The organism is Pseudoalteromonas sp. SG45-5 (assembly GCF_014164085.1).
GTDB classification, from domain to species: domain Bacteria; phylum Pseudomonadota; class Gammaproteobacteria; order Enterobacterales; family Alteromonadaceae; genus Pseudoalteromonas; species Pseudoalteromonas aliena.
The window spans coordinates 1-43,937 of record NZ_JACJEM010000044.1; the positions used below are offsets into that span (position 1 = coordinate 1).

General features: G+C 38.2%; 40 protein-coding genes. 22 read left to right on the forward strand and 18 right to left on the reverse strand.

The window, feature by feature from the left end; genetic code table 11:
* Positions 1 to 242 precede the first annotated feature (242 nt).
* The 6 genes from H5119_RS14290 to H5119_RS14315 are packed head-to-tail and all read left to right on the forward strand — an operon-like array spanning position 243 to position 2,952.
* Positions 243 to 908 (forward strand): Bax inhibitor-1/YccA family protein, encoded by a 666-nt coding sequence (locus H5119_RS14290; RefSeq protein WP_007580214.1) that lies wholly within the window; start codon positions 243 to 245, stop codon positions 906 to 908.
* 55 nt (positions 909 to 963) lie between these two features.
* Positions 964 to 1,317, forward strand: a complete 354-nt coding sequence (gene tusD, locus H5119_RS14295; RefSeq protein WP_182702730.1) for a sulfurtransferase complex subunit TusD — start codon at positions 964 to 966, stop codon at positions 1,315 to 1,317.
* A complete protein-coding gene (gene tusC / locus H5119_RS14300) occupies positions 1,314 to 1,670 on the forward strand; it encodes a sulfurtransferase complex subunit TusC (RefSeq protein ID WP_182702731.1) in 357 nt (118 codons plus the stop codon). The genes tusD and tusC overlap by 4 nt, the downstream gene beginning before the upstream one ends.
* The gene (locus H5119_RS14305) at positions 1,667 to 1,933 is read left to right on the forward strand and encodes a DsrH/TusB family sulfur metabolism protein (RefSeq protein ID WP_182702732.1); all 267 of its coding nucleotides are present in this window, start codon (positions 1,667 to 1,669) and stop codon (positions 1,931 to 1,933) included. Before tusC ends, H5119_RS14305 begins: the two co-directional genes overlap by 4 nt.
* Positions 1,934 to 1,936: 3 nt before the next feature.
* Positions 1,937 to 2,266: a TusE/DsrC/DsvC family sulfur relay protein gene (locus H5119_RS14310; protein WP_007375712.1), complete on the forward strand. Its 330-nt coding sequence runs from the start codon at positions 1,937 to 1,939 to the stop codon at positions 2,264 to 2,266.
* Positions 2,266 to 2,952 (forward strand): pseudouridine synthase, encoded by a 687-nt coding sequence (locus tag H5119_RS14315; protein ID WP_182702733.1) that lies wholly within the window; start codon positions 2,266 to 2,268, stop codon positions 2,950 to 2,952. Before H5119_RS14310 ends, H5119_RS14315 begins: the two co-directional genes overlap by 1 nt.
* Before the next feature lie 215 nt (positions 2,953 to 3,167).
* On the opposite strand, the gene H5119_RS14325 is transcribed toward H5119_RS14315, so the two are convergent.
* A complete protein-coding gene (locus H5119_RS14325; RefSeq protein ID WP_182702734.1) occupies positions 3,168 to 4,442 on the reverse strand; it encodes a sensor domain-containing diguanylate cyclase in 1,275 nt (424 codons plus the stop codon).
* 356 nt (positions 4,443 to 4,798) lie between these two features.
* Here H5119_RS14325 and mnmA point away from each other — a divergent pair, with 356 nt between their 5' ends.
* The 5 genes from mnmA (at position 4,799) to H5119_RS14350 (ending at position 9,628) form a co-directional block, all read left to right on the forward strand.
* Complete coding sequence (gene mnmA / locus H5119_RS14330; protein ID WP_182702735.1) at positions 4,799 to 5,899, forward strand: tRNA 2-thiouridine(34) synthase MnmA; 1,101 nt, start codon at positions 4,799 to 4,801, stop codon at positions 5,897 to 5,899.
* Positions 5,899 to 6,501 carry a high frequency lysogenization protein HflD gene (gene hflD / locus H5119_RS14335; protein ID WP_182702736.1) on the forward strand — a complete coding sequence of 201 codons (603 nt, stop codon included), beginning with the start codon at positions 5,899 to 5,901 and terminating at the stop codon, positions 6,499 to 6,501. The genes mnmA and hflD overlap by 1 nt, the downstream gene beginning before the upstream one ends.
* Positions 6,502 to 6,532: 31 nt before the next feature.
* Positions 6,533 to 7,903 carry an adenylosuccinate lyase gene (gene purB / locus H5119_RS14340; RefSeq protein WP_182702737.1) on the forward strand — a complete coding sequence of 457 codons (1,371 nt, stop codon included), beginning with the start codon at positions 6,533 to 6,535 and terminating at the stop codon, positions 7,901 to 7,903.
* A gap of 87 nt (positions 7,904 to 7,990) precedes the next feature.
* A complete protein-coding gene (locus H5119_RS14345) occupies positions 7,991 to 9,148 on the forward strand; it encodes a cupin domain-containing protein (RefSeq protein ID WP_182702738.1) in 1,158 nt (385 codons plus the stop codon).
* Between the two features lie 21 nt (positions 9,149 to 9,169).
* Complete coding sequence (locus tag H5119_RS14350) at positions 9,170 to 9,628, forward strand: GNAT family N-acetyltransferase (protein ID WP_182702739.1); 459 nt, start codon at positions 9,170 to 9,172, stop codon at positions 9,626 to 9,628.
* Positions 9,629 to 9,688: 60 nt separating this feature from the next.
* Here the strand turns inward: H5119_RS14350 and H5119_RS14355 are convergent, their stop codons facing one another.
* Positions 9,689 to 10,135, reverse strand: coding sequence for a DUF4826 family protein (locus H5119_RS14355; RefSeq protein WP_182702740.1), 447 nt, complete (start codon positions 10,133 to 10,135; stop codon positions 9,689 to 9,691).
* 117 nt (positions 10,136 to 10,252) lie between these two features.
* Positions 10,253 to 11,575 carry a M28 family peptidase gene (locus H5119_RS14360; RefSeq protein ID WP_404936397.1) on the reverse strand — a complete coding sequence of 441 codons (1,323 nt, stop codon included), beginning with the start codon at positions 11,573 to 11,575 and terminating at the stop codon, positions 10,253 to 10,255.
* Between the two features lie 401 nt (positions 11,576 to 11,976).
* On the opposite strand from H5119_RS14360, the gene H5119_RS14365 reads away from it, so the two are divergent.
* Entirely contained in the window at positions 11,977 to 12,810 is an 834-nt protein-coding gene (locus tag H5119_RS14365; RefSeq protein ID WP_259398979.1) for a spermidine synthase, read from the forward strand.
* Between the two features lie 10 nt (positions 12,811 to 12,820).
* Here H5119_RS14365 and H5119_RS14370 read toward each other — a convergent pair whose 3' ends face one another.
* The gene (locus H5119_RS14370) at positions 12,821 to 13,225 is read right to left on the reverse strand and encodes a GFA family protein (RefSeq protein ID WP_182702742.1); all 405 of its coding nucleotides are present in this window, start codon (positions 13,223 to 13,225) and stop codon (positions 12,821 to 12,823) included.
* A 267-nt stretch (positions 13,226 to 13,492) separates the two neighbouring features.
* On the opposite strand from H5119_RS14370, the gene H5119_RS14375 reads away from it, so the two are divergent.
* The 3 genes from H5119_RS14375 (at position 13,493) to H5119_RS14385 (ending at position 17,577) form a co-directional block, all read left to right on the forward strand.
* Entirely contained in the window at positions 13,493 to 15,340 is a 1,848-nt protein-coding gene (locus H5119_RS14375) for an ABC transporter ATP-binding protein (protein ID WP_182702743.1), read from the forward strand.
* 412 nt (positions 15,341 to 15,752) lie between these two features.
* Complete coding sequence (locus tag H5119_RS14380) at positions 15,753 to 16,265, forward strand: outer membrane beta-barrel protein (protein ID WP_182702744.1); 513 nt, start codon at positions 15,753 to 15,755, stop codon at positions 16,263 to 16,265.
* 34 nt (positions 16,266 to 16,299) lie between these two features.
* Positions 16,300 to 17,577 (forward strand): Ig-like domain-containing protein, encoded by a 1,278-nt coding sequence (locus H5119_RS14385; protein ID WP_182702745.1) that lies wholly within the window; start codon positions 16,300 to 16,302, stop codon positions 17,575 to 17,577.
* Between the two features lie 171 nt (positions 17,578 to 17,748).
* Here the strand turns inward: H5119_RS14385 and H5119_RS14390 are convergent, their stop codons facing one another.
* The gene (locus H5119_RS14390) at positions 17,749 to 18,168 is read right to left on the reverse strand and encodes an MAPEG family protein (protein ID WP_077537753.1); all 420 of its coding nucleotides are present in this window, start codon (positions 18,166 to 18,168) and stop codon (positions 17,749 to 17,751) included.
* 640 nt (positions 18,169 to 18,808) lie between these two features.
* Here H5119_RS14390 and H5119_RS14395 point away from each other — a divergent pair.
* Complete coding sequence (locus H5119_RS14395) at positions 18,809 to 19,975, forward strand: DUF3103 family protein (RefSeq protein WP_182702746.1); 1,167 nt, start codon at positions 18,809 to 18,811, stop codon at positions 19,973 to 19,975.
* Between the two features lie 490 nt (positions 19,976 to 20,465).
* On the opposite strand, the gene H5119_RS14400 is transcribed toward H5119_RS14395, so the two are convergent.
* The 5 genes from H5119_RS14400 to H5119_RS14420 all read right to left on the reverse strand — a co-directional run bounded on the left by H5119_RS14400 (position 20,466) and on the right by H5119_RS14420 (position 27,812).
* Entirely contained in the window at positions 20,466 to 21,587 is a 1,122-nt protein-coding gene (locus H5119_RS14400; protein ID WP_182702747.1) for an ABC transporter permease, read from the reverse strand.
* A gap of 2 nt (positions 21,588 to 21,589) precedes the next feature.
* Positions 21,590 to 24,379: a ribosome-associated ATPase/putative transporter RbbA gene (gene rbbA / locus H5119_RS14405; RefSeq protein WP_182702748.1), complete on the reverse strand. Its 2,790-nt coding sequence runs from the start codon at positions 24,377 to 24,379 to the stop codon at positions 21,590 to 21,592.
* Entirely contained in the window at positions 24,379 to 25,383 is a 1,005-nt protein-coding gene (locus tag H5119_RS14410; protein ID WP_077539009.1) for an HlyD family secretion protein, read from the reverse strand. The genes rbbA and H5119_RS14410 overlap by 1 nt, the downstream gene beginning before the upstream one ends.
* A gap of 558 nt (positions 25,384 to 25,941) precedes the next feature.
* The gene (locus H5119_RS14415; protein WP_182702749.1) at positions 25,942 to 26,655 is read right to left on the reverse strand and encodes a murein L,D-transpeptidase family protein; all 714 of its coding nucleotides are present in this window, start codon (positions 26,653 to 26,655) and stop codon (positions 25,942 to 25,944) included.
* Positions 26,656 to 26,669: 14 nt separating this feature from the next.
* Positions 26,670 to 27,812 carry an endonuclease/exonuclease/phosphatase family protein gene (locus tag H5119_RS14420; protein WP_182702750.1) on the reverse strand — a complete coding sequence of 381 codons (1,143 nt, stop codon included), beginning with the start codon at positions 27,810 to 27,812 and terminating at the stop codon, positions 26,670 to 26,672.
* A 297-nt stretch (positions 27,813 to 28,109) separates the two neighbouring features.
* Here H5119_RS14420 and H5119_RS14425 point away from each other — a divergent pair, with 297 nt between their 5' ends.
* Complete coding sequence (locus H5119_RS14425; RefSeq protein WP_182702751.1) at positions 28,110 to 28,781, forward strand: hypothetical protein; 672 nt, start codon at positions 28,110 to 28,112, stop codon at positions 28,779 to 28,781.
* An 88-nt stretch (positions 28,782 to 28,869) separates the two neighbouring features.
* On the opposite strand, the gene H5119_RS14430 is transcribed toward H5119_RS14425, so the two are convergent.
* Together H5119_RS14430 and H5119_RS14435 are read right to left on the reverse strand one after the other, a co-directional pair.
* A complete protein-coding gene (locus H5119_RS14430) occupies positions 28,870 to 29,463 on the reverse strand; it encodes an NADPH-dependent FMN reductase (protein ID WP_138585500.1) in 594 nt (197 codons plus the stop codon).
* A 37-nt stretch (positions 29,464 to 29,500) separates the two neighbouring features.
* Complete coding sequence (locus tag H5119_RS14435) at positions 29,501 to 30,370, reverse strand: EamA family transporter (RefSeq protein ID WP_138585499.1); 870 nt, start codon at positions 30,368 to 30,370, stop codon at positions 29,501 to 29,503.
* A 132-nt stretch (positions 30,371 to 30,502) separates the two neighbouring features.
* Between H5119_RS14435 and H5119_RS14440 the strand changes: the two genes are divergently transcribed.
* On the forward strand, positions 30,503 to 30,988 hold the full coding sequence (locus H5119_RS14440) for a MarR family winged helix-turn-helix transcriptional regulator (protein ID WP_182702752.1): 486 nt from the start codon (positions 30,503 to 30,505) through the stop codon (positions 30,986 to 30,988).
* 382 nt (positions 30,989 to 31,370) lie between these two features.
* Here H5119_RS14440 and H5119_RS14445 read toward each other — a convergent pair whose 3' ends face one another.
* Positions 31,371 to 32,078, reverse strand: coding sequence for a response regulator transcription factor (locus H5119_RS14445; RefSeq protein ID WP_252371774.1), 708 nt, complete (start codon positions 32,076 to 32,078; stop codon positions 31,371 to 31,373).
* Positions 32,079 to 32,202: 124 nt separating this feature from the next.
* The gene (locus tag H5119_RS14450; protein WP_182702753.1) at positions 32,203 to 33,807 is read right to left on the reverse strand and encodes an ATP-binding protein; all 1,605 of its coding nucleotides are present in this window, start codon (positions 33,805 to 33,807) and stop codon (positions 32,203 to 32,205) included.
* Positions 33,808 to 34,065: 258 nt separating this feature from the next.
* Between H5119_RS14450 and H5119_RS14455 the strand changes: the two genes are divergently transcribed.
* Positions 34,066 to 36,357, forward strand: coding sequence for a peptidase U32 family protein (locus tag H5119_RS14455; RefSeq protein ID WP_182702754.1), 2,292 nt, complete (start codon positions 34,066 to 34,068; stop codon positions 36,355 to 36,357).
* A 10-nt stretch (positions 36,358 to 36,367) separates the two neighbouring features.
* A complete protein-coding gene (locus tag H5119_RS14460; protein WP_182702755.1) occupies positions 36,368 to 37,030 on the forward strand; it encodes a glutathione S-transferase in 663 nt (220 codons plus the stop codon).
* 50 nt (positions 37,031 to 37,080) lie between these two features.
* Here H5119_RS14460 and H5119_RS14465 read toward each other — a convergent pair whose 3' ends face one another.
* The gene (locus tag H5119_RS14465) at positions 37,081 to 37,542 is read right to left on the reverse strand and encodes a hypothetical protein (RefSeq protein ID WP_182702756.1); all 462 of its coding nucleotides are present in this window, start codon (positions 37,540 to 37,542) and stop codon (positions 37,081 to 37,083) included.
* Between H5119_RS14465 and H5119_RS14470 the strand changes: the two genes are divergently transcribed.
* Positions 37,527 to 38,717 (forward strand): PQQ-dependent sugar dehydrogenase, encoded by a 1,191-nt coding sequence (locus tag H5119_RS14470; RefSeq protein WP_182702757.1) that lies wholly within the window; start codon positions 37,527 to 37,529, stop codon positions 38,715 to 38,717. The two genes, H5119_RS14465 and H5119_RS14470, sit on opposite strands and share 16 nt — an antisense overlap.
* 244 nt (positions 38,718 to 38,961) lie before the next feature.
* Here the strand turns inward: H5119_RS14470 and H5119_RS14475 are convergent, their stop codons facing one another.
* Positions 38,962 to 39,741: an NBR1-Ig-like domain-containing protein gene (locus H5119_RS14475; RefSeq protein ID WP_182702758.1), complete on the reverse strand. Its 780-nt coding sequence runs from the start codon at positions 39,739 to 39,741 to the stop codon at positions 38,962 to 38,964.
* Positions 39,742 to 39,865: 124 nt separating this feature from the next.
* On the opposite strand from H5119_RS14475, the gene H5119_RS14480 reads away from it, so the two are divergent.
* A complete protein-coding gene (locus tag H5119_RS14480) occupies positions 39,866 to 40,825 on the forward strand; it encodes a M23 family metallopeptidase (protein WP_182702759.1) in 960 nt (319 codons plus the stop codon).
* Between the two features lie 454 nt (positions 40,826 to 41,279).
* On the opposite strand, the gene H5119_RS14485 is transcribed toward H5119_RS14480, so the two are convergent.
* Entirely contained in the window at positions 41,280 to 42,206 is a 927-nt protein-coding gene (locus H5119_RS14485; protein ID WP_182702760.1) for a hypothetical protein, read from the reverse strand.
* A gap of 503 nt (positions 42,207 to 42,709) precedes the next feature.
* Positions 42,710 to 43,684, reverse strand: coding sequence for a transposase (locus H5119_RS14490; protein ID WP_182702761.1), 975 nt, complete (start codon positions 43,682 to 43,684; stop codon positions 42,710 to 42,712).
* Positions 43,685 to 43,937: the final 253 nt, after the last annotated feature.

A 43,937-nucleotide genomic window follows, 5' to 3' on the forward strand; every position in this document is an offset into this window, starting at 1 on the left:
GTCTAACCGTTTGATTTTTAGATTCATATACACCTCAAAGTTGAGATGTTATTTTATCAAATTAAAGAGAATTAAGCGTTTAAATTAAATCGAAATTTTTGAAATTGGTCTGATCAATGTCTGTTTTATTAAAATATTTGACTCTATTGATCTACAAAGGTTTGCCCAAACATATAAGAGTTGGTAATCTAATTTTAGTTAAATTATCGAAACACACACGTTTCACTTAAAGGAGCTCTACAATGGCGTTTAATCAATCGTACAATACCGCGAAACCGGTAATGTCTACCATTGAAACAAACAAGGTACTTAAAAACACCTACTTTTTATTAGCAATGACACTTGCATTCAGTGCAGTAACTGCTGGTATTTCAATGGCACTACAATTACCTTACTTTATGGGGATTGTGTTTACACTTGTTTCATTTGGTTTATTATTTGTTGTCAATAAAAAAGCAGATACCGCATCTGGTGTATTTTGGGTGTTTGCTTTCACCGGTCTAATGGGCGCAGGCTTAGGTCCATTGCTTAACCATTATGCTGCAATGCCTAATGGTCCAATGCTTATTATGCAAGCGCTGGGCTCTACGGCGCTTATCTTTTTTGGCTTATCTGCTTATGCACTTAACACTAAAAAAGATTTCTCATTTATGGGTGGCTTTTTAACTGTTGGCTTAATCGTTGTGATTGTAGCAAGCATTGTTAATATTTTTGTTGGCAGCTCATTGATGTTTATGGTGCTTAATGCGGCAGTTGTATTAATTATGTCTGGTTTGATTTTATTCGATACGAGCCGAATCATAAACGGTGGCGAAACTAACTACATTCGTGCAACAGTATCTTTATACCTAAGCGTATATAACTTATTTACGTCTTTGCTTGCTCTACTTGGCGCAAGTGATGACTAATTAAATAGTTCTGTTAAAATAGCCCCTCTATTGGGGCTTTTTTATTGGAATTGTTTTGGCACGCTTTGTTCTTTCATTACATACACCACCATCCGATCACGATACCACGCAACGCATAGTTAAATTTGCGAATGCATGTTTAGCGCAAGGCCATACTATAGATGCGATATTTTTATATCAGCAAGGCATTTATCACGCTTCAAATAATTTTGATTTATCCTCAGACGAACTTCAAATAACAGAGCTTTGGCAGCAATTAGCTGATAAAGATATAAACCTGATGCTGTGTGTTACCGCCGCTGAAAAACGCGGATTAGATATTAAAAATACCGGTGTATTTGCAGTCGCAGGGTTAGCTGAATTTGCCATGCTTGCATCTGATGCAGACAAATGGGTGCAATTTAAATGATAAACGTACTAGTAATGAGCCAGTGCAGCCCATTTGATGATTTAAATATTCGTGATGCACTTGATATGACGTTGATATTTGCTGCCGTTGATCAAAATGTAAGTTGGCTATTTAGCGGCCCTGCCGTTTTGGCTTTAAAAAAGCATCAGCAACCAAACAACATTGGCTTAAAAGACTTTTTTAAAAATATTAAAACGCTCGAAATTTATGATGTTGAAAATATTTTTGTGTGTGAAAAATCATTGCTTGATTATGGTTTAAATAAACATGATTTACTCATAGAGGCAAAAGTCCTTAACTTTAGCCAACAACAAACACTAATTAGAGCGCAGCAACATGTGGTGAACCTATGAGTACGTTACATATTTTTTCAAAGCCGCTTAACTATTACTGCGCAAATCAGCTAGAAAACTTAATTTTATCAGGCGATAAGGTACTACTTGTTGGTGATGCCTGCTTTGCAAAAAAACAATTTAGGCAATTTGCAGATACACTGTTAATACTTGAACAAGACGCGCAAATACGTGTAATTAAATTAGCCGATAACGATAAAGCAATTAGCTATGAAGACTTTGTGGCACTCACTTTATCAACTAATCAATCCATTACGTGGTAACCCATGCTTGAATTTAACAACCAACAGATTGAAACCGACAAACAAGGTTACTTGCTTGACCATACTTTGTGGTCAAAGGAGCTTGCACCTGTAATTGCTACTCAAGAAAACATCACACTGAGTGAGCAACACTGGGAAGTCATTAATTTTGTTCGTGATTTTTACATTGAATATAACACCAGCCCAGCAATTAGAATGCTTGTAAAAGCAATGGCTAAAGCACTCGGTGAAGACAAAGGAAATAGCCTTTATTTATATAAATTATTTCCTAAAGGCCCAGCCAAGCAAGCAACAAAAATTGCCGGATTACCAAAACCAGCTAGGTGCATATAATGAGAGCTAAATCAGGCAATAATCAAGCAGCACAAGCCAAGCCAAAAAGAAGTACTGGCCGTACTTATTCTCGCAGTGCACTTAACAAAACACCTTCAGGTAAAAGAGAAATAAAGCCACAAATAGCGTCTAAAGACAGAAGAATTGTCCTGTTTAACAAACCATTTGATGTGCTTTGTCAATTTACAGATGATGCCGATAGGAAAACGCTTGCAGAGTTTATCCCTATTAAAGAAGTTTACGCAGCGGGTAGATTAGATAGAGACAGTGAAGGTTTATTGCTTTTAACAAACTGTGGAAAATTGCAAAACACCTTAACCGCACCTAATAAAAAAACAAATAAAACCTACTGGGTACAAGTTGAAGGTAAACCATCAAGTGAATCAATTAATGATTTATGTAATGGCGTAGAGCTTAAAGACGGGCTAACACTCCCCGCTAACGTTAAAATAATAGATGAGCCTATAATTTGGGCGCGTAATCCGCCAGTACGTGAACGAAAAGCAATCCCCACTACGTGGCTAAGCATTACCATTAACGAAGGTAAAAACAGACAAGTTCGCCGTATGACTGCGCATATCGGCCACCCTACACTTCGCCTCATTCGCTACAGTATTGGCAATTATACGTTGGATGACATTAATTGTGGTGAGTACAAAGTAATTAAAGGCGTAATTGATGCATAAACAGCACATAACAGTTACTGCAATAGTAAAAAAGAAAAATGAGTTTTCACTCGTAAAAGAGCACGATAAATTTACACAGCAAACAGGCAATAACGCAGCATAAATGCCAAATATGCACTGCCTGTTGGGCTCTTTCTAGGGACGATTAAATCGCCCCTAGATTGAACAAATTTCAATCTAAAAGGTCAACACGCCCTAAAATTAAAGAAGCATATTTACAAATTTTCAGAGCTAAGTGCAATACAATTTCGTCCCTGTCTTTTAGCATAATAAAGAGCACTGTCGGTTGCTTTTAAAAAGACAAGCTTGTCATCGTTCGCATCCGCTGTGTTAACTCCCATGCTGATTGACAAAACTCCTGTAAAACTATCTTGGTGCGGTATTGCTAGCTCTTCTATCGCTTTTTGAATCTGATCTGCAATGAAAAGTGCACCCTGCGTATCTGTTTGCGGTAATAACACAACAAATTCTTCACCGCCATACCGCGCTACAAAGTCTTCGGGGCGACTCACCGTCGCTGCAATTTTTTGTGCGACATCACGCAGACAAATATCGCCAGTTACATGCCCGTATCGGTCATTAAATTGTTTAAAATGATCAACATCAATGAAGATCATAGATAGTTTGTCGGTACTGCTTTTTAATCGCTCAAACTCATACGTAAACTGCTCATCAAAACGGCGCCTATTTGCTATTTTTGTCAACGAATCAAGAAAAGCCATATCACGTAGTATATCTTGTGCTTTTAGACGTTCAGTGGCATCGTAAAATACGGCAATAAATTCATCGCCATTATCAATACCCGACACTTCCATTACTAACTCGCTACCATTACTGCAACGAACACGATAGTCATTAGCAGGAATATCATTGTTATTTTCCTTCGCAAACTGCAAAGAGTTTTTCCATAATGCTTTGGCTGATTTTCTATACTCTGGATCTGGAAAAGCATTTTCCCACCAAGCAGCTAAATTAGGCACTTCATCTAACGTGTAACCAAAAACATCAACAAAGCGTTGATTTACTTTTAATAGATCACCAGTTCGAGCACACACATTACAAATTGGCATTGGCAGCACAGTAAACAACCTAGCGTAATGACTTAGCTCATGTTTACGCATTGGGTGTTCTGTGCTTGATGATACATAACTCGCAGGGATGTCAGTTATGCTTGATGCAAGTCTGGCATCCATTTCTAGGGTGAAGTACCATTCAAGCCACCAACGTTCCACACATTCAAGTGCTGACTTTTCTGAGTGTTCAGTGCAAGAAATTGAGCGTTTGATTAAGCTAAACACCTCATTTATAGGGTGTGGTTCTTGGCAAAAAGAAGGATTTTTAAACTTAATCAGTTCGTAAAAAAGACGATAAGCCGATTGCTTAAATTCACTTGAGGGGTTATTTAGTAACTCACTAATAGGCTGATTAAATTGACAAGTGTAATATTCAACTAACGATTTAATTTTATTTATTTGTTCAACGTAGTTCATATATTCATTCCATTGATTATATTGGCCAGCTCACTAAATCGATATAACAAGGTTATATCCTAGGGCGGGCGCAGTTTATATTTACTGCCGAATATTTGAAAGAAAATAATACTAAATCACTGAAAAAATATAACAAAACACACTCATACTCATAACATAGTTAGCAATATAAAAACCTAATTAAAACAAAAGGATTGTTTTTTATACTTTCTAAGTTTCTTTTTCTATTTGTTATATAAATAAAATAGTGACTAATTCCCTCCTTTGCCCCTTTACTCTCTTTAAGCACAAACAAAATACATGCTATAATCGCGGCCTTTCCAAGTTAACAGCAATCTGTATAAGCGAAATTATTCATGAGCGAAAATAGTCACATTAAAGTCATTGTTGGCATGTCCGGCGGTGTTGATTCTTCTGTATCTGCGTATTTATTACAACAACAGGGCTACCAAGTAGAAGGCCTGTTTATGAAGAACTGGGAAGAAGACGACAATGATGAATACTGTGCTGCCGCTGATGATTTAAAAGATGCACAAGCCGTATGCGATAAATTAGGCATTGAGCTTCACACTGTTAACTTTGCAGCAGAATACTGGGACAACGTATTTGAGTACTTTTTAGCAGAGTACAAAGCAGGTCGTACACCTAACCCAGATATAATGTGTAATAAAGAAATTAAATTTAAAGCCTTTTTAGAGTTTGCTGCTCAAGCACTCGGTGCTGACTTTATTGCAACGGGTCACTATGTTCGCCGTGAGCTTCGCGATGACAAATACGTTATGTGTCGCGGGCTTGATAATAATAAAGATCAAAGCTACTTCTTATATACCCTAAGCCATGAACATATCGGCCAAACGTTATTCCCTGTAGGCGATATAGAAAAACCAGAAGTACGCCGCATAGCAGAAGAGCAAGACCTAATCACTCACGATAAAAAAGACAGTACAGGTATCTGCTTTATTGGTGAGCGTAAATTTAAAGACTTTTTACAAAAGTTCTTACCAGCACAACCTGGCGTTATCGAAGACACTGACGGTAATAACGTAGGTGAGCATGAAGGCTTAATGTACCATACACTTGGACAACGCAAAGGCTTGTTAATTGGTGGTATGAAGGAAGGTTCTGGCGAACCATGGTACGTAGTTGATAAAGATTTAGAACGTAACGTACTTGTTGTGGGCCAAGGTAAAGATCACCCTCGCCTATACAGCAACGGTCTTAACGCAAACCAACTTCACTGGGTAGACCGTATTGGCCCTAAAGGCACAACTCGCTGTACTGTTAAAACACGTTACCGCCAAGAAGATTTAAGCTGTACCCTGCTTGTAGGTGAAGACGGCATGGCACGCGTATTATTCGACGAGCCACAAAAAGCAGTGACGCCTGGTCAATCTGCCGTATTTTATGCAGAAGATGTGTGTTTAGGCGGTGGTATTATTGATTCGGTGATTAAGTAATGAATCAATACCAAGTCATGGCGCTTGCCGCCATGTGCCAAGTAGCTAAACAAGTTCAAAAAATTGCCCAGTACGGCAGCAATAACGAACATGATTTAGAAATCCTGCTTACAAGTATTATTCAAACATCTCCGGCATCGCCAGAAGATGTTTACCAAGGTACTGACAACTTACGTGATGGCTATAAAACATTAATGGCACAGCTAACAGCGGGTGCTCAAAAAGATGTTGAAATAGTCAAATACGTGGGTGGTTTAATGCAGCTTGAGCGAGCACTCAGTGCTAACGAAAAAAACTTAAACGAATTAGGTAAACGCATTGATGATATTCATCGTCGTTTAGACCACTTTGCTATTACCGACGAGAGCGTTGTTGCCGGTTTAGCAGATATATACTCGTCGGTGCTGAGCCCCCTTGGGCACCGAATACAGGTTTATGGTAAACCCGAGTTATTAAAACAGCAACTCACTCAAAATAAAATCCGTGCATTATTATTAGCCGGCATTAGAAGTGCAGTATTATGGCGACAAATGGGCGGTAAACGCCGTCACTTTTTCTTTGCAAAGAGAAAAATACTCGCTATTGCTAAAACAAAAATTTAACTATCGTTCAAACTAAAATTTAGGAGTTATTATGGAGCTTTCAGCGTTAACGGCTATCTCTCCAGTGGATGGTCGCTACGGCAGCAAAACCACTGAACTGCGCAGTATTTTCAGCGAATTTGGCTTAATCAAATACCGCGTAACCGTTGAAGTGCGTTGGTTGCAAGCGTTAGCTGCGGCAAGCGATATTAAAGAAGTACCTGCATTTAGCGAACAAGCTAATGCACTACTAAACGCCATTGTAGATAACTTCAGTGAAGCTGATGCACAGCGCGTTAAAGACATTGAACGCACGACAAATCACGATGTTAAAGCGGTTGAATACCTACTAAAAGAAAAAGTCGCCGATAACAGTGAGCTTCATGCAATTAACGAATTTATTCACTTTGCTTGTACTTCAGAAGATATTAATAATCTATCTCATGGTTTAATGCTAAGCGAAGCGCGTAAAAACGTTTTACTTCCTTATTGCGATGAACTTTTAAGCGCAATTAAAGAAAAAGCAATTGAATACAAAACAATCCCAATGATGACTCGTACACACGGGCAACCTGCTACACCATCGACTATGGGTAAAGAGTTTGCTAACGTATACATGCGTTTAAAACGTCAACGCGGGCAAATTGCACAAGTAGAAATGTTAGGTAAAGTTAATGGTGCTGTTGGTAACTACAACGCTCACCTTAGCGCATACCCAGATTACGACTGGCATACACACGCAGATAAGTTTGTATCAAGCTTAGGTTTAACACTAAATCCATTTACGACACAAATTGAACCGCATGACTATATTGCAGAGTTGTTTGACGCAATTGCACGTTTTAACACTATATTGCTCGATTTTGATCGTGACATGTGGGGCTACATTGCCCTTAATCACTTTAAGCAAAAAACAATTGCTGGCGAAATTGGCTCATCAACAATGCCGCATAAAGTTAACCCAATTGATTTTGAAAACTCAGAAGGTAACTTAGGCTTAGCAAACGCTATTTTTGCTCACCTTGCACAAAAGCTTCCGGTTTCTCGCTGGCAGCGTGACCTTACTGATTCAACCGTATTACGTAACCTAGGCGTAGGTATGGGTTATGCAATTATTGCATACCAATCAACACTTAAAGGTGTAAGTAAGCTTGAAGTAAACGAGCAACGTTTAGCTGATGAGCTTGATCAAAACTGGGAATTACTAGCCGAGCCGATTCAAACGGTTATGCGTAAATATGGCATTGAAAAGCCGTACGAAAAACTTAAAGATTTAACGCGCGGTAAACGTGTAAACAAAGAAATAATGGCTGACTTCATCGATGGTTTAGACCTTCCTGAGGACGCAAAAGTAGAAATGAAAAAACTAACACCTGCCAACTACATTGGTCGTGCTGTTGAGTTTATTGATGATTTAGTTTAAAAACTAAATTGCTCTTTTAAAAAGCGAAAGGATCATCCTTTCGCTTTTTTTGTTTTAACCCATTGCACTAACTAGTAGGCATAATGTATGTATCAATTAAAAATAAATAATTTGTCTGAGCAAGAATTTTTAAGCCATTTTTGGCAAAAAAAACCGCTTTTAATCAAACAAGGTTTTGCTAATTTTCAAGACCCGCTTGATGCTAATGAACTTGCCGGCCTAGCAATGGAAGAAAGCATAGAGTCACGTATTATCACCAATCATAAAAATGACTGGCAAACGCACCAAGGTCCATTTGAAGACTTTGAGCAATTAACAGACGATCACTCTACATTACTCGTGCAAGCAGTTGATCACTGGCATCCAGATGCTGCACAGCTGCTCGAACCATTTAGGTTTATTCCTAATTGGCGCATAGATGATTTAATGATCAGCTATTCAACGCCTAATGGTGGTGTTGGCCCGCATTTAGATCAGTACGATGTGTTTATTATTCAAGGCGAAGGTAAGCGCCATTGGCGTGTAGGCCTGCCTGTTCCGACACTTAAGCAGTTCGCTCAAAACAAAAAGCTGCTGCAAGTAGAAGCTTTTGAAGCGGTCATTGACTGCATTTTAGAACCTGGCGACATTTTATATATTCCACCTGGGTGCCCTCACGAAGGTTACGCAGTAGAAAATGCGCTAAATTATTCAGTTGGTTTTCGAGCGCCTAATCAACAAGATTTATTGTCGAGTTTTGCCGATCATATTATTGATACCGAAAGCGGCCAAAAACGCTATACCGATCACAATCTAGCGCTGAGCAAGTCAAAAGGTGAACTTACAAACCTTGAAGTTGATAAAGTTAAAACATTGATGGCTTCACTATTAGAGAACGATGAGTTATTTAAACAATGGTTAGGCTCAACGCTTAGTCAGCCCAAACATGAAATGGATTTAGCACCAGTAGAGCCTCCATTTACATCAGAGCAAATAAGCGATGATTTAAGTGATGAAGAAGTTGTGTTTGAACGCTTAGGCGGCACGCGTGCTATTTATCAACAGTTAGATGATGAATTACTACTAAGCGTAAACGGTGAAAATTACGCCATGCCATTAACTGATTTAGCGGCGGTAAAGCTACTTACCGATAATACTGAGTTTGAAAGTTCAGCATTAAATTTAACAAACCCAAGCCTAGTTTTTACGCAAACCTTTACTACACTGGTTAATGAGGGGATTTGGTTTAATACCGATCAAGGTTAATTGCTCTAATAGGAGTTTACTATGGGCTATCAAGTTAACGAAGCAGATTGGCACAGTCAAAAAGACTTGTTACAGCACATTCGAGAACGGGTCTTTGTGTACGAGTTACATATCCCCAAGCACATCGAATTTGATAGCCTAGATAAAATTGCATACCATGTTCTCGTTACCGACGACGGACATTTCCCAGTTGCCACAGGTAGGTTATGTAGCGATGGATTGATCAGCCGGATTGCTGTACTTCCAAAGCACCGTAATCGCAAAGTATATAAATCACTTCTCAATTTTATTGTTGAATTAGCGTCAAACCAAGGGATAAAAGAAGTAAGCATTAATTGTATTTTAAATGAGGTAGAGCGCTTTAAGCGAAATGGCTTTATTCAGCAAGGGAATGTATTTATGGAGGCAGGAATTCCTAGGCAACGTATGCAGTGCCCTGTTTCAGCATTTAATACCACCCCCTTCACTCTCGTACATTAATTAAAATAAAAGGGTAATAATTAATTACTACCCTACATTATTACTTAAACCAAACTGTAGCTACTTTGCTTCATTAGCCCACAATGGTTCATTCTCATACACTTCGTACAAACCATGCGCTCTATTTATAAGTAAGTTAGCAAAATCAACTTGCGTTTTATCTCGCGCACCAGTACTCATAATTTGATCCGCTTTTAATTGCCATTGCAACGAAAAATAACGCATTGCATCACGCGCATCTTTAGCTGCACTTGCTTCTACATGATCAGTAGGTAATCGCCCTGTAACTACCCAATATGTTTTACCGTTTTGCGCTTTAAATTTCCACATTGCACAAAGAGGTGCTAAAAATCGGCTGTCTACATCAACTACTGATTTTGGCATAATACCCTTTTCGGCTAAATGCTTTTGCGCTGCTTGAAAACATTCGCGTTGCCATGCAACACGTTGTTGTTCTGCTAAAGCTTGCTCTTGTGCTGTTAACGGTTTTTTTTCTTTTTGCTGCATTTTTAATAACCTTTTACTACTTTTTTTACACTGTAAGGGCTTAGTAAATAAGGTGCAAGTATAAAACGGCCGTTGGCATCTCAAAACTCTCTGTTTGCTGTGTTTTTAGCCAAACTATTATTTTATATTATGATCAAACGAACCTACATCACCAGGAAACACCACTGGCGACTCAATCCCTTGTTTATTTACAGACGCGACTCCAAAGTAATAATTATCAATCACTACGTTTTTAAGTGTGTACTTTGAAACCTTGCCAACATATTTACTAAACTGCCATTGCGGCTCGCTGGTATAACGCCAATAAATTTTATAACCGGCAATATTTTCATCACTGCTTTGTTGCCAAGAGAACGAGGTGTTGGCGGTAACAGCTCCCGTTATTTTAACTTCTTTTGGCGGTGCGGGTGCCCAAGCCATTGATGCCATCGTTACCGCATTAAGCGAGGTTAGCTTAGCCGTATAATCAAAATCAACGCCTTCAATTGTATCCCCATACTCAACCCCATCTTCAATGCGTAAATCTTGATGCTGGCGATCGTAATGCTCGTTAGTTTCCATAATACGCACTGCGGCAAAACCTGCATCGTTAAATGGACGATGATGCCCACCACGGCCAAATCTATCTAATCGATAAACGAGTATTGTGTTTAAATTTGGGATGTATCTATCGGCAATCGTATCTATGTAGCGCGCTAAATTACGACTCGCGGAATCAATTTCACCACCCGTAAAACGGCGAGTGTTAGCTTGCTTTTTAGTTTCTACAACACGTGTTCCTTCAGAGAATATACGAGCCGTCGTGTTATCGGTTACGCCATTAATACCGGTAATATTACCAATCATATCGTTGTTTAAAACGCCATGAACTTGCCAGTTATGCTTTTGTGCATAAGCCGTTAATATTTTACCGCCAAACAAACCTTGCTCTTCGCCCGAAAGTGCTGCGTAAACTACCGAACCATTAAATTTGTACTTACTTAAAACACGAGCCGCTTCTATAACGCCCGCTACACCAGAAGCGTTATCGTTAGCACCAGGCGAGTCACTGGTAAAATCCATAACGTTACTAACACGTGAATCTATATCTCCCGACATCATCACCATACGGTTTGGCTCGCTAATACCGCGTTGAATAGCGACTATGTTTACAACTTCAACAGGATTCGGAATGCGTTTTTCACCCGAAATAGTATCTTTTACTTCAATAACTTCAAGACAACCGCCACATTGTGCTGATATTTTTTCAAATTCTTTTTTTATCCAACGTCTAGCCGCACCAATACCTCGAGTATCAGATTTAGTATCTGAAAGTGTATGACGAGTACCAAAATTCACCAGTGTTTGAATATCATGACCAATGCGACTAGCAGATACGTTGTTTGCTATATCATGAAGCTTTTGTTGATCCTCAGATTTAAGCTCTGACGCATTTACCATCAGACTAAAAGAACATACAACAGCTAACGTGCTGTGCTGCAAAATTTTACTCGTAATTTTAATACCTGTGCTAAGCATAAATATGACTCCGAATTATTTTAGCATACACCATTACTCAAGCACGTTTGTACTTCAATACATTTGAGATAAGTGTGAACATAGCTACGCTAAGGTGCAGGATTGAGAGTGTCTTAATGTATTTAGTACACTAAAAAACGATAAAGTGGTGCTGATGTAGTTACTGAGGATATGATCAAGGTAACCTGAACTTAGGATAATAAATCTGGCTAGAGAAAATAAATTTAAATATCACCATGATTCAATACGTTAGTAAATCTCTTAACCAGAGCTCAGGTTAAGTAAAAATTAAGTGAAAATCTCACCCTATTCATGGCACACTAATGAGCGAGTTTAATCTACTACATACTGTTATGCGCCAATTAAAAACCGATACCACATCAAGTAATCTAACCTATCATGTCGAAAATGAATTTGGCTTAACTTGCGTTTATCAAAATAATGAACATCTATGGCTCACGCTTAACAACAACCCACAGTCTGACGTAATTATTCAAGGTGTAATGAATAAAGTGAGCCCTGAAAAAGTATGTGTGGCTATATATCAAAGCATGCTGTTATTTTTATTAATACCGATTAATAACCTGCGTATTCTAAATTTAGGGCTAGGTACAGCTGGGTTAGAACGTACACTCAAACATATTGAGTCTAATACTCCTTACTTAAGTCCCGTTAATCTGTTTGAAAGTGTAGAAATAAACCCAGCAATAGTGAGCATTGCAAAGCAGTTTTTTCAATTACCCAAGGATCACACTGTTCATTTACAATGTGCTGAGCAGTTTATAAGTCTATGCAATCAAAAATACGACATTATCTATATTGATATTTTTAGTGGAGAGTACCACCAAACGTTTATTCAAAATCATTCATTTTGGCAATCAATTAATCGCTGTATAGATGAAAGTGGCCAAGCAGTGATTAATTTAAACCCTCAAACAGGCCAAGATTTAAAAAATATTTTAGTTTTACTACGTCAGTATTTTAAGTGCATCGCACTCATTGAATTTAATGAATACAACAATATTGTACTGATACTTAGCCACAAGTCGTTGAAGTATATTAGTATTGAAGCCATACAAACATCAAAAGTAATGCAAGCCATTGCCCCAAAACTACATAACGCAATAAATACTATATACCATATAGAAATAGAGTAACGACTAGCGACTAGCGACCAGGTTCAAATGTATCGTAACAAGGTAAGCTCGTTTCTAGTTGCTCCCAATTTGCCTTAGAAGTTACAAAGTTATGAGATAAAGGCTTTTCAGTAATCGCTGAATCTATTAGACCCAAACGAATTCTATATCGACTTTTGTCATCTGCATTAGCACTATAAATTGGTGAACCGCAACATTTACAAAAATAACGCGTGCGCCCTGCTTTAAAAGAATATTCGCTTAGTAAATTACTGCCTGTTGCAATGGTAAATTCGTTCGCATTTATAAAGCCATTAGTCGCAAAAGCAGTACCGCTGTTTTTTCTGCAAAGTGAGCAGTGACAATGGATAATACTCGTAATAGGGCCCGTTAGCTCTACTGTAATTTCACCACATAGACATGAACCTGTGTACATATCACCTCCTTATAATTAAGCCAATTTAAAGTAATGAATCTATCTCAGCATCAGCAGCTATTTTAAATGCTAACCACGTTACTGTCTATTTCTGGGAAATAAACACGCGTTAATATTCGCCTATTTTGATCTACTATCAAATTAATATCTTTTCGATACTCAAATAGAGTATTTACGTGCTTGCTTATATTAAGTCTTTACAAGGCTGCATTTTAAAATACTTAAATGCTATGATACCCACCATTATTTGCCATTTAAGTTTTTAAAATGTATCGATTATTTGAAAAAATGACCAAAGCATTTCCTGAGGATCAACCAACTCAGCCGCCTTCTACTTTGTTTGCTTTTTGTCGTCACTACACCAAAGGAATGGAACTATCGTTGGTGCTGATGTCAATAAGCGCCGCCATGCTCGCTATCCTAGAGGTGTCTTTATTTAGCTACATGGGGCAACTAGTTGATTGGTTAACGGCCTACACACCCGAGACTTTGTTTGTCGAACAAAAGTCAGAACTTGTTAAAATGGCTGTAATGCTATTAGTTGTGCTGCCTGTCGTTGTATTTTTTCATTCCGCTATTTTGCATCAAGCCTTGTTAGGTAATTACCCTATGTCGATACGCTGGTTAGCGCATCGTTATTTACTGCGTCAAAGTGTGAGTTTTTATCAAAATGAATTTGCTGGACGAATAGCCACTAAAGTACTGCAAACCTCTTTAGCCGTTCGCGAAACAGTGACTAAACTACTCGATGTACTAATGTACATCGTGGTTTACTTTGGCTCAATGGTATTTTTAGTTGCCGAAGCTGATTGGCGCTTAATGATCCCTTTACTGGTTTGGCTGGCTTTATACATTTGTGTGCAGCTATATTTTGTTCCGCGCCTTAAAAAAATTGCCAGCTCACAAGCCGATGCTCGCTCAGAAATGACAGGGCGTATTGTTGATAGCTACACCAATATTTCTACGATCAAATTGTTTTCGTATACCCAGCGAGAAGAGCAATACGCAAAACAAAGCATGGATGTATTTTTACAGCCGGTGTACAAGCAAATGCGCTTGGTGACCAGCTTAAACTTCGTTATTCAAACCCTAAATTACCTATTAGTATTCTCAGTTGCTGCTGTATCACTTTATTTATGGTCGCTTAGCGCAATTACCGCAGGTGCAATTGCGGTTGCAGTAAGTCTAGCGCTTCGATTAAACGGCATGGCGCAATGGATCATGTGGGAAATAAGCAGTCTGTTTGAAAACATTGGCACCGTAGCCGACGGTATGAAAACACTCTCAAACCCTATCGAAGTGGCCGACAAACCAAACGCCAATACACTGAACGTAAGCCAAGGGGCAATTGAGTTTAATAACGTACACTTTAATTACGGTAAAGCCGCAAACGAGACTACTCGCAGCCCCGTTATGAACGGGCTAAATTTAACGATTAAACCCGGCGAAAAAATTGGATTGGTGGGTCGCTCTGGCGCAGGTAAATCAACGCTTGTTAACTTATTATTGCGTTTTTATGATACCGACTCTGGCAGCATAAGAATTGATGGTCAAAATATCACAGACGTAAGCCAAGAAAGTCTTCGCCGTTATATCGCCATGGTCACGCAAGACACTTCCCTGCTGCACCGTTCAGTAAAAGATAACATTTTGTATGGACGTCCCGATGCAACGCAAGCTGAGATGATAAACGCTACCAAGCAAGCTAAAGCACTCGAGTTTATAAACGACTTGGTTGATAGTAAAGGTAATAAAGGCTTTGATGCACAAGTAGGCGAACGCGGTGTCACCCTATCGGGCGGCCAACGTCAACGTATTGCTATTGCCCGCGTATTACTTAAAAACGCACCTATACTCATACTTGATGAAGCCACCAGCGCACTCGACTCAGAAGTAGAAGCAGCAATTCAAGCAAGCCTTGATGACTTAATGACAGGTAAAACAGTAATCGCTATAGCACACAGACTTTCTACCATCGCACAAATGGATAGATTAATTGTACTTGATGACGGCGGCGTAGTTGAACAAGGTACTCATGAAGAACTCATTGCTAAAGGTGGCATTTACGCAGCCCTTTGGACACACCAAACAGGCGGGTTTATAGGTATAGATTAACTATACCAATTTTATTAAAAACATGATCATTCTAGCGTATTAAATAACTCACTCACTACGTTAAAAATTATTTATATAGAACAACTATGTATCATAATTTTAGCCTTGTTATTACGCTATTTTCTTATCGCTATAATAGATCACTAATTTAATGCAATTGGTATTAATCTGTGAGTTACTGAATTTAACTGTAACAAAACAAGCGAAGGTGCCTTTTAAGGTCTTCGCTTTTTTTGTTGTTAATATTTTAAAAACGAAACAAAAATATCTCCTAATTATTCATTTATCAAAGTGTTAATAAAGTGGTTAATTGTACCTTTTTAAACATAAAACACGGACATTTTCTTGATTAATTTTAGTCGATTATATACCATCCCTGCCTTATAATAATTTATGGATAGTGAGCCTCTTTATGGAAAAAATACTTCCTCTACTTTTCCTTTGCGCGTCTTCACAGTGTTTTGCTGACACCGTTTATATCGGTGTAGATTACGTTTTACCTGAAATCACGATTGCCAGCGAAGATGCAAAACCCAAAGCAACCGCACTACGTTTAGGTGTTAGTAACAACAACATGGCTTTTGAAGCACAATATTTAGCTGCTAATGACACTGATAATATTTATAGTATTGAGTTTGATATAGAGAAAAGCGCCGCGCTATTTTTTGTTATGCAATCAGATGTTGTAAATGGTTTTGGCTTAGATGTTTCTTTGGGGTATGCAATAACAGATATTGTAACTGCTGGTCCTGAAATGACAATTAGTGACAACTTTCAATATAAAGGTTTTGCGTGGGGACTGGCGGTACATCAAGATATTCCTTACATAGACAACACACAAATCAGATTGGGTTATCAATCTTTGTACAACAAAGATGATATTAAGATTACAGCTATCTCTCTTGGTTTTACATACCAATTTTAGTCATTAATTTATTATATAAAGGTATTTTTCCAAAATGACAAAAATAAACATTTTCCCGAAATTATCCGTTGTTGCAATTTTATTAACAAGCATTATTGGTTGTGGTGCAGATGACAAATCCGACGACCTTATCAAAGCTGTTACCCTCGAAAAGCTTCGCAGTGAAGGAACTATTATAGAATCAGTCACTATTGAAAATGCTCAAACACGCTTAAGAGTGGGCGATAAACATCAACTTAGCGCAACAGGTATTGATAGCAAAGGTAAAAAAAGAGATGTCACTAAAGAATTAACTTGGAGCTCAAGCGATAGCGACATTGCAACCGTGAGTGATAGTGGTTTAGTGACTGCAATAGCGAACTCTTCAGCTGATCAGGGTCTAGTTAAAATTACAGGCACTACTATTAATGATATTTCTGGTAATGGAGAGATATCGATAAGCAATGCAGCAGTTGCTAGTATTAAATTAAAGCAAGCATCCTCACAAACCGGTAATATAAACACCTGTATTGATGCAAAAATTAATGGTGATGTTAGCTACACGGATGGATATATTTCATTAAATACTATTAAAGATATGAGTTTTTCCGTTGATAATAGTACTACTGCAACCATTGACTCAGATGGAACTTTATTTACCTCAGCACCTAGTATTGAAAAAACGCAGATCACCGCAAGTATAGGCACAGTTACAGCTCAATTAAACGTCACTTCAGATCCAAAAAATCTAGAAAGCATAAATCTTTTAGTTGATGATGTTGCAACAGATACGATCACATTAAATGTGGGCGATCGCATGCAACTTAAAGCACAAGCTAATCTCAGTAATACAGATTCAACGTTTAATATAGATAATAGTATTTCTTGGTCACAGCTAAATACAGACGATTATGTAGGAATAACAACAGATAAGAATAACAAAGGTGTTATTTTTGCTTTAAAGCCAGGTTCAACCAAGCTTATTGGTCAATGTGGTGGGAAACAAAAAATAGCAACGTTAGAAGTTAAGGGAGATGCAAGTCTTAACACAATCCAAATTAATGATGGCGAAAGCACACTAACATTAGAGCCATTAAAAACAATCGACCTCGTATTAACAGCAAATTATACCACTACACCAACAAGCCTAAATGTTACCGAATTTGCTGATTGGAACCTTAATGGCAGTAGTATAGTGGAAGGTAAGTTAATTAATGCCGGAACAAAAGAGGCTTTATATAGGCTAACGAGTAAATCAAGTACTAATAATACTGCTGTTATCTCAGTAACCTACGATGGAATAATTAGCAATACAACTATTAACATAGAGTGAGAAAAGTTTAAATATTACTTTTCGATATGTTAGTAGATATTTTAACCAGAGTTCAGGTTAAAATAGTAAAGTAGCTAAAACCGTTTAAAATAAAAAAGCGAAGATGCTTCATAGCCTCTTCGCTTTTTTAACGCTATAAAAAATATAATTTATAGGCGCTATTTGTACAATCTAGGCAACTAATCTTAATCCTATCATTACTAACATCACCACATTTGCAATCACGCCAATTAAAAAGAAGTAACTACGCGGGCTTGGGTTTTTCTCTGTTGCAATTGCGTAGTACAACACCATGTGAATTATACGCGCTATTAAATATACCCAAACACACATTGCAAAAAGTGGACTTTGGTAATTAATCACAAATGCAAATAACACGGTGCCTATAAATAGCGCACTGTTTTCGAGCGTATTATGAAATGTGCGGTGCGCTCTAAATATAAAGCTATCGTGCGATAAATCGTCGTTTATTTTACCAGGGACAGCATGGGGCTCTTTAGCTTTACTAAATGTAGCCACCGCCCATTGCACCACGAGCATAATTAAGTAAAGGTAAAATGCCAAATAGGCAGAAAGCGTAACTTCAGTCATTTTCAAATTCCTTGTTTTATTATATTACTAGAGCCTGTTAACCTTTTTGGATTTAAATTTGTTCTATCTAGGGGCGATTCAATCGCGGCACAAGGTTTGTAACCTAGCGGGTTCGGTAACTGCTTTCGCGTCCTGCTCACGCCCCTTCCCTACATCCATGTAGGCAACAAAGAGTTAATCGCCTCTAGGACGAACCCAAAGGCAGCGCATTTGGCACTTATGCGTCGTTATCGCCTATTTATGGGGAATACCACACAACATAGACTCTGCCTTGCCTAAAAACCAAACGCATGCTGCAAATTCAACCTCAAAAGATAAACAGGCATTAATGTTTAGCACATTTGATACCAAAAATAACTATATGATATTAAAGTAAATAAATTATTACATTATAAAAAATATGTAATACATACCCTGTTTTTATAAAGTTTACTCAGTGTTTTAAGCTTTAAGACTACGAGTAATTCAATACATTGCAAGTGCTAGCTGCATGTTTAGAGTACTTTTTATTAATCCTTTCTGACTAGTCAAGGATAAAAAACCAATACCAATACTAATTACGTATTTTAAAATATTTACTTGAGTATTTATTCTAATCGGTGTTTTATATAGTTAATGATAACTGAACGGTAGAATACATATGACGAATAAAATAGCAAAATACTTAGCCGCTTTGGCTTTATTAAACCTTGTATCAGCGCCCGCTTTTTCAGCGCAACTTAATATAAATGAAGTTGAAGACTTGTCTAAGTTAGCAAAATACAAAGACGTAACAACAATTAAGCGTAATTTTGCCAAAGATGTAGCACTTAACTACAACTTACTAAATTCGGATCTTAAACAAACGCTGAACCAATATAACCTTGCGCTAAATGCCGACCAGCTTTCGTCTTTGGGGATGCAAAAGCAGCAAAATATTGGTGAAGCAAACAGTGCCTTACAGCAACTAAAAGGCTTACCACAGAACACGGGCAGTTTATTACAAGTTCGTTTAGCAAGCGATACTATGCTCGCTGATTGGCAACAAGGCCAAAGTCCTTTATTCGCGTTTGCACCACAAGGTGACGATAAACTGTGGACTGAAATTGAAGCGTTTGACCAATTTGGTCAGATTCATTATCTCGCTGTTGATGAACTACCAAACCAGCCTGTATTTGTGGTGGAATTAGATCAGCAAAAAGTACAAAGTGCAGGTATTGCTGTTATGCGCAGCATTCTATCTCCTGAGAAGTTAAATGATGGCGCATTTGGGCAAATAAACCAATTAAATAACGAAAAGCCAATGCAAACCAGTGTATTGAAAAAAATACATTTAGCCGATGATAAAGAACCATGGATCTCAGGCAAAGCTGAGGTGTATGCCATTGTTACAGGTATTGATCCATCTAGAGATAAGCCGATATTAGATATAGTGGATTTACCTTATCTTGATCATGACGAAACGACATACAACCCTAATCAAGTTGTAATTCATTGGCAACGTTACCGTTGGCAAGCAGTCGATATGCTTTTAATGGAGCAAGATGACAACACTAATTATAAAACGCTAGCATCAAAATTATTAGAAATCACAGAGCAAGTTATGTCCAACATTCCTGACTTGCAAGCACAGGGTTTTGCCATCATCCCTAAACTGACAAATGAGCTACTAAAAGCAATGCCAGACGAGTGGTTTACCAATAATGATGACTATGTTGACGTTTTTTATACTCTTTTTGAGAACAAAGACTATCAAGAATATAAAGGGGCAAGTAGCAATGCAACCATCACATTGTCACCTTTAGTAATTAACCCTAGACAGAACTAACCTGAATTCTGGATATTAAATTTATCTTAAGCCGCTATTTTCAGCGCTAACTAAAAAGGCCACTAATTGTATAAATTAGTGGCTTTTTTATGCCTTACACATTCATTTATACCAATCGGCTTATATATGGGGCCTATTTAACGTTAAGAAAATCACGCTAGAACTAGGCAAAAATTTTTGTATCTAGTTGTTCTAAATAAAAAATTTTAACGACGTTATAGTGCAATTTAATTCGTTAAATTGATCAAAGATTTATGCAGTTTGGTATTAATACCAAACTGCATTAAATTAACCTGAACTCTGGTTAAGAGATTTACTAATGCATTGAATCATGGTGATATTTAAATTTATTTTCTCTAGCCAGAGATTTTCAGTGGAAACAAGGCGAATTTACGCGTCAATAGCGGGTCTATTGCAAGTAAATTCAACGCAGTTAGTGAGTTATTTAATACGCTAAAATGATTATGTTTTAATAAAATTGGTATAATCACTAACCTTGCGCTACTGAGTTACGAAAACGTGTTAATGCAAATATAAAAAATACACTGCCAATTGCAAGTAAAGCTAAAAAGTAAGGCCAAACTACATCCCACCCCGCTCCTCTGTATAAAATGGCTTGAGCAAATTTTACAAAATGAGTCGTCGGTGCAAGTAGCATAATGTTTTGTACTATATCGGGCATGCTTTCACGGGGCGTAACACCGCCCGATAACATTTGTAATGGCAGTAAAATCAGGATCATCAATAAGCCTAATTGCGGCATGGTACGCGCCTGCGTTCCCAATAATATGCCCAATGACGTGGTCGCAAATAAGTGAATGGCGGCGCCCAATAAAAACAACGCTGCTGAGCCATGAATAGGCACTTGTAAAAAGCCTTCAATTACAATAAAGAGTGAAAAAGTGGTTAGTAATAAAATAACTAAACCATTGGCCCAAATTTTAGCTATGACAATTTCAAAAGGCGTTAATGGCATCACTAATAAATGCTCAAGCGTACCGTGCTCACGCTCGCGGATCACCGCAGCACCCGTTAAAATAATCGAAATCATGGTGATCACATTCATTAACTCCATCACACTGCCAAACCATACACTGGTCATATTGGGATTAAACATTATGTGCGCCGATTGTTTAATAGGTAGCGTGTATACCGAGCGATAGCCTTGCACAAATTCATTAATTTCAGCACTGATAATTGTTTTAATATAATTATCGCCAATAAACGCTTGCGACATACGGGTGGCGTCTATATTTACTTGCAGTGTAGGCTGTTTACCATCGAGTACATCGCGCTCAAAGTGCGGCGGGATATTTAATACAAAGGTATAGCTGCCGCTATCAAGCGAAGGGTCAACTTCACTTAATGCAATCACATCAGGCGTTTTAAAGTAAGGCCCGTAAAAGGCATTAATAATACGTTTAGATAATTGCGATTGGTCGTCATCAACAACGGCAATAGGCGCATTATTTAACTCTATTGACGTTGCAGAAGACACCACATAAATTAATCCCGTAAAAGCAAAAAATACAAACAACAGCAGCACTTTATCGCGCCATAAGCTACGCAGCTCTTTGATGCCTAAATGAAGAATATTACTATGGCGTTGCATGACTATTTATCCTGCTTTGGAAGTAAAAATACACTGGCTAACGTCAGTACGGGTATAAAAGCAAGTAAAGGCAAAAGTTGCGCTGATAAATCGGAAAAATTAAGTGCTTTATTAAATACACCACGACATGCTTCTAAAAAATACGTGGTTGGGAACAGTTTGCCTATTATTGCGGCCAAACCTTCTAACGATGAAACGGGGTCAATCAACCCACAAAAGTTAACCGCAATCATCAATACAACCACTGTGGATGCGGCTAACGCCGATATTTGCGTTTTAGTGAAAGCCGAAATTAATAACCCTACGCCCGTCGTTGCTGTTACATATAATAATGCAGCCACACTGAGCGCCCAAAAACTGCCTTTTAACGCAACACCAAACACAGTCACAGCAAGGGCAATTAAACCAAAAAAACTCACCATACTAACTAAAATATAAGGCAGTTGTTTGCCAATAATAAACTCAAGCCGCGTAACCGGAGTAACATATAAATTAGTGATTGAACCTAACTCTTTTTCACGCACCACACCCAGCGCCATTAATATTGCAGGTATAAACACTAACAAAAGCGGGATAACAGCAGGCACCATCGCCTCAATACTTTTAAAATCTTGATTGTAGCGATAGCGTGATTCAATATTAGCCGCAAGCAAATTAGGCACAACTCCATACGTGCGCAGTGATAGATCAGTTAAATAGCTGTAGTAAGTGCCACTCATATAACCATTAATAGTTTCAGCCCTAAACGGCATAGAGCCATCAATCCACACTACAATTTCGGGTTTACGCCCACGCTTTAATTGCTGACCAAAATTGGGCGGTATTTCAATCGCCACACTTAGCTCACCACTGCGCATCCGCTTATCCATCTGTGAAGGGCTTTTAATATCGGTTTTTTGTATAAAGTAGCGCGATCCGGTAATGTTTCGAATGTAATCGCGACTCTCTGGGGTTTGATCTTGATCCATCACCGCAAAGCTCAAATCTTCAACATCAAAGGTGATCCCATACCCTAAAATAAACATTAAAATAATTGAGCCTAACAATGCAAAGGTTAAACGAATAGGATCGCGCCATAACTCCAAAGTTTCACGATGGGCATAGCCAAATAAGCGTAAAAAGCTAAAAGCGGTATTCGCTTTTTGTTTAACAATTGGCGCAGTGTTAGGTTCACTTTCAGGTAACAGCTCTGGCTCTTCAGCCATCGTTGTTGGCAAAGCAGAACTCGCTTGAGACTCAAGCACTGCCTCTTCTAAATAAGCAATAAAGGCACCTTCGAGCGTATCTGCACTGCGCGCTTTACAAAGTGCAGCGGGTGTATCACTGGCAAGTATTTTTCCTGCATGCATCAACGAAATTCTATCGCAGCGTGCAGCTTCGTCCATAAAGTGGGTCGAAATAAAAATAGTTACGCCCTGCTCCCGCGATAACTCTATAAGTAGTTCCCAAAAATCATCACGCGCAATGGGGTCTACGCCCGAGGTAGGTTCATCAAGTATTAGCATTTCAGGATTGTGCACTACCGCAACCGCAAGCGATAAACGCTGGCGAATTCCTAAAGGTAAATCGGCAGGAAAATCATCACGATATTTTTTAAGGTTAAAGCGTATAATTAATTCATTAACGCGCGGCGCTATTTGATCTGCTGGCAAATGAAATAAGCGGGCATGCAACACCATATTTTGTTCAACACTCAGCTCATTATAAAGTGAAAATGCTTGTGACATAAAACCAACGCGCTTGCGGGTTTCTATATTTTTAGCATCAACAACTTGACCAAATAACTTCGCTTCGCCACTGCTTGCCGGTTGCAGGCCTGTTAGCATTTTCATGGTTGTGGTTTTACCACAGCCATTTGACCCCAGAAAGCCAAAAATTTCACCTCGTTCGATACGTAAATTTACATTATTAACCGCCGTAAAATCGCCATAAGTTTTAGTAAGGCCTGTTGCTTGGATAGCAGCTTCAGCTGTTTCTAGATTTTTCTGATGAGGAGGAACAACAAGTACATGATGATCATGACGTTTTTCTGCAGGTAATAATGATATAAACGCTTCATCAAGGGATTTTTGCCCCGTTTGTATCTTTATAGCCTCTGGACTACCCGTGCCTATAACTTTTCCATCGTCCATGGCTATCAGCCAATCAAAATCATCAGCCTCTTCCATGTAAGCGGTCGCAACAAGTACACTCATACCGCTGTGCTGAGCGCGAATACGGTTAATTAATTGCCAAAATTGACGGCGAGAAAGCGGATCAACTCCCGTTGTTGGCTCATCCAAAATCAATAGTTCTGGATCATGAATTAACGCACAGCATAAACCGAGTTTTTGTTTCATTCCGCCTGAGAGTTTTTCTGCAGGGCGATCGGCAAATTCGGTGAGTCCGGTGCTTTTTAGTAAGTTTTTAATTCGATGCTGACGCTCTTTTTTATCTTGACCAAAAAGGCGACCGAAAAAATCAATATTTTCAAAAACAGAGAGTGTTGGGTATAAGTTTTTACCTAAACCCTGTGGCATGTAGGCTATACGTGGTGAAACCGAAGTTCGAAAGCCATTATCACGCATATCACCGTCCAGCACCTCCACTTTACCTTCTTGAATCGCGCGAGCGCCCGCAATAAGTGCAAGTAAGCTCGATTTACCCACCCCATCGGGGCCGATAAAGCCCACCACATTACCTGCTGGTAATTCAATATTAATGTTATCCAGTGCTAAGTTATCGCCATAGCGATGCGTAACCTGTGTCAGCTTTACCACACTCAACGATTTTTTGGTTTTAGCATTAGCCATTATTCAGGTACTCTCACCTGTAATTGCATAGGCCAATTTTTTTCCGGTGCTAATAAAACATAAGCAAGGCCGGGCACCCCTGTTTTAACTTGTTTGATATGGTCGTTTAATAATTTTGCATCAAGTTTCACTTTTACTCTAAACATCAGTTTGTCACGTTCGTTACGTGTTTCTACCGATTTAGGTGTGAACTGTGCTTGCGCTGATACAAAAGTAACCTTAGCGGGCAGCGTATATTGTGCAATAGCATCTATTACAATGCGTGCCTCCGAGCCTATTGTTACTCTGCCTGCTTGCGCTGTTGGCAAATAAATACTCATGTATACATCGGTTAAATCAAGCAAAGAAAAAACCTTGCCACCGCTGCCAAGAACTTCTCCTGGCTCTGCTAATCTATATAATATTCGGCCACTAATAGGCGCTTTAAGGGTGCTATCGGCAATATTACTTTGTAACCGCTCAATACGCGCTTGCGCTGCTTCAATTTCGGCGCTCGACTGCACCACTTTTACATTCGCCGCTTTTAAAGCCGCTTGCGCTGTTGCAGCGCTTGTTCGCTGTTGATCAACCACTTCTTTTGAGATATGACCTTGTTTTAGCAGTGTCACTGAGCGATGTAATTCAGTTTCTGCAAAGTTAAGTTCGCTTTTGTGCTGCTCTACAATTGCCAAAGCGTACTTACGCGACTCAGTAGCAACACGTAACCCCGCATTAGCTTCACGTAATTGCGCATTTAAATCATCAGTGTCAATAACGGCCAAAGTTTGACCGGCTTCAACCATGTCACCTTCTTGTGCTAATACCTCAATCAAGCGACCCGGCAATTTTGTTGCAATATCATATTCGGTCGCTTCAATGCGGCCGTTTCCATAGGCTACGCTCTCTGGCAATTGTTCAGATAGCAGTGCAGATTGCTGAGTTTGCCAAGCATACCAACCACCCCCACCCAATATGATCATAACAGCGATTGTACTGAGAGATTTGAGTGTCGATTTAACTGTCATGCGGTAAAACTCCATGTATATAAAAGTAGGTAAATGTAGCCAGTATTGCCCTATTCCATAAGATTAAGCTGATACTGCACTATCTTTAGTGTTAACTAACCTGAACTCTGGTTAAGATATTTAGTAATATATTGAATCATAATGATATTTAAATTTATTTTTCTCTAGCCAGAGATTTTCAGTGAAAACAAGGCGAACTTGCGCGTCAATAGCTGGCCTATTGCAAGTAAATTCAACGTAGTTAGCGCTGAAAATAGCAGCTTGAGATAGATTTATTATCCAGAGCTCAGGTTAAGTATCACTGTATGAGTTAATTGTAATTTAGAGGTGACTCGACTTTGTTGCTTCACGATAGTAGATGATTTTAATGAATTTTAAATGTCGAGGTCACGACTTATAATCTATCACTATCACCGCATATAAAAGTGATGTAGATCAATAAATATCCACTGGATAATAAAGGATGGGCATTGTTGAATTTTTACAGTTAAAACATGTGCCAATTTTAGGCGGTTCAAAATAGTAATGCGAGTACACGATCAGCATTAACTTTAGCGATTATCTATTTTCGAACGTATATTTCCTGCTAGAAACCTCAACATTTGGCGGCTGCTTGTGAGTGTTAAAATAATCATAACCTTCTTTAAGGTTAAGCCAAAAAGAATACCATTGATTTGCTCTATACTTTGATAAAATCTCATCATCAAGCTTAAACGGAAATGAATGAACCCTAAAAAAAGGCTGCCCCGATTTTAGCGCTGCAGCAGCTAATGCGTAGATTTCATTTATATACTCATCAGTCATTGCATAACAGCCAATGGAAACACAGTTGCCATGTACCATCAGTGCACTGCCAGTTCGGTTGTGTGCCCGGTCATACTTATTTGGAAAGCCCAAATTAAACGATAAGTGATAGCTGCTCCAAGGGTTGAGCCGGCTAGCATTAACATAATAAAACCCTTCTGGGCTTTGGTTATCGCCTTCTTTTAATTTAGGGCCAAAATCACCTGAAAAAGTACAAATTTCATAGTTTTTGAAGTGTATAAATGTGTCATCATCTGACTCCACCCAGACTTCAAGAATGCCAGGATCTTTAAATATTCGAATAAATATAGGAGCCCCGTACCTAAGCCCTTTATCAGAAAGTTGCACTTTTAATGTGGGTTCAACCATTGATATGGCTTTTTCAGACCGTGCACTGGTAGGAAATTCAGCTGCAAAAGAATTAAACATAAAAAATATCAAGAATGTAATTGTGGTTAATTTTTTCATAATAAAAATAGCCTTTACGACCTTAATTTTAGTGTGATCAACACCACACCGTGGTCGGTAGTTAAATCATCACGCTCATACTCGGGGTTTATTAAGTGTCTGTCATACGTGCTGTAGTCACTTACTTCAAAAAAGCTATCATCGTAACTGGCATCAAACTCACATGACAATAAAATGTAATCCAGCACAGAGCTGCTAGCACCATAGTAATGTGTAGGCGGCCTTAACGGTGCTGGCTTTGTTATATTTATATTTTTTACTTGGCTTTTATCCGTTGAATCAACAATCTCGTTGCTATTGCTATCACAATCGATTAGTACATCGTTTGTTATTGCTTCATCGCTAGAAACCTCATCAATACCTAGCTGCGACTTAACAAACAGATCCCATGAATCATTTAAACAATATTTAGCAAGGTAGATTTTAGCGTCAAAAGCAGGAGCAAAGCGTAATGTATTAGTGAGCAAATGGCTTAACACGCCATCCGCAAGTTCATTATTAAAGTCCCCCATTAATAGCATGGGTTGCTGCGTAGCTTCGCGGCGAGCAATCATTTGTATCATTAGCAATGTGGCTTCACTGCCACGCTGAATAGTTGAGCCCCACCCACCCGCTAGATTGGCCTTTAAAATTTCGATTATGTTCTTTTCAGGCGTAAGCTCTTTATTGTGCTCATCAACATTAATCATTGGCCGCTTAGATTTAAAATGCACCACATAACAATCGGTATTGCCTATGTGCGGCAAAGTAACGGTAGCTCTTAGTACCTTGCGACTAAAAGTAAACTCACGATTAAGGCCAAGCGTACTTGCAAGCTCACTATCGTGTTCAACCGCTGCTATCTCAACTATGGTATATTTAGAGGCAATTGCTACCACGGGGCGCTTATAAATAAAGTCGTCAATCACCTCTGGCGTATCAACTACTGCAAAGTAATTATAACCTTGCTCGCCTACTAACTCTTTTAACGAGTCAATGCTAAACACTTCCTGAAAGCCAATTACATCAGGCTGATATTGCGTTAGATAATCAATTATCCAGCGCTGCTTTTTGGCCCACTGCTGCGTAGTATAAATTTTCTCAAATTCATAGTATGCATTGGGCGGCTCAAGATAGTTAAACAGATTAAATGTGGCTATTTTGAGTTGAGTATTCATGATTTCTGACTCAATGGCACGAATAGAGTTTGCACTTTCTTGCGTACATAATGGGGGAAAATTACTGATAAAATTAGCCTGTATAAAAATTAATAAAAATAAGAAGTCACTCACTGCGCAATGAGTAAATACATAAAAATGTTAACAGCTTCTTACAATTCATGACAATACCCGACAAGCGCTGAGAATTACATGCGTACTGATATGTTAGCCTTTGAGCTATAAATTTACGACTTAAATACATCATTTCTAAATCGGTTACTAAATGTAATAAAACTAAAAATTATGGAGATTGTTATGAACACCAGTAATAAAGGACTACGTATTTCATTGTTGTTTGGTTTTGCAACTATTTTAAGTGGCTGTGGTGAAAGTTCAGATGAGCTAGATGATAAATTAACTCATGAGGCAAGAGTAACTTTTGTAAATTCACTAGATTATATGGCCGATCTTCACCTGAAAAAAAGGAACATTAGCACAGGTTATAGCGGCCTATTTGATAACGATACTATTATTTCAAGTGATGTAGCAAGTAACGCTGTAGCCACAACTTATCGCTACAGCTACAAAGCAATTAACAATATGATCAATTTAGGTGTTAAAAACAGCATTACCGCAAACCAAGAAGAGCGTATAACCAAAACCTTAAGCAACAACGATAACCTATGGGTTATTGCTTGGGAAGCATCGGGCGAGCAAACTATTTCGGTGGTTAATAAAAAGCAAAACAATAATGCAGACGTGTTTAATGTACGTTTATTTACTAACGGTAATTACACTGTTTTAATCGATAACACTAAAACAATAACCACAGAAAAAGGTAAAGTAACCGACTACTTAAGCGTTAGCAGCTGCGCTAATGGTTTAAAAGTGGCCGATAAATTTATTGATTTATGCACAGGTAATTTTGGCGCCTCTTATTTGCTTGTTGTTGATAGTAACGGTAAACGAGTAATGGCTAAGGAATAATCTTAGCCATCGTTTGCGTAAAATAACACAATAACAAACATGCCCTAAACTCATACTGTGGTCATGCACATTATGAGTTTTTTGGCCTCTACATCCCATATACAAAAGGTTGTCCTTTTTCGTGCATCGCTTTATGAATTGGTTTAAGAGCATTTGCATAACAAGCTAATAGCTCCATGGTATACACCGTGCGTTGCTCCATATGATCATGTTTACACATCAAGTGTTCATCAAATGTACTTTCTATATCACGAAAAATAAGATGATCCGGTAATAAACACACATGGTTATTTTTACTTGCGGTCATCCTTAATTCGCTTATTGGATAGACCCCATTAACACTTGCCGATACACTTACAAGAAGTGCTGGCTTGTGCGCCATTTCTTGTGCTGTTGTTAGTAGTAAGAAGTTCTTTAACGCTGGTGTTGCCATACCATGCCACTCTGGGGTAATAAAAATAAAAGCATCAGAGTCAGCCAACTGCTTTGCTAATTTTTTCCAAGGGAGCCATTCATCGGTTCCACTCCATACACCTTCATTCCAAAATGGCAAGTTAAGCTCATGTAAATCATAAACTTGAACTTTATCAAAATGAGCTTGCGCTTTTCCACTCAAATAATTTCCAACATTTAAACTTTGTGATTGAGCCCGTTGGCTCCCCGCAATGATTGTTAATTTCATCGTATTCCCTTATTTAATTTGATATTTAATGTGTGTTTTAAATTTTATTTTTCGCTTTTGGCGTTGCCAACATAATCGAAATAAGAATACCCAATGCGCCAAAACACTGCATAAATGTTAGTGACTGCTCTAAAAATACATAACCTAAAAAAACAGCAGACACGCTACTTAAAAATCCTAAAAAAGAAATCGTAATAGTAGGCAATTTATCTATTCCATTAAACCAAAGAGAATAAGCAAACATCGCCCCTACAACGCTTAAATAAACATACCCTAATACGTTATTAATACTTAATTGCTCAGGCACTCCTTCAAACCACCAAGCAACAGGTAGCAACATTAAACCACCAAAAAATAACTGCCATCCGGTGAAACTTAATAGTTTCATTTGCGCTGGTCGCCCCCAGTGTTTGGTCATTACAATGCCTGTGGCCATGCTAACAGTACCTAATACGCCCATAATCAAGCCATAGCTGTTTAGCTCTGCTTGATTATCAAGTATTAATAATGCAATTCCGCCAATAGCAATTAAACTTGCTAAAACCTGCTGCACGCTTAATTGGTTTTTTAATAAAAAGTAACTCAATCCCATGACTAAAATAGGCTGAATAGACATAACCAAAGCTGCCATTCCACCAGGAAGGTTGCTCGCAGCAAAAAATAAGCAATAAAAGAAAAAGCTAATATTAAGAAATCCCAATACTATTAACCGCCACCACCAGTCACCCGAAGGTAAAGTACGGGTAATTAGCACTAATAGCATACCCGCTGGTAATGCCCTCAACGTTGACGCAATTAATGGACTATCTGCAGGGAGTAGTTCACTAGTAACAACATAAGTGCTCCCCCAAACAATAGGGGCGATGGCTGTTATTCCCAAAGTAGTAATAAACCGTATTCGTTTCATAATAAACGCCTTCAAAAATAAGAATGATCCAACCTGAAAATACCTTTTGAGAAAGATACTTTTTATAAAGTAATGGTTTTTTATTTTTTAATCAAGTATCTTTTTGAAAAGATATAATAGCGAAGGTGAGTTATGCAAGATCCAGTCGACCATATTTTACAGCAGTGGAAAAACACCAAACCAAATCTAGATTGCTCAGCAATGGCAATTGTTGGACGTTTGCGCCGAGTAGATAAAAGCTGGGAAAAACAGTTAAATACCGTTTTTAAACATCACAAAATAAGCAGTGTTGAATTTGATATTTTAGCGACTCTACGTCGTAATCAAGTTCCCTTAACACCTACACAGCTATACAAAACATTAATGTTATCTTCTGGTGCTATGAGTACCCGTATAGAGACACTTGTACAACGAGGGTTTATTGAGAGGGTTTCTAGCGATAAAGATCGCCGCAGTTGCAAAGTAGCCTTAACAGAACTAGGCATAACAATTATTGATGCAACATTAGAAAAACACGTACAAAACATGGACAATATGCTTGAAGTATTAACCGATGACGAAAAAATTCAATTTGCAGCGCTATTAAAAAAAGTAGCCCTTGCAGATCAAGCACTCTAGGGCGTGTTGACCTTTGTGGATTGAAATTTGTTCAATCTAGGGGCGATTGAATCGCGGCGCGAGGTTTGTAACCTAGTGGGCTCGGTAACTGCTCCTGCGTTACTCTAATGGCTTACATCCTTGTAAGAATAAGTCAAAACCGAGCAACAAAGAGTTGATTGTCCCTATAAAGAACCCAAAGGGCAGCGCATGTTTGGCATTTATGCTGCGTTATCGCCCATTTATGAGGAATAACCACACTACATAGGCTCTGCCTTGCCTAAATACCAAACAGTCAGCTGCAAAATTCAATCACGAAAGGTCAACACGCCCTAGTATCGTATAGCAAGTTATTAAATACTATTTTTCGAGAATATAAACCCAATAGTATTCAATAACTAATCTACCATGCACTTACAACAAACAAATACCCTTTTGAGCGTACCGTTTTAATTTTTAAAGAATTACGCGCATCATCGCCCAACTTTTTGCGTAACTGACTAATATGATTATCTATACCGCGTTCAATACCGTCATAATGATAACCTTTTAACTGTTCAACAATACTATTACGAGACAAAACCGTGCCAGCATTTTTAGCCAGCAATATTAAAAGGTCGTATTCACCATCGGTAAGTTGCACTGGCAAACCACCTAACGTAACCGTTCTATTGTGGGATGCAATAACGAGTTCTCCAAAGCTTATAAAGCCTTTAGCTTGCGTGTTTATCCCAGCAGCTTGCATAGGTTGCTCACGCCTTAAAAACGCTTTAATTTTAGCAAGTAATAAACGAGGTTTTACCGGTTTGAGTAAGTAGTCATCTGCGCCAATTTCGAGCCCAACAATTTGATCAATTTCCTCTTCTCGTGCGGTAAACATCACAATATAACCATTGTACAAAGACCTAACCTCACGACACACCGTTAAGCCATCTTTTTTGGGCAACATAACATCCAAAATAACTAATGCAGGTTGCCACTGTAAAATAGTTGTAACCGCATCCTCCCCATTAGCCGCTATTTTAACTTCATACCCTTCAAGCGTTAAATACTCATCAATAGACTCTGCCAACGGCAAATCGTCTTCTACAACTAAAATTTTTGGTTTCATAACGTATTCCATGTCATACCTATCGGCTTATGTATGGGGTCTATTTAACGATTATAAGATTGATCTCTTACTAAGCAGAGTTATGTGTCTAATCATTTTAACTAATTGCAAACCTATCCGTGACTTACATGTTAGTAGGCCAGTGCAAAATAAAACGTGCGCCACCCAAAGAAGACTCATCAACACTCGCCTTACCGCCATGCCAATCTAATATTTGCTTCACAATAGCAAGGCCTAAACCGGTTCCGCCTGTTTGTAAATTACGACTTTCATCTTCTCTGTAAAATGCCTCAAATACCTTTCTTCGAGCTGAGTTAGCAACGCCAGCGCCGTCATCCTCTACATATATTAACCAACCTTCCCCTACTTTTTTATAGCTTACCCGAATAACGTCTTGCCCATAAGCAATCGCATTTCGAATCAAATTACTTAAAGCTCGGCTCATATAAAATTTATCAAGCAGTGCTTCACACTCAACATTCTCAAGTAACGTAATTGTTTTTTTTTGGTTTGCTTCTTGCCAAACAATTAGCTCTTGTTTTATCCATTGATTAAGCTCAACGGTTTCTAATGCTAATGTGGGGGCTTCTCTATCAAAGCGAGCGTGGGTAAGCATTTCAGACACAAGTAAATTCAATTCATTTAGCGACATTTCAATACGATCTAACTGCCCTACCTGATAGTCGTTTTTTGTACTGCCACGAAGTAATTCTAAGTTAAATTCGATACGCGCAATAGGTGTGCGTAACTCATGCGACACCGCATTAACCAAATTTTTATGTGAAGAAATTAAACGCTGTATTTTTTCGGCCATTATATTAAATGTTTTAGATAAGTTATTTAAATGACTAAAACGAATAAGCTTAGCTCGCGTTTCAAATTTACCTTGTCCAAGCAGCGCCGCAACCTTGTTAAGGGAGCGCATAGAACGCCACCCAGGAATTAACCAAATAATAATAGGGATCAGTAAAAAAAAGCCGAATATAAAATAAAACACACTCAACATATACACAACTTTACTTTTTAGCTCAGGGCTAAATGGGCCTAGCACAATAACCTGATCGCTATTGCCAATACGTTGCATCACTATATCGGCGGGATACCCTATAAAATCAGAATCGTTTGATGATATAGAAACCATCACGCCCTGTTCTAATTCAGCCATTTGCTGCGATGTGTAATTTAATTCGCTCAAGGTTTTCATTATCACAGGATATGCAAATTCATGGCTTAGCGAATCAATAATCTGCGACCACTCTTTTTCAGGATACTGTATCAACGTATTATTAAGTAAATAAAAAGTGCCCATCATCCAACGCTGTGCTTCATTTACTAAATGCTTGGGCACAGAGTTTGGCTTAACAATCACTAAAAGCTGATTGTCATCAATTTTTCGGTAAACTAAATCAGCAAATGGGTCGCCTAAAATTTTATTTTCTGTAAGTAAGGTGTTTTGCTCGCTCGAAAAATCACGTTGATTATATGCTTGTAAAGAAAGCGCAAAGCCAAAATTAGCCTGTATATTATTTAAATAAGCTAATCTGTCGTTTTTAGGTATACCTTGAAGTTGCTCGGCAAGTAAATCGGTAGAGCCCGACGTTAAAAACTCCAACGCCCATCTCTCAGTGGGATGCCTTACCTTGTTTTCAAATTGCGGAATAATAAATAACTGAATACTCACCACTGAAGAGATAATAATAATTAATAAAAAAAGTAGCGATTTTTTCATGTGTTATCTGAGGTCAATAAGTAAACATAAACCTTATCATACATTTATATAAATACTATTGTTGATTACGTGAGCAATTGAGTTAAGTGCTAGCTGAATGCGTACCTATAAGCATACTTTACTATAGCAAAATTTAAAGCTGCCTGTTTAAAAGCTTTATTCTACATTTTAAAATCATTATATCCCTCAATAAATAGCATTCATGCTACTAACCATATAAAATTCGCGGCAATTAAATATGAGCGAAGTGACATTGTAATGAGTAGAAAGATTGAACTATTAGCCCCAGGCGGTGATGTAAACGCGGTAAAAGCCGCCATTGTAGCCGGTGCTAATGCGGTTTATTGTGGATTAGATACTTTTAATGCACGTAACCGAGCGTCTAATCTTTCGTTTGATGAGCTTAACGGCGCACTTCGCTTAGCCCATGAATATGGCTGCGAAATATTTTTAACGCTAAATGTAGTGATATTAGAGCACGAAATGGGTGCGCTATTTAAGCTATTAAATCAGCTAGTAAATACAACCCTTGATGGCATTATTGTGCAAGATTTAGGGTTGTTCAATATAGTTAAAAAGCACTTTCCTACTTTGCATATTCACGCATCGACTCAGTTAACTACCCATAACGAATCACAGGTTGAATTTTTAGCCCGCATTGGCGCTACACGTGTAAATTTATCGCGCGAGCTTAACTTAACTGAAATTAAAATACTGACCGACGTAGCGCATAAATGCGACGTATTAACCGAAGTGTTTGTGCACGGCGCATTATGTATTGCGTTTTCAGGGCAATGTTATTCAAGCTCAGTAAGTGTAGGTAACTCGGGTAACCGTGGTCGCTGCTCGCAAGCGTGTCGTGATGAATACGAACCAACGGCGATGGGTAACAAACACCCATTAAACTTAAAAGACAACTCAGCTTATTTTGATTTGCCGGAGCTGGTAGCCGCAGGTGTTGACTCGTTAAAAGTAGAAGGTCGCATTAAAGGTGCTAACTACGTACATACGGTGATTGATAGCTGGCGCAAACAAATAGATACCTTTGTACAAACAGGTAACTTAATTGAAGACGACTCGAGCTTATATAAAGTGTTTAACCGTAACTTTACCAATAAGTTTTTAACCGGTGACATGACCAAAAACATGTTTACCGATAACCCGCGCGACCATAGCTTTGATCACGCAAACGAAAAAAACAACGCAATTTCGGTCGTGCAAATTTACGATGCACAGCAAGAGCTTTCTACTCAAAAAAGTGAAATTGATTCGTTAGTTAAAAAGAAAATTGAATTTTTAGATATTTCAAAGCGCGAGCTTATATTAGAATTTTCAGGGCAATTAAATCAGCCATTCACTGTAAACATAATTATTGAAGATAAAAACGATATTACGCTTTCGAATAAAAACGAAAAAGAGCCTCTACGCTTTGAAGTTCAATCGCAAATGCCTATGCAAACAGCCGATAAATCGGTTGTTGATATTGCCGCTATTGATAAACGCTTTAAAACCTTTAGTAATGCCAATTTTGACATTAAAAATATGGATTACTCAAACTTAGGCGACAACTTAAGCATTCCGTTTAAAGAGCTTGCCCGTATTAAAAAGCAAGTCGCGTTTTTATTAAATGAAGGCAAAGACGTACTCGCCCCTGTTGAACTGCCAAAACTAGTAAACCACGAAAAAGCCGAGAACAAAACAACACTGTCTATTTTAATATCGGACATAAAAGACGTTCACCTTTGTGATTTAACAGATGGCGACGTTTACTTTAAATTACCTGAGAGCTTTAGAACCGATAACGATAAATACATTAATGTATTTTTAGAGCACCCACAGTTAATTCCGTGGTTTCCGGCGGTGTTAATTGGTAAAGATTTTGAAGAAGCAGTGCGTTTGCTTGAGGTTGTAAAACCTAAGCTTATTATTAGTAACAACACAGGCGTTGCATTTAAAGCAGTACAAATGGGTCTTGACTGGATTGCAGGCCCGTTGTTAAACACCACAAACTCTTATGCATTACTAACACTACAAGAAGATTTAAACGCAAAAGGCGCGTTTATTTCAAACGAAATAAACAAACCACAAATGCGTAATATTAAACGCCCTAACAACTTTAAAATGATGTACAGCATTTATCATCCAATACTAATGATGACTAGCCGACAGTGTTTTTTCCAGCAAACCGTTGGCTGTAAAAAACCACGCATTGACGCAAGCTGTATGTTGAGCTGTAAAAAAGAAACCACCGTTACCAATGTAAAAGGCATTAGCTTTGCCATTGATAAACAAAAAGGCGGCTACCCGAGCATTTATAACCACGAGCAATTTTTAAATATGGATATTGTGACTGATTACGCTGACAAGTTTGACGAGTTTATGATTGATTTAACCGACATTGGCTCAGGCGACAAAGAAAAACTCGATAAAGCCGTGTTACTTGCGCATTTTCAGGATTTAATTAGCGGGCAAACACACGCTGCTGAACACTTAAATAGCTTGGTTAAAGTGCAAACCCGCCAGCAATATGTTGAAGGCCTAAACAGCTAAGGTAACTAACATGACATTGCCATTATTATATTCATTACAACACTGCCCATACGCAATGCGTGCACGAATGGGGATTTTAATGGCAGAGCAACACGTGCTACTACGCGCTATAAAAACGAAAAATAAACCGCCGCATCTATTGCAAATATCGCCAAAAGGCACGGTGCCTGTTTTATTACTGCCGAATAATCAAGTTATAGATGAAAGCCTCGATATTATGCTCTGGGCGCTCAAACAAAACGATCCGCATAATTTGCTGCATACTCAAGACCCATTAGCACTTGAGCGCATGCTTGAGTTAATTAAGTTAAACGACACGCAATTTAAACCAGTGCTCGAAAAGTACAAATTTTATGCTCGCACAAAAGACATGGCACAAATTTATTACCAAAAAGCCTGCGAAGAGTTTATTAAGCAATTTGAAGAAAAACTAACCACGCATAAATACTTAATGGGCGATGAAAAAAGTCTAGCCGATTATGCCCTGCTGCCATTTATTAGACAGTTTGCCCGCGTAGATAAACACTGGTACTTACAAAGTGAATACACGCATGTACGCGCATGGTTAAACGAGTTTTTACACACCCCCATGTTCACCAAAGTCATGGCCAAATACGATTTGTATATGGACTGCGGCGAAGAGTTTTTATACGGCGCTACAAAGAGTAATTAACATTTAGGCAATGCAAAGTCGTAATAAAAGTCTTACTTATTTCCTCTAAACTAACACTTGTTAAGGCCAGTTTTACTAACTGTTTCCTTTATTAGCTGTGAGTAAACATAACCGCCTACCGCCCCCGTAAGCAGTTGCGCATAAAATCCCCAACCTCGCGCGCCAGCTATAATATGAATATTCATAATTGACTCAATGGCAACTAAAACAACAGCAAAAGCGATAACACCCGCAATAACAAATAGCTGAGTTTGTTGTTTTTTAACTTTTTTATACAGCAACCCTGCGGCGAAAAAAGCGATAGTAAGTGCAATAGCAATAATAGCGCCATAGGTGGGTAATAAGCCTAACCAATCATCAAGCGTTAAATTAACGCGATCACTAAAGCCTACCACAACACCCACATTAACTAATTGATTGACAACGTATTGACTATGAAACAAGCTAGCAAGTGTGAATGTAAGTAACCAAGAAACTAAAAATGAAGGGAGTATACGTGTTAAAAATGACATGGTTATCTCAACTTAAAATGAAACTTTTTTCCTACAGTAGCAAAGGCTTGCGCCGTAAACAACGTATCCCTTATCTAATATGGTTTACGCTGTTATCGCTTTGTGCGTTTAACGCTAATGCACAAGCCGCATTACCAAAAGAGCAATACCGTACAAAAACACTGGCTACGCAATTACAGTCTCCGTGGAGCATGGTTGAACTACCAAACGGCACATGGTTAATTACAGAGCGTGATGGCCACGTTGTTATTATAAAAAACAATGAGCAATCAAGAGTAAAATTAAACCTAGAAAGACTATATGTTGCGGGCCAAGGGGGTTTACTCGATATTGTCTTATCACCAGATTATAACGACTCTAAAAAAATTATTTTCACCTATGCCCAAGGTGATGCAAGCGCAAACCGACTTGTTATTGCTAAAGCCACGTTTGATGGAGCTAACTTTTCAAAGCCTAATGTTATTTATAAAGTAGCGACTGATAAAAACACACCGCAACACTATGCTGGCCGTGCCCTAGTCCTACCCGACAATACCTTGCTATTTTCAAATGGTGATGGGTTTGATTTTAGAGAGCAAGCACAAGTTATTACCAGCCACCTTGGTAAAATATTACGCATAAACTTAAATGGCAGCACTCCAACAGATAACCCATTTATTAATCACGAAAACCCAAACGCCCATGCTGTTTACTCACTTGGCCACCGTAACCCGCAAGGCCTAGTTTATGATTGCGATACGCAGCAAATTGTTAGCCACGAGCACGGCCCCGCAGGCGGTGACGAGCTAAATTACTTATCCGCTGGCACTAATTATGGCTGGCCGGTAATCACCTACGGCAAAGATTACTCACAAGCGCGTATTTCACCATTTACCGAATATAAAGGCATGCAAAAGCCAAGTGTTAATTGGACGCCATCAATAGCCCCTTCCGGCATGGCATATTACGGATCTAAACACGCAGCTTTTCCTTCATTACAAAAGCATGTACTGATCACTACTTTGGTCGATAAAAAGCTCTACAGCGTTAACCTAGCCAATGGTGAATTTACGCAGTCTCACGTATTTCCTGAGGCCGCAGGTCGATTAAGAGATGTGTTTGTTACCGCTGAGGGTAATATCGCGATATTAACCGACGGTAAAGAGGCAAAGCTAATGTTAGTCACGCCAAGGTAATTGGCGCTATTAATATTAGCTAAAGGCACATAGTTATAATCAATAGGGATTTATAAAGCACATTCCCATTCATTATAAGCGTGCATACCATCGAGTAATTTTACCTTTAACGTTTCAATCATACTTAGACTTCCCTTGTTATCTATATTGAATGGACTGCCTATTAAGCGGGCGGGTATTTTTCAATTAAAATGAATATTCAGTTTGATTTTATTCACTTTAAAACTTAGCTCCTTAAAATATTTCACATGGCTACATTCACTAGTAAGTAAACACTATGCAAATTAGGGAAATATAGCTGACCTAATTTATCCGTCATTTTAAAATCTAAACGGCAAGATCCGGGGATATGAGGAGTTTTAAATTTAATACTAATATCTACAACGTCACCTGGTGAAGTTTCCCCTATTGGCACCATACTCGCAGATGAACAAAGTAAATTTGAATGCGGGGTCAAACGTTTTAAATGGCGGCCTCGCCAAACATGTTTTCCAGAATTTTTTAAGCGCCATGTTTTAACATGGTGGCTATTTACTTTTAATGTTGTGCCATCAGGAATACTGATATCTTTTACAAACGTCGACCAATCATTTTTTAACATATTGTTGGTCTTAGCTGGTTGGTGCACCTCACTATTAAAAGTCCCCTTATATAACAGCGCAACAAAAAGTAACGAAAAAATAACAGCTATACTAAGCACTGCATTTTTTCTTTTGGGCCGCTCAAGCCTATCTTGGATATTTTTAAAAGCAATATTAAGGTAAGTGTTCGACTCCTCCCGATCAGTTTCACATAAAACAGGATCATCATAATTAAAAAAAAACGTTGTTTCATTGTCTGTTAAACAAAGAGCCTTAACCATTCGCTTTTGTAAAGCTGTACCTGCTTTTCTTTCACCATTAACTACTTTATTAAAATGTGAGCGACTGCAGCTACATTCAAAAATTAATTCTTTCTGACTTATTTTTCTTTGTACTAAGACTAAATCAACTTTTTCTTTTAAATTATTTTTATAACCACTCATAAAAGTTACCAAAACGTATCCTTTTTGTATTCAAATTGTATCCGACACATTTTTTTTATTCAAATAACTTTTTAAATGAGTAAGTTAGTGATCGAACAAAATTCATATTACTAAAGGATATAAAATGAGATTACTAACCAGCAGCGCCTTGGCAGCCATCATTATGATTACTAATAGCAGCTACGCCAACGAATACACAGCAGTTCTAAGCGAAGGGAAACACCGATTGCAATTTGATAACAATACAACCGAACATAAATTCACACTATCTGGCTCTGAGCTTATGCGGCTGTCACTCTCTCATGATCGCGATGTAGATATTGACATGTATGTAAATTATGGAGATAACCCAGTACCGCTTAACTCATCTTCCAACTTGGCGAATCGATGTGCACCTTGGAATGCACCATCAATCACTCAATATAATGGTTCTCAAGAGGAATGTTCTGTTAATTTAGCCAAAACCAACCAGAATGAACAATTCAAAGTACTTTTTAAATACAGTTCTGACACCCCTGTAAGCAATGAAGCTATTGTCAGATACTATCCAATTGACTGTAAACCTTATTTATATAGTACTCGCACTGTACTCAAACTCTGCCCCGTAACGCATGCTCAAGAGCGCCATAATTACTCATACACCGAAAACTCCCGCTGGAAAGTTACCCCCGAGAGTCCACTTCATACAGATGGTGATATACATGCTCGTGATATTAATAGAGGGGGCGGTAACTCAGACAAAGGGGAACACCTATTTGCAGGTTTTAGCGGTAAAGTTATTTTTGCTGGATATTCTAGTGGATATGGCTACAACATTGTGATTTATAACTCACAGTATAAGGTTGCAGCACGATATGCTCATCTTAGTTATTATACTGATGAGACTAGTGTTGCTACTGGTCAGCATATAGGCCAAATAGGTAATTCAGGTACTATAGACGCACACCTCCATATGGCTGTTTATAGAGACCTTGAAATCGATTCTTCAGGCTACAATAGCTTAGTGCAAGGAAAGCGACCAGCCTTAAAATACGCTGCTCAATTTGAATTTCCTTCTCGTAATGAGTTCGACATAAGACCATAATTTATTTTCGGTGATTAGAGCCTTATCACACTCTAATCGCCCTACCACAAAAATTAATAGCTATATGCATCGCATGAAAATAAAGGTACAGGTATTTCCTGCTTGATGGATAACTGGACTTTTTCTCTATTGCGATAAATTAAGCTATACAGCCTCTCCAATTGTACACGAAAAAAACCACTGCTCGACTTTTTCAATCAACACAATTAGCGTTACCCTCTCGTTAATAAAAAGCACATAAAAGACGTACAAATACTCACCGACGATTTGACGACAAAATTAAAGCGCTTTACAAGTAGTATAAAGATCGCGCTATTTATGATGGTTTACCGAGTGCTGGATGATAAAATGAATGGATACACTGTCGATACTCATGCGCTAAATTTTTAAGGCATTAAAAAAAATTGGTATCAAACGTGCGCCAAAGTGATGTTGACGCACCATTTAAATAATTTTAGATACTACATGAGTTAGGATTACTATAATCACAACGTTCTGAGATTACAGGGGTGTCGATAATTGTTAATTTCACTGAATTCGAAATATTTAAATTCATTGAACCAATATAGTAAGGTGTACGCGAACCAAATAGAACTTTTTTAGTTCTATCTAAATCTATACTTATAAACTCGCCATTTGTTAAAGTAATAAATTTGTCTTTAATCACTTGTGCATAATCCCTACCATTAAATATATATTTGCCTGAGGGAATTGCTTTGTCTAAACCAAAAATAACTTCTTGGTAATTTATCACTTTTTCATTTAAAAGTTCTATAGCCGTATTATTTACCATATGTTTAAGTTTATCTTCAATTTTATTGGTAACTATAGAATTAAATAGAGGAATAAGATCCAGTATTGAATCAATATCTATATCACTAGACACTTTAAAGTTAGGGTCTACTGTTGCGTTGCCAATAGTGCCTGTGTATGGATTATAATAACCTGTGATATTTAAGGTGTTGCTCCAAATTTTGATATTCCCTTTTACATAAAAGCTTTTTTTAATTTTTGCATTTGTAGAAAATGAAAAACCACCAAGTTTCACTTTTATGCGTCCATCAGGCTGACCTTGTAATAAAACTTTGAATGGGCCATTGAATTTAAGATCATAGTTTTGTAACGATGCTTTACCTGCTATGGCTCTTTTGACTTCTCCCTTAACATAAGCTTTTAATGTATCTTCGATACCTCGGATACTTTTTGATCTATTCGTAACTTTTACAAACTCATCATGAGTTAAAGATTTAGTATAACCAGCTACTGACAGTGTCCCTGTCGCCTGCCAAGATTCTATATAATGCTCATAATAGGCTTTAGTGTTAAAACTTACACATGCAGTTAGAACAACTGCTGCAGTTAGCAATTTTTTTATATTCATCAATTAATTCCTTATTAGATTGATTCTAAAACTTAATGCTTGTTTAAAAAAAAAGCAATAAAAAAGGAACATATTACGATGAATTAGAAATAATAAACAAACTATGGTGTGGTTTAATAGATTCAACTACCCCAGTTAAGAGATAATCAACTTAACTAACCTGAACTCTGGATAATAAATCTATCTCGAGCAGCTATTCTCAGCGCTAACTGCGTTGAATTTACTTGCAATAGGCCAGCTCTTGACGCGTAAATTCGCCTTGTTTTCACTGAAAACCTCTAGCTTACCCATTAAATTAGACAGCCACTCCAATTGTAAACTAATCTAGCGCGCCACTAAATTTACTTTTTTGGGCTAAGAGTTCACCTCTTTTTATATCTTTACCCGCGCGTTACGCATTAAATAAGCAATTATCACTGTTAAACCTAAATTACACGCATGAAAATGACTGCATAATGCAGTTGTGATTTATTACTGAATAGTTTTACTGAGTAGTTTAAGTTTTATGTCAGTAGCTTTTCGCAGTTACTGATATTCGCTCGCCGCCTTCGCTTTAAGTTTACACAATAACCTTCTTGTGAGGCTGGCCTGCCGACTGCACCATGAAATACACGCGTAAATTGTGTGGTGAGTTTTAACCAGTTTTCTGGGGAGATATTAACTCTTTCGAGTAAGGGTAAGTGTGTACTTTCAATATAACCACGTTTGTCTTCTCGTATACAGCGCCCTGTTAGCTCAACAAGTTCAAGGTACGATTTAAGCTCAAACGGCAGCCCTTTTGGCATAATTTGACGTGGCATGCCTGCAAAGCGCAGTAGCTGTTTTGGTTGCTTGCCATCCTTTGCATACGTTAAACGCTGTTTGATGCTGGTATGGTCTGACTCTTCTGGGGTGTTAGCCATTTTGGCTCTAATGGGGTTTAAATCGACATACGCCATGCAGGCCGCAAGGGCTGCTTCATCTAATAATGCTTGAGACGTAAATCGTCCCTCCCAAAAACGGCCAGTGCAGTTATCTTCTTTATTTGCTCTGCGAGCAATGTTTTCATTTAACAACCGCATAAACCAGCTAATACTTGATAGGCGCTCGCGGTATTGTTTTACTGTTTGATTAAAAAAGATAAATTCAGCTTTACTTAGCATTTCACCCTGTATGTATTTTTGCGTAAGTACAGTGCCTTTACACAGCTTGTGCCAGCGAATAACAATCGCTTTATCATTTAGCCTATTCGCTTTTTTATCATCAACATACAACACTAAGTGCGTATGATTGCTCATGACAGCATAAGCACAGACGTCAATACAAAATACCTTGGCTAACTCAAGCAGTTTGTCTTCAACCCAGCCTCTACGATGTTCGTAGGATTGACCTGTAAAGTGGTCTTCCCCACATAAAAATGCACGGCGTACACAACGTGATATGCAATGGTAGTACTTTGTATCAACTAAACTTACTTGGCGCTTTCTTGCGATTGCCATAAGACACCCTGCTTGTTTTTCACACTAATAAAAGCTTAGTACTTAGTTTACTAAACTGCAAAAAATAGGATGGGTGTCTAGTTTATTGCAAAAAAGCACGCCGAACACAACGTGATATACAGTGATAATACTTTGTATCAACCAAACTTACTTGACGCTTTCTTGCGATTGCCATAAGACACCCTGCTTGTTTTTTGCACTGAACAAAGCCTAGTACTTAGTTCGCCAAACTGCAAAAATTAGGGTGGGTGTC

What these genes read in the sequence shown, in the direction of transcription:
- H5119_RS14290 (WP_007580214.1), top strand. Translation starts at nt 243, where the DNA reads ATGGCGTTTAATCAATCGTACAATACCGCGAAACCGGTAATGTCTACC.
- tusC (WP_182702731.1), top strand. Translation starts at nt 1,314, where the DNA reads ATGATAAACGTACTAGTAATGAGCCAGTGCAGCCCATTTGATGATTTA.
- H5119_RS14305 (WP_182702732.1), top strand. Translation starts at nt 1,667, where the DNA reads ATGAGTACGTTACATATTTTTTCAAAGCCGCTTAACTATTACTGCGCA.
- H5119_RS14310 (WP_007375712.1), top strand. Translation starts at nt 1,937, where the DNA reads ATGCTTGAATTTAACAACCAACAGATTGAAACCGACAAACAAGGTTAC.
- H5119_RS14315 (WP_182702733.1), top strand. Translation starts at nt 2,266, where the DNA reads ATGAGAGCTAAATCAGGCAATAATCAAGCAGCACAAGCCAAGCCAAAA.
- H5119_RS14325 (WP_182702734.1), bottom strand. Translation starts at nt 4,442, where the DNA reads ATGAACTACGTTGAACAAATAAATAAAATTAAATCGTTAGTTGAATAT.
- mnmA (WP_182702735.1), top strand. Translation starts at nt 4,799, where the DNA reads ATGAGCGAAAATAGTCACATTAAAGTCATTGTTGGCATGTCCGGCGGT.
- hflD (WP_182702736.1), top strand. Translation starts at nt 5,899, where the DNA reads ATGAATCAATACCAAGTCATGGCGCTTGCCGCCATGTGCCAAGTAGCT.
- purB (WP_182702737.1), top strand. Translation starts at nt 6,533, where the DNA reads ATGGAGCTTTCAGCGTTAACGGCTATCTCTCCAGTGGATGGTCGCTAC.
- H5119_RS14345 (WP_182702738.1), top strand. Translation starts at nt 7,991, where the DNA reads ATGTATCAATTAAAAATAAATAATTTGTCTGAGCAAGAATTTTTAAGC.
- H5119_RS14350 (WP_182702739.1), top strand. Translation starts at nt 9,170, where the DNA reads ATGGGCTATCAAGTTAACGAAGCAGATTGGCACAGTCAAAAAGACTTG.
- H5119_RS14355 (WP_182702740.1), bottom strand. Translation starts at nt 10,135, where the DNA reads ATGCAGCAAAAAGAAAAAAAACCGTTAACAGCACAAGAGCAAGCTTTA.
- H5119_RS14360 (WP_404936397.1), bottom strand. Translation starts at nt 11,575, where the DNA reads ATGGTAAATGCGTCAGAGCTTAAATCTGAGGATCAACAAAAGCTTCAT.
- H5119_RS14365 (WP_259398979.1), top strand. Translation starts at nt 11,977, where the DNA reads ATGAGCGAGTTTAATCTACTACATACTGTTATGCGCCAATTAAAAACC.
- H5119_RS14370 (WP_182702742.1), bottom strand. Translation starts at nt 13,225, where the DNA reads ATGTACACAGGTTCATGTCTATGTGGTGAAATTACAGTAGAGCTAACG.
- H5119_RS14375 (WP_182702743.1), top strand. Translation starts at nt 13,493, where the DNA reads ATGTATCGATTATTTGAAAAAATGACCAAAGCATTTCCTGAGGATCAA.
- H5119_RS14380 (WP_182702744.1), top strand. Translation starts at nt 15,753, where the DNA reads ATGGAAAAAATACTTCCTCTACTTTTCCTTTGCGCGTCTTCACAGTGT.
- H5119_RS14385 (WP_182702745.1), top strand. Translation starts at nt 16,300, where the DNA reads ATGACAAAAATAAACATTTTCCCGAAATTATCCGTTGTTGCAATTTTA.
- H5119_RS14390 (WP_077537753.1), bottom strand. Translation starts at nt 18,168, where the DNA reads ATGACTGAAGTTACGCTTTCTGCCTATTTGGCATTTTACCTTTACTTA.
- H5119_RS14395 (WP_182702746.1), top strand. Translation starts at nt 18,809, where the DNA reads ATGACGAATAAAATAGCAAAATACTTAGCCGCTTTGGCTTTATTAAAC.
- H5119_RS14400 (WP_182702747.1), bottom strand. Translation starts at nt 21,587, where the DNA reads ATGCAACGCCATAGTAATATTCTTCATTTAGGCATCAAAGAGCTGCGT.
- rbbA (WP_182702748.1), bottom strand. Translation starts at nt 24,379, where the DNA reads ATGGCTAATGCTAAAACCAAAAAATCGTTGAGTGTGGTAAAGCTGACA.
- H5119_RS14410 (WP_077539009.1), bottom strand. Translation starts at nt 25,383, where the DNA reads ATGACAGTTAAATCGACACTCAAATCTCTCAGTACAATCGCTGTTATG.
- H5119_RS14415 (WP_182702749.1), bottom strand. Translation starts at nt 26,655, where the DNA reads ATGAAAAAATTAACCACAATTACATTCTTGATATTTTTTATGTTTAAT.
- H5119_RS14420 (WP_182702750.1), bottom strand. Translation starts at nt 27,812, where the DNA reads ATGAATACTCAACTCAAAATAGCCACATTTAATCTGTTTAACTATCTT.
- H5119_RS14425 (WP_182702751.1), top strand. Translation starts at nt 28,110, where the DNA reads ATGAACACCAGTAATAAAGGACTACGTATTTCATTGTTGTTTGGTTTT.
- H5119_RS14430 (WP_138585500.1), bottom strand. Translation starts at nt 29,463, where the DNA reads ATGAAATTAACAATCATTGCGGGGAGCCAACGGGCTCAATCACAAAGT.
- H5119_RS14435 (WP_138585499.1), bottom strand. Translation starts at nt 30,370, where the DNA reads ATGAAACGAATACGGTTTATTACTACTTTGGGAATAACAGCCATCGCC.
- H5119_RS14440 (WP_182702752.1), top strand. Translation starts at nt 30,503, where the DNA reads ATGCAAGATCCAGTCGACCATATTTTACAGCAGTGGAAAAACACCAAA.
- H5119_RS14445 (WP_252371774.1), bottom strand. Translation starts at nt 32,078, where the DNA reads ATGAAACCAAAAATTTTAGTTGTAGAAGACGATTTGCCGTTGGCAGAG.
- H5119_RS14450 (WP_182702753.1), bottom strand. Translation starts at nt 33,807, where the DNA reads ATGAAAAAATCGCTACTTTTTTTATTAATTATTATTATCTCTTCAGTG.
- H5119_RS14455 (WP_182702754.1), top strand. Translation starts at nt 34,066, where the DNA reads ATGAGTAGAAAGATTGAACTATTAGCCCCAGGCGGTGATGTAAACGCG.
- H5119_RS14460 (WP_182702755.1), top strand. Translation starts at nt 36,368, where the DNA reads ATGACATTGCCATTATTATATTCATTACAACACTGCCCATACGCAATG.
- H5119_RS14465 (WP_182702756.1), bottom strand. Translation starts at nt 37,542, where the DNA reads ATGTCATTTTTAACACGTATACTCCCTTCATTTTTAGTTTCTTGGTTA.
- H5119_RS14475 (WP_182702758.1), bottom strand. Translation starts at nt 39,741, where the DNA reads ATGAGTGGTTATAAAAATAATTTAAAAGAAAAAGTTGATTTAGTCTTA.
- H5119_RS14480 (WP_182702759.1), top strand. Translation starts at nt 39,866, where the DNA reads ATGAGATTACTAACCAGCAGCGCCTTGGCAGCCATCATTATGATTACT.
- H5119_RS14485 (WP_182702760.1), bottom strand. Translation starts at nt 42,206, where the DNA reads ATGAATATAAAAAAATTGCTAACTGCAGCAGTTGTTCTAACTGCATGT.
- H5119_RS14490 (WP_182702761.1), bottom strand. Translation starts at nt 43,684, where the DNA reads ATGGCAATCGCAAGAAAGCGCCAAGTAAGTTTAGTTGATACAAAGTAC.